Annotated in this window: 62 protein-coding genes and 1 other annotated feature (1 of these 63 running past the window's edge); of the genes, 7 read left to right on the top strand and 55 right to left on the bottom strand. The window is 43.7% G+C overall.

All coding sequences use genetic code 11. The features are described 5' to 3' along the window. From glyQ to rpsU, 16 genes are all read right to left on the bottom strand, one after another. Window positions 1–352 carry the start of a glycine--tRNA ligase subunit alpha gene (gene glyQ, locus CU635_RS02405; protein WP_101575575.1) on the bottom strand. The gene continues 539 nt to the left of window position 1, outside the view, so only the first 352 of its 891 coding nucleotides appear in the window; the start codon lies at window positions 350–352; the stop codon falls past the left edge of the window. Window positions 353–493: 141 nt separating this feature from the next. After that, window positions 494–677, bottom strand: a binding site (T-box leader). 47 nt (window positions 678–724) lie between these two features. Then, complete coding sequence (gene recO / locus CU635_RS02395) at window positions 725–1,480, bottom strand: DNA repair protein RecO (RefSeq protein WP_101575573.1); 756 nt, start codon at window positions 1,478–1,480, stop codon at window positions 725–727. Between the two features lie 29 nt (window positions 1,481–1,509). Continuing rightward, entirely contained in the window at window positions 1,510–1,653 is a 144-nt protein-coding gene (locus CU635_RS02390; protein ID WP_101575572.1) for a YqzL family protein, read from the bottom strand. Window positions 1,654–1,832: 179 nt separating this feature from the next. Then, a complete protein-coding gene (era, locus tag CU635_RS02385) occupies window positions 1,833–2,753 on the bottom strand; it encodes a GTPase Era (RefSeq protein WP_101575571.1) in 921 nt (306 codons plus the stop codon). After that, complete coding sequence (locus CU635_RS02380; protein ID WP_101575570.1) at window positions 2,746–3,144, bottom strand: cytidine deaminase; 399 nt, start codon at window positions 3,142–3,144, stop codon at window positions 2,746–2,748. Before CU635_RS02380 ends, era begins: the two co-directional genes overlap by 8 nt. Before the next feature lie 253 nt (window positions 3,145–3,397). Next, entirely contained in the window at window positions 3,398–3,781 is a 384-nt protein-coding gene (locus CU635_RS02375; RefSeq protein WP_101575569.1) for a diacylglycerol kinase family protein, read from the bottom strand. Beyond that, on the bottom strand, window positions 3,759–4,229 hold the full coding sequence (ybeY, locus tag CU635_RS02370) for an rRNA maturation RNase YbeY (protein ID WP_101575568.1): 471 nt from the start codon (window positions 4,227–4,229) through the stop codon (window positions 3,759–3,761). The genes CU635_RS02375 and ybeY overlap by 23 nt, the downstream gene beginning before the upstream one ends. Further along, a complete protein-coding gene (locus CU635_RS02365) occupies window positions 4,226–6,412 on the bottom strand; it encodes an HD family phosphohydrolase (RefSeq protein ID WP_101575567.1) in 2,187 nt (728 codons plus the stop codon). Before CU635_RS02365 ends, ybeY begins: the two co-directional genes overlap by 4 nt. Before the next feature lie 225 nt (window positions 6,413–6,637). Next, the gene (locus CU635_RS02360; RefSeq protein WP_101575566.1) at window positions 6,638–7,603 is read right to left on the bottom strand and encodes a PhoH family protein; all 966 of its coding nucleotides are present in this window, start codon (window positions 7,601–7,603) and stop codon (window positions 6,638–6,640) included. Further along, window positions 7,600–8,793 (bottom strand): sporulation protein YqfD, encoded by a 1,194-nt coding sequence (gene yqfD, locus CU635_RS02355; RefSeq protein ID WP_101575565.1) that lies wholly within the window; start codon window positions 8,791–8,793, stop codon window positions 7,600–7,602. Before yqfD ends, CU635_RS02360 begins: the two co-directional genes overlap by 4 nt. A 66-nt stretch (window positions 8,794–8,859) precedes the next feature. Beyond that, window positions 8,860–9,141 carry a sporulation protein YqfC gene (gene yqfC, locus CU635_RS02350; protein ID WP_101575564.1) on the bottom strand — a complete coding sequence of 94 codons (282 nt, stop codon included), beginning with the start codon at window positions 9,139–9,141 and terminating at the stop codon, window positions 8,860–8,862. A gap of 98 nt (window positions 9,142–9,239) precedes the next feature. After that, a complete protein-coding gene (locus tag CU635_RS02345) occupies window positions 9,240–9,683 on the bottom strand; it encodes a hypothetical protein (RefSeq protein ID WP_101575563.1) in 444 nt (147 codons plus the stop codon). Between the two features lie 39 nt (window positions 9,684–9,722). Next, window positions 9,723–10,715 carry a flotillin-like protein FloA gene (gene floA / locus CU635_RS02340; RefSeq protein WP_101575562.1) on the bottom strand — a complete coding sequence of 331 codons (993 nt, stop codon included), beginning with the start codon at window positions 10,713–10,715 and terminating at the stop codon, window positions 9,723–9,725. Between the two features lie 16 nt (window positions 10,716–10,731). Further along, window positions 10,732–12,063 (bottom strand): NfeD family protein, encoded by a 1,332-nt coding sequence (locus tag CU635_RS02335; protein ID WP_101575561.1) that lies wholly within the window; start codon window positions 12,061–12,063, stop codon window positions 10,732–10,734. A gap of 199 nt (window positions 12,064–12,262) precedes the next feature. Continuing rightward, on the bottom strand, window positions 12,263–12,709 hold the full coding sequence (locus tag CU635_RS02330; protein WP_101575560.1) for a GatB/YqeY domain-containing protein: 447 nt from the start codon (window positions 12,707–12,709) through the stop codon (window positions 12,263–12,265). 16 nt (window positions 12,710–12,725) lie between these two features. Next, window positions 12,726–12,899: a 30S ribosomal protein S21 gene (gene rpsU / locus CU635_RS02325; protein WP_026692851.1), complete on the bottom strand. Its 174-nt coding sequence runs from the start codon at window positions 12,897–12,899 to the stop codon at window positions 12,726–12,728. A 198-nt stretch (window positions 12,900–13,097) separates the two neighbouring features. Here rpsU and CU635_RS02320 point away from each other — a divergent pair, with 198 nt between their 5' ends. Continuing rightward, window positions 13,098–14,021 carry a Na/Pi symporter gene (locus tag CU635_RS02320; protein WP_101575559.1) on the top strand — a complete coding sequence of 308 codons (924 nt, stop codon included), beginning with the start codon at window positions 13,098–13,100 and terminating at the stop codon, window positions 14,019–14,021. A gap of 73 nt (window positions 14,022–14,094) precedes the next feature. On the opposite strand, the gene deoC is transcribed toward CU635_RS02320, so the two are convergent. The 13 genes from deoC to gpr all read right to left on the bottom strand — a co-directional run bounded on the left by deoC (window position 14,095) and on the right by gpr (window position 29,154). Beyond that, window positions 14,095–14,766 carry a deoxyribose-phosphate aldolase gene (gene deoC / locus CU635_RS02315; protein WP_101575558.1) on the bottom strand — a complete coding sequence of 224 codons (672 nt, stop codon included), beginning with the start codon at window positions 14,764–14,766 and terminating at the stop codon, window positions 14,095–14,097. A 159-nt stretch (window positions 14,767–14,925) separates the two neighbouring features. Further along, a complete protein-coding gene (mtaB, locus tag CU635_RS02310) occupies window positions 14,926–16,278 on the bottom strand; it encodes a tRNA (N(6)-L-threonylcarbamoyladenosine(37)-C(2))-methylthiotransferase MtaB (protein WP_101575557.1) in 1,353 nt (450 codons plus the stop codon). A gap of 5 nt (window positions 16,279–16,283) precedes the next feature. Continuing rightward, window positions 16,284–17,033, bottom strand: coding sequence for a 16S rRNA (uracil(1498)-N(3))-methyltransferase (locus CU635_RS02305; protein ID WP_101575556.1), 750 nt, complete (start codon window positions 17,031–17,033; stop codon window positions 16,284–16,286). Between the two features lie 153 nt (window positions 17,034–17,186). Further along, the gene (gene prmA / locus CU635_RS02300) at window positions 17,187–18,125 is read right to left on the bottom strand and encodes a 50S ribosomal protein L11 methyltransferase (RefSeq protein WP_101575555.1); all 939 of its coding nucleotides are present in this window, start codon (window positions 18,123–18,125) and stop codon (window positions 17,187–17,189) included. 21 nt (window positions 18,126–18,146) lie between these two features. Then, window positions 18,147–19,271: a molecular chaperone DnaJ gene (gene dnaJ, locus CU635_RS02295; RefSeq protein WP_101575554.1), complete on the bottom strand. Its 1,125-nt coding sequence runs from the start codon at window positions 19,269–19,271 to the stop codon at window positions 18,147–18,149. Window positions 19,272–19,464: 193 nt separating this feature from the next. Continuing rightward, entirely contained in the window at window positions 19,465–21,303 is a 1,839-nt protein-coding gene (gene dnaK / locus CU635_RS02290; RefSeq protein WP_101575553.1) for a molecular chaperone DnaK, read from the bottom strand. A 36-nt stretch (window positions 21,304–21,339) separates the two neighbouring features. Further along, window positions 21,340–21,945 (bottom strand): nucleotide exchange factor GrpE, encoded by a 606-nt coding sequence (gene grpE, locus CU635_RS02285; RefSeq protein ID WP_245917282.1) that lies wholly within the window; start codon window positions 21,943–21,945, stop codon window positions 21,340–21,342. A gap of 124 nt (window positions 21,946–22,069) precedes the next feature. Continuing rightward, window positions 22,070–23,101, bottom strand: coding sequence for a heat-inducible transcriptional repressor HrcA (gene hrcA / locus CU635_RS02280; protein ID WP_101575551.1), 1,032 nt, complete (start codon window positions 23,099–23,101; stop codon window positions 22,070–22,072). Between the two features lie 84 nt (window positions 23,102–23,185). Next, complete coding sequence (gene hemW, locus CU635_RS02275) at window positions 23,186–24,325, bottom strand: radical SAM family heme chaperone HemW (RefSeq protein WP_101575550.1); 1,140 nt, start codon at window positions 24,323–24,325, stop codon at window positions 23,186–23,188. Between the two features lie 79 nt (window positions 24,326–24,404). Continuing rightward, a complete protein-coding gene (gene lepA, locus CU635_RS02270; RefSeq protein ID WP_101575549.1) occupies window positions 24,405–26,240 on the bottom strand; it encodes a translation elongation factor 4 in 1,836 nt (611 codons plus the stop codon). Between the two features lie 150 nt (window positions 26,241–26,390). After that, window positions 26,391–26,735 carry a DUF3679 domain-containing protein gene (locus tag CU635_RS02265; RefSeq protein ID WP_101575548.1) on the bottom strand — a complete coding sequence of 115 codons (345 nt, stop codon included), beginning with the start codon at window positions 26,733–26,735 and terminating at the stop codon, window positions 26,391–26,393. Between the two features lie 19 nt (window positions 26,736–26,754). Further along, window positions 26,755–27,957, bottom strand: a complete 1,203-nt coding sequence (spoIIP, locus tag CU635_RS02260) for a stage II sporulation protein P (RefSeq protein WP_101575547.1) — start codon at window positions 27,955–27,957, stop codon at window positions 26,755–26,757. A gap of 72 nt (window positions 27,958–28,029) precedes the next feature. Beyond that, entirely contained in the window at window positions 28,030–29,154 is a 1,125-nt protein-coding gene (gpr, locus tag CU635_RS02255; RefSeq protein WP_101575546.1) for a GPR endopeptidase, read from the bottom strand. A 275-nt stretch (window positions 29,155–29,429) separates the two neighbouring features. Here gpr and rpsT point away from each other — a divergent pair, with 275 nt between their 5' ends. After that, entirely contained in the window at window positions 29,430–29,696 is a 267-nt protein-coding gene (gene rpsT / locus CU635_RS02250) for a 30S ribosomal protein S20 (RefSeq protein WP_101575545.1), read from the top strand. Between the two features lie 130 nt (window positions 29,697–29,826). On the opposite strand, the gene holA is transcribed toward rpsT, so the two are convergent. Further along, a complete protein-coding gene (holA, locus tag CU635_RS02245) occupies window positions 29,827–30,858 on the bottom strand; it encodes a DNA polymerase III subunit delta (protein ID WP_101575544.1) in 1,032 nt (343 codons plus the stop codon). 302 nt (window positions 30,859–31,160) lie between these two features. On the opposite strand from holA, the gene CU635_RS02240 reads away from it, so the two are divergent. Then, window positions 31,161–31,295 (top strand): YqzM family protein, encoded by a 135-nt coding sequence (locus tag CU635_RS02240; protein WP_101575543.1) that lies wholly within the window; start codon window positions 31,161–31,163, stop codon window positions 31,293–31,295. Between the two features lie 88 nt (window positions 31,296–31,383). Here the strand turns inward: CU635_RS02240 and CU635_RS02235 are convergent, their stop codons facing one another. The 3 genes from CU635_RS02235 to CU635_RS02225 all read right to left on the bottom strand — a co-directional run bounded on the left by CU635_RS02235 (window position 31,384) and on the right by CU635_RS02225 (window position 35,066). Further along, window positions 31,384–33,711 (bottom strand): DNA internalization-related competence protein ComEC/Rec2, encoded by a 2,328-nt coding sequence (locus CU635_RS02235; protein WP_101575542.1) that lies wholly within the window; start codon window positions 33,709–33,711, stop codon window positions 31,384–31,386. Between the two features lie 90 nt (window positions 33,712–33,801). Next, window positions 33,802–34,356 carry a ComE operon protein 2 gene (locus CU635_RS02230; RefSeq protein ID WP_101575541.1) on the bottom strand — a complete coding sequence of 185 codons (555 nt, stop codon included), beginning with the start codon at window positions 34,354–34,356 and terminating at the stop codon, window positions 33,802–33,804. Between the two features lie 95 nt (window positions 34,357–34,451). Next, window positions 34,452–35,066 carry a helix-hairpin-helix domain-containing protein gene (locus CU635_RS02225; RefSeq protein ID WP_245917280.1) on the bottom strand — a complete coding sequence of 205 codons (615 nt, stop codon included), beginning with the start codon at window positions 35,064–35,066 and terminating at the stop codon, window positions 34,452–34,454. Between the two features lie 89 nt (window positions 35,067–35,155). Between CU635_RS02225 and comER the strand changes: the two genes are divergently transcribed. Then, entirely contained in the window at window positions 35,156–35,986 is an 831-nt protein-coding gene (comER, locus tag CU635_RS02220) for a late competence protein ComER (protein WP_101575540.1), read from the top strand. Window positions 35,987–36,085: 99 nt separating this feature from the next. Here the strand turns inward: comER and CU635_RS02215 are convergent, their stop codons facing one another. The 8 genes from CU635_RS02215 to CU635_RS02180 all read right to left on the bottom strand — a co-directional run bounded on the left by CU635_RS02215 (window position 36,086) and on the right by CU635_RS02180 (window position 41,233). Next, the gene (locus CU635_RS02215; protein ID WP_101575539.1) at window positions 36,086–36,832 is read right to left on the bottom strand and encodes a class I SAM-dependent DNA methyltransferase; all 747 of its coding nucleotides are present in this window, start codon (window positions 36,830–36,832) and stop codon (window positions 36,086–36,088) included. Further along, entirely contained in the window at window positions 36,829–37,185 is a 357-nt protein-coding gene (gene rsfS, locus CU635_RS02210; RefSeq protein WP_101575538.1) for a ribosome silencing factor, read from the bottom strand. Before rsfS ends, CU635_RS02215 begins: the two co-directional genes overlap by 4 nt. Next, window positions 37,178–37,756 carry a bis(5'-nucleosyl)-tetraphosphatase (symmetrical) YqeK gene (yqeK, locus tag CU635_RS02205; RefSeq protein ID WP_101575537.1) on the bottom strand — a complete coding sequence of 193 codons (579 nt, stop codon included), beginning with the start codon at window positions 37,754–37,756 and terminating at the stop codon, window positions 37,178–37,180. Before yqeK ends, rsfS begins: the two co-directional genes overlap by 8 nt. Then, complete coding sequence (locus CU635_RS02200) at window positions 37,746–38,312, bottom strand: nicotinate-nucleotide adenylyltransferase (protein ID WP_101575536.1); 567 nt, start codon at window positions 38,310–38,312, stop codon at window positions 37,746–37,748. The genes yqeK and CU635_RS02200 overlap by 11 nt, the downstream gene beginning before the upstream one ends. Window positions 38,313–38,355: 43 nt before the next feature. After that, entirely contained in the window at window positions 38,356–38,646 is a 291-nt protein-coding gene (gene yhbY, locus CU635_RS02195) for a ribosome assembly RNA-binding protein YhbY (RefSeq protein WP_101575535.1), read from the bottom strand. Then, complete coding sequence (gene aroE / locus CU635_RS02190; protein ID WP_101575534.1) at window positions 38,640–39,479, bottom strand: shikimate dehydrogenase; 840 nt, start codon at window positions 39,477–39,479, stop codon at window positions 38,640–38,642. Before aroE ends, yhbY begins: the two co-directional genes overlap by 7 nt. Before the next feature lie 128 nt (window positions 39,480–39,607). Then, window positions 39,608–40,714 (bottom strand): ribosome biogenesis GTPase YqeH, encoded by a 1,107-nt coding sequence (gene yqeH, locus CU635_RS02185; protein WP_101575533.1) that lies wholly within the window; start codon window positions 40,712–40,714, stop codon window positions 39,608–39,610. Window positions 40,715–40,717: 3 nt separating this feature from the next. Continuing rightward, window positions 40,718–41,233, bottom strand: coding sequence for a YqeG family HAD IIIA-type phosphatase (locus tag CU635_RS02180; protein WP_101575532.1), 516 nt, complete (start codon window positions 41,231–41,233; stop codon window positions 40,718–40,720). A gap of 559 nt (window positions 41,234–41,792) precedes the next feature. Here CU635_RS02180 and CU635_RS02175 point away from each other — a divergent pair. Then, window positions 41,793–41,933 carry a sporulation histidine kinase inhibitor Sda gene (locus tag CU635_RS02175; RefSeq protein WP_101575531.1) on the top strand — a complete coding sequence of 47 codons (141 nt, stop codon included), beginning with the start codon at window positions 41,793–41,795 and terminating at the stop codon, window positions 41,931–41,933. Window positions 41,934–42,047: 114 nt separating this feature from the next. On the opposite strand, the gene CU635_RS02170 is transcribed toward CU635_RS02175, so the two are convergent. After that, window positions 42,048–42,836, bottom strand: a complete 789-nt coding sequence (locus CU635_RS02170) for a phosphatidylserine decarboxylase (RefSeq protein WP_101575530.1) — start codon at window positions 42,834–42,836, stop codon at window positions 42,048–42,050. 164 nt (window positions 42,837–43,000) lie between these two features. On the opposite strand from CU635_RS02170, the gene pssA reads away from it, so the two are divergent. Next, entirely contained in the window at window positions 43,001–43,540 is a 540-nt protein-coding gene (gene pssA, locus CU635_RS02165) for a CDP-diacylglycerol--serine O-phosphatidyltransferase (RefSeq protein WP_101575529.1), read from the top strand. A 44-nt stretch (window positions 43,541–43,584) separates the two neighbouring features. Here pssA and CU635_RS02160 read toward each other — a convergent pair whose 3' ends face one another. The 8 genes from CU635_RS02160 to CU635_RS02125 all read right to left on the bottom strand — a co-directional run bounded on the left by CU635_RS02160 (window position 43,585) and on the right by CU635_RS02125 (window position 51,701). Continuing rightward, window positions 43,585–45,381 carry a M3 family oligoendopeptidase gene (locus CU635_RS02160; RefSeq protein ID WP_101575528.1) on the bottom strand — a complete coding sequence of 599 codons (1,797 nt, stop codon included), beginning with the start codon at window positions 45,379–45,381 and terminating at the stop codon, window positions 43,585–43,587. A 312-nt stretch (window positions 45,382–45,693) separates the two neighbouring features. Beyond that, a complete protein-coding gene (gene sigK / locus CU635_RS02155) occupies window positions 45,694–46,413 on the bottom strand; it encodes an RNA polymerase sporulation sigma factor SigK (protein ID WP_101575527.1) in 720 nt (239 codons plus the stop codon). A 611-nt stretch (window positions 46,414–47,024) separates the two neighbouring features. Further along, entirely contained in the window at window positions 47,025–47,165 is a 141-nt protein-coding gene (locus CU635_RS02150) for a YrzI family small protein (protein ID WP_101575526.1), read from the bottom strand. 382 nt (window positions 47,166–47,547) lie between these two features. Further along, window positions 47,548–47,808 carry a YrhC family protein gene (locus tag CU635_RS02145; protein WP_101575525.1) on the bottom strand — a complete coding sequence of 87 codons (261 nt, stop codon included), beginning with the start codon at window positions 47,806–47,808 and terminating at the stop codon, window positions 47,548–47,550. Window positions 47,809–48,264: 456 nt separating this feature from the next. Next, on the bottom strand, window positions 48,265–49,401 hold the full coding sequence (locus CU635_RS02140; RefSeq protein WP_101575524.1) for a bifunctional cystathionine gamma-lyase/homocysteine desulfhydrase: 1,137 nt from the start codon (window positions 49,399–49,401) through the stop codon (window positions 48,265–48,267). Then, window positions 49,402–50,325 carry a PLP-dependent cysteine synthase family protein gene (locus CU635_RS02135; RefSeq protein ID WP_101575523.1) on the bottom strand — a complete coding sequence of 308 codons (924 nt, stop codon included), beginning with the start codon at window positions 50,323–50,325 and terminating at the stop codon, window positions 49,402–49,404. Window positions 50,326–50,342: 17 nt separating this feature from the next. Continuing rightward, window positions 50,343–51,047 (bottom strand): 5'-methylthioadenosine/S-adenosylhomocysteine nucleosidase, encoded by a 705-nt coding sequence (gene mtnN, locus CU635_RS02130; protein ID WP_101575522.1) that lies wholly within the window; start codon window positions 51,045–51,047, stop codon window positions 50,343–50,345. Window positions 51,048–51,062: 15 nt separating this feature from the next. After that, window positions 51,063–51,701, bottom strand: coding sequence for a class I SAM-dependent methyltransferase (locus CU635_RS02125; RefSeq protein WP_101575521.1), 639 nt, complete (start codon window positions 51,699–51,701; stop codon window positions 51,063–51,065). Window positions 51,702–52,023: 322 nt separating this feature from the next. Between CU635_RS02125 and CU635_RS02120 the strand changes: the two genes are divergently transcribed. Continuing rightward, on the top strand, window positions 52,024–52,230 hold the full coding sequence (locus tag CU635_RS02120; RefSeq protein ID WP_101575520.1) for a YrzA family protein: 207 nt from the start codon (window positions 52,024–52,026) through the stop codon (window positions 52,228–52,230). Between the two features lie 53 nt (window positions 52,231–52,283). Here the strand turns inward: CU635_RS02120 and CU635_RS02115 are convergent, their stop codons facing one another. The 5 genes from CU635_RS02115 to CU635_RS02095 form a co-directional block, all read right to left on the bottom strand. Next, window positions 52,284–53,012 (bottom strand): YrrS family protein, encoded by a 729-nt coding sequence (locus CU635_RS02115; protein WP_245917278.1) that lies wholly within the window; start codon window positions 53,010–53,012, stop codon window positions 52,284–52,286. A 142-nt stretch (window positions 53,013–53,154) separates the two neighbouring features. Further along, on the bottom strand, window positions 53,155–54,912 hold the full coding sequence (locus CU635_RS02110; protein ID WP_101575519.1) for a peptidoglycan D,D-transpeptidase FtsI family protein: 1,758 nt from the start codon (window positions 54,910–54,912) through the stop codon (window positions 53,155–53,157). Between the two features lie 112 nt (window positions 54,913–55,024). Further along, a complete protein-coding gene (gene greA / locus CU635_RS02105) occupies window positions 55,025–55,501 on the bottom strand; it encodes a transcription elongation factor GreA (RefSeq protein WP_101575518.1) in 477 nt (158 codons plus the stop codon). A 153-nt stretch (window positions 55,502–55,654) separates the two neighbouring features. Then, entirely contained in the window at window positions 55,655–56,290 is a 636-nt protein-coding gene (gene udk, locus CU635_RS02100) for a uridine kinase (RefSeq protein WP_101575517.1), read from the bottom strand. 4 nt (window positions 56,291–56,294) lie between these two features. Further along, window positions 56,295–57,563: a peptidase U32 family protein gene (locus CU635_RS02095; protein ID WP_101575516.1), complete on the bottom strand. Its 1,269-nt coding sequence runs from the start codon at window positions 57,561–57,563 to the stop codon at window positions 56,295–56,297. Window positions 57,564–57,671 lie beyond the last annotated feature (108 nt).

Below are 57,671 nucleotides of genomic sequence, written 5' to 3'. Positions count from 1 at the left end.
GGTTCTCCCAGTTATCTTCAACAAAACGGATATCATGCTCGAGCGGGTTAATGCCTAGTGCTTTGAGTGACTCAAGGTATAGTTCCTGGATATTGTCGGGAGAAGGCTTTAAAATAACCTGGAATTGATGATGCTGGTACAACCGGTTTGGATTCTCTCCGTAACGGCCGTCAGCAGGACGCCGTGATGGTTCTACATAAGCGACACTCCAGGGCTCAGGCCCGATCGCTCTCAGGAATGTGTAAGGGCTCATCGTTCCCGCTCCCTTTTCCACATCATAAGCTTGCATCAAAATACAGCCTTGGTCGGACCAATGTTTTTGCAATGTCAAAATCATGTTTTGAATGTTCATAAGCCACCTCTTTCTGTAAAATTTCGTATTTCCCACACCATTTTCGGGACACTGGACAGTCAATGACTCACATCGCAGCGGGTCTGAGCGTAATACACAAGAAAATGAAAGCACAAAAAACTCCCGTTCCTATGCATTACGCATAGGGACGAGAGTTACCCGCGGTTCCACCCTATTTGCTGCCGTCCGGCAGCCGCCTTAATTTTCACAAAAGCAAAACGTTGCTCTGGAACGCCCTTCCCCTGCTGTCTATTTTCCGGCTTGCACCATCCCGGAATCGCTTTTATAGAGTAAGCTGGGTACTCTTTTCCTTCACCGCAACCTATTAATATTAATTTGAATATTAGCAAAGAACCAATCTGCTTGTCAATGTTAAGACAGCATATCACGCATTTTATCGATTTGATCCAAAAACTTTTTCGCTTTTAAATGAAGCCCTGAGTATTCTTCATAATAGGCCGATATCACTTTTTTAAGTTCATTCTTCGTTTCTTGTTTGACCGAGATATTCCCAAGCCGCGAAAGGTCAAGAGCCTGGAAAAGGCGGAGCAGCTTTACCGTCGCAGGGGCGATTTGATAACGGTATGGATCGTGATGCTCACAGCGATGGCAAATAAGCCCGCCTTCCTTGATTGAAAAAGAAAAATGCCCGTCGGTACTGCCGCACACAGAGCATCGGTTTAATACAGGATAGAGACCGAGGACACTGAGCATTTTTATTTGATAAATGTTGGTCAATATCTCAAGGTCGTATCCTTCGTTCATGTATTGCAGCGTCTGGTAAAGCAATTCAAAAAGATAAGGATTGGGTTTCTTTTCTTCCGTGCTTTTATCTGTCAGGTCAACAATATAACTCGCGTAGGCGGTTAAAAAAATGTCTTCGCGGATGGATCGCATCGAGGAAACCAGTTCCCCTTGCTGGAGATTGCCCAGACCGCTGCCTTTATGGATTAAAAAATAACCATATGTAAACAGCTGGGTGACCGCGGAGAGGCGGCTGTTTGTCTTTTTAGCTCCCCTCGCCATCACACCAACCTTTCCCCATTCACGTGTATATAAAGTGACAATCTTATTCGTTTCACCATAATCTGTAGCTCTAATGACAATGCCTTCACACTTTTGAAGCATAACGCCACCATCCATTAAATTAGACAAATCTATGAGATGGGAAAATCTACCTCTGCTAGCTCAACTTCTTGACTTCCGGGTATTTCTTGTGTGTCCTTCTCCAATTCCTTAAAGAGAAGATATGTGTCAATATTACCTGTTTGCGAAAACACCTTCCAGGTAAAATCCAACATCGAAAACCCCACCTTTCGATTATTCAACTAGCACTTCTGGGCCCAATTCCTTTACATTTATCATAGCCTGTCATTCAAAAATCATGAGACGAAAAATTTGTTAATCTGTTACATGCATAAACTTGAAATTTCAATAATAACTTAGTTAGGGCGAAGATAGTCCGCTAGCGCTTGAACTTTTAATATTCATCTTCGCGGAAACCGTAGTCGCGCAGCTGGTGCATTTTATTCCGCCAATCCTTCTGGACTTTTACCCAAAGCTCTAAAAAAACCTTGGAGCCGAGAAGATTTTCAATATCGATCCTTGCCCTTTGCCCGATTTCCTTGAGCATTTTTCCTTGCTTGCCAATAATGATGCCTTTTTGCGAATCGCGTTCAACAATAATTGTTGCCATCACATGGATTACGTCTTTGTCTTCGCGACGCTCCATTTTGTCGATTACAACGGCAAGGGAATGAGGAACCTCTTCCCGAGTTAAATGGAGAGCCTTTTCACGGATCAGCTCGGATACGATAAATCTCTCCGGATGGTCTGTTACTTGGTCGGCAGGGTAAAACTGCGGACCCTCCGGAAGATATTTTTTGATCTGCTCCAGCAATGCATCAACATTATTTCCTTCAAGTGCAGAAATAGGGACAATTTCCCGAAAGTCATACTTTTCCTTATAGGAGTCGATTACATTCAGCAGTTGATCGGGATGAATTTGGTCAATTTTGTTGATGACAAGGAAAATAGGTGTTCGAACGGACTCAAACTTTTCTAAAATGAACTCCTCACCTTTGCCGAATCCCTCTGCAGCATTGACCATGAAAAGAACAAGATCAACTTGTTTTAGTGTGTTAATTGCTACCTTCATCATGAAGTCGCCCAGTTTATGTTTCGGCTTATGGATTCCAGGTGTATCGATAAAGATCAGCTGTGAATCGTTTTGCGTGAGGACTCCCTGGACCTTGTTGCGAGTCGTTTGCGGCTTATCGCTCATGATCGCTATTTTCTGGCCGATCACTTTGTTAAGAAATGTTGATTTGCCAACATTGGGCCGGCCAATAATTGAAATAAAACCGGATTTGTGCTGTGGCGTTTCGTTTGTATTACTCATGTAAGTCCTCCGGTGAAAATGCTCCTGGCAATAATTCTTCAACAGTGAATTCCCGGGTTACCCCGTGAAGATTGGTTAAGACAACCCTCATATCCCTCGGGCAAAGCTCTGAAATAACTTGCCGGCAGGCTCCGCAAGGCGAGACTGGCCCTTTCGTATCTGCAATGACCGCCATTGCAGTAAAGACGCGGTCTCCTTCTGAATACGCTTTAAACAAAGCTGTCCTCTCTGCACAATTACACATGCTGTATGCAGCATTTTCAATATTGCAGCCATGGTAAACCTTGCCATCATCTGTTAGAAGGGCTGCTCCCACTTGAAATTTTGAGTAGGGAACATATGCTTTTTCTCTTGCTTTTTTTGCTTCTTGAATTAATTGTTCAATGTTCAAAACAATTCTTCCTTTCCAAAAGAAGACTGCCTTCTCTTTATTTTACCCTATTTTGCAGTTAATTTCATCGCTTGTTACAAAATCGCAATAAAAAATATTGAATTTTCTAAAAAGTCTTCCGGTTTATTTTATACTGCTCTGTCATTTTATCGAATATTTAGAGCGTTTACAATCAGCATCCGGTATTGGCCCAATTTGTATCCAGGACTGTTTCATGACAGAAAGGCTGCCCGACAAGGCAGCCCCAGCCTGTCTACAATAGCTTGGGAATAAAAATGATCAATCCGACTGCAACCGATAAAACTGCATAGATCAGCACTGCTCCCGCCGCAATATCCTTTGCCTCTTTTGCAAGGGGATGCTCTTCTTTCGTAACGAGGTCGACGGCTCTCTCGATGGCTGTATTGATTAATTCGAGGGAGAGCATGCCCCCGATGGCAAATAACACAAACAGCCACTCGACAGGTGAAAGTGAAAAGAAAAATCCCGCGCCAATCACAAAAAACGAAATGAAGAAGTGGATTTTCATATTTGTTTCGTTTTTGAGAGCTGAGTTGATCCCGGCACAAGCGTAGAGAAACGACCGAAAAACACCGCAATGACGCCTATTTCTCCTATCTTTGAAGGCCGAACTCATCTAATATATCCTTTTGGCGGCTAAACATTTTTTTTTCGTCTTGCTCGGTCATATGATCATATCCCAATAGATGAAGAAATCCGTGAACAGCCAGGAACCCGAGCTCGCGGATAAACGAGTGGCTATACTCCTCAGCCTGTTCCTTTGCTTTCTGTACAGATATAACGATATCGCCAAGTACCCGCGGAATTTCCGTCCCCTGGATTTGCCGCTCTCCTTCGCCCAATTCCTCCATCGCAAAGGAGATGACATCTGTTGGCCTGTCTTTATCGCGATAATCCCGGTTAATCTCCTGGATTCTCTCATTGGATACGAATGTAATCGAAACCTCACTGCCCGCTTCCACATCTTCCTTTTCCGCCGCAAAATTTAAAAGTGCAACGACGGTGCTGATCTCTTCATCAGCAAGCTGACCGGTTTCATCGATCGGTTCAATTGCTAAGCTCATGCTTGGTTCACCTTCTGTTTCATCATTTCTGGATATTCAATCCTTGAGTGAAAGATTCCCTTTAACGTCTCACATAATGTATGAGCGACGATTTCCAGTTCTTTCAGTGTAATATCACATTCGTTCAGCTGTCCGTCCTGCAATCGGTCAGAAATTATATTGCGGACAATCTCCTCAATTTGTTCATTTGTAGGATGGCTCATCGAGCGGACAGCCGCTTCGACACTGTCGGCGATTCCAATGATTGCCGATTCCTTTGTTTTTGCTTTCGGACCTGGATACCGATAGTCTTCCACCTTCGCTTCAAGGCCGTTTTGTTTTGCTTTGTGATAAAAATACTTCAATAGGGTTGTTCCATGATGCTGTTCCGCAATATCAACAATTTCCCGGGGCAGGCGATGCTTTCGTAATGCTTCTGCCCCATCTGTTGCATGGGCAATAATGATATTTTTACTTGTCTGCGGCGGCAGGCGGTCATGGGGATTTTCAATATTCAATTGATTTTCAATAAAGAACTGCGGTCGTTTCGTTTTGCCAATGTCATGATAATAGCAGCCAACCCGGGCCAGCAGCCCGTTTGCCCCGACCGCTTCACATGCTGATTCGGCAAGATTGGCAACCATGACACTGTGATGGTACGTGCCCGGTGCCTCTGTTAAAATTTTGCGGAGGAGCGGATGATTCGGGTTTGAAAGCTCAATTAACTTCATTGTCGACAAAATTCCGAATCCAGCTTCAAAAAATGGCAGCAGCCCGATCGTCAGAACAGCGGATGCTATCCCGGACACAAGTGCGGCGATCAAATAGAAACTATATTCAAGGCCGGAGTATTGTCCGTTTTGCAAAAACAATAACGAAACAATCACGACAAGATTGACCGCCGAAACGAGCAAACCAGCCTGGAGAATTTTTGAGCGTTGGTTTTGCTTGCTTAAAAATAAAATTCCTGCCAGTCCGCTGCATAAAATGTAGATCCCGATCGTCATATGAATGGTTCCGGTAATTCCTTCGTTAAAAAGGATGCTGCCGCAAACCGCCATCGCAATTGTCATAAATATAGCCAGACGTTCATCGATTAAAATTTTTATCAGCATCGCACCCATTGCAGCCGGGAACACATAACCGATATCAGCGTACTCATACATTTGCAAAAGGCTGATCAACTTCATGATGATTATCGACAGGACAAAAATTAAGCTGAACAGCAGCAAATTTGTCTGCTTTTTATCTTCCGGGGTTTTTTCATTAAAATAATAATAAAGAGCAAGCAGCAAAATCGAAATAAACAAAACGAGACCGGCGAACGGTTTTATCGAGTTATCACTATCAAGCACTCCAGCCAGCTCGAGCTGCCGGAAAATTTCGCGGCTGATCAGCTGTCCCTCCTCCACTAATATCTGCCCCTGAAGAATTTTAACAGGTTCTATATCTTCCTTTGCCTGTTCTCTCAGTTCTTCTGTAGCAACCGGATCGTAAAATTCATTTTGGACGACCGCATACCTGCCAAGAGCGATCGCAGCGTCCTTCATATTAGCAGATAGGCTCGTGTATTTGAGCTCTTCCTCAAGCCGCTTCTTTGCATTTTCGACTTGATCAGCCGGAATTCGCTCGTTCATGACATGGTTAATTGCCGTAACCGTTAAATCTTTCGCGATTGATAATTCATCCTTCCCCGTCTGCAGAAGCGAATTAAAAACCGGATCTGGAATATCTTTCGTCACATTTTCCGTCAATTTATCCTTCAGCATCGGAAGCTTGTCAGCTACAGTCGGCGCTGTTGCTGGAGCGGTTCCCGTGCCATCTGCATTTGTCTGAGCCTGTTTCTGGAGCTGATCCTGCTCCATTTTAATCTCTTCTTCCACCTCGGAAACCGAATCAAATATGGACGAAATTAAATCGACCCGGTTTTCCGTATACTCTTTTTTCATTGTGTAGACGTCCTGAACCTGTTCGCTTGCCTCAGTCCGCTTCCGTTCCGTATTGGCCCGGTCTTCAAGGGTAATCGGCGAACGGATTGTTTGCTCCGCAACAGAAAAAAGAGTCAGGTTCAGTTTTTCCGGTTTTACATTGCTGTACATAACAGCAAATAATATGATTCCGATCGAAACAAATAACAGCACCTTAAAAAAGGTAACATCCAGCAGGTTGCGGATTTTCGCTAATTGTCTTTGAAGCTTTTCCATCTTCGGCCCCTCCTATCACGGCTCGAAATCATGGCCAGATAAGCAGTTTAGTTTTGTCGACTCTAATTATGTAAAATCATAACAGTTTTTCATCCAAGTTTCATCCTCAAATCGGATTAGCTCAAAAAATGTTTGCAAAAAAGAAAAATCCCACGATAGTTTATGCGCAACACTGCGAATAGCTTGCATTTTCCAAAAGAAATAACTGCCCGGCAGCCCGGACAGTTATTTGCTTTCATTTAGATCATATGCATGAATAATTTTTCCAACGAGCGGGTGGCGCACAACATCACTCTCGTCAAGGTGGGTAAAGCTTATGCCTCTTACATTGCCTAAAACGTCTTCCGCTGCAAGTAAACCGGACCTTACCCCTTTAGGAAGGTCAACCTGTGAAGTATCACCGGTAATGACCATTTTTGAACCAAATCCGAGCCTGGTTAAAAACATTTTCATTTGTGCCTGCGTTGTGTTCTGTGCTTCATCAAGAATCACAAAAGCATCATCAAGGGTTCTCCCTCTCATATAGGCAAGCGGGGCGATTTCAATCGTTCCCCTTTCAATCAATCGCTGTGTATGCTCTGCTCCGAAAATATCATTAAGGGCATCATATAAAGGCCGCAAGTACGGATCGACCTTCTCTTTCAGGTCTCCCGGGAGAAAGCCGAGGCTTTCCCCTGCTTCCACCGCCGGCCTGGTAAGGATAATCCGTTTTACATGGCCGTTTTTTAATGCGCTCACAGCCATGACAACCGCTAAGTATGTCTTTCCTGTGCCGGCAGGGCCAATTCCAAACACAAGGTCATGCTTTTTGATGGCGTTAATATACTGACTCTGTCCAAGAGTTTTAACTCGAATTGATTTCCCGTTTGCCTTTTTGGCAATTTCTTCATCGTAAATAGCCTCGAAATATTCAAGTGTGCCTTTTTTCGCTAATTCAATAGCATAGATGACATCTCTCTGACCGATGTTCATTCCTTTTCTGATCACAGCGAGCAGTTTCACCAATATTTTACCTGCAAGATTTATTTGATCCGAATCTCCCGAAACGTAGACGGTTTCGCCTCTCGTCACTATTGAAACATCCAATTCTTGTTCGATTATTTTTAAGTTTGTATCTGAATTCCCAAATAAAGCAATCGCTTCATTCGCATTCTCAAGCTGGATATCAATTGTTTTTAACTCTTCTGTCATTCGTCGTCTCCTTGGATAATTGGTTGTCCTTCTGCGATATTCTCAATAATTTGGAAGTGTATTGATAAATTTACTTTACCATTCTCGATGGACTGGTGCAAAACTTTTTCACCCTTAATGGTAGCATCCTCAGTCAACTTACTTTTTATTTCATTTCTCGCGATCTCCTTTGCTGCCTGAATCGCCTTTTCATTGGAGTAAGTTCGTGTAACCTGTTCACTTTCACGATGTGTGCTTGCTACATATGAAATCGGCAGCTCCCACTTGATAAAACGGATTTTTTTCTCATTTGTCTCTGTCTCAAATTTGCTAAATTCCGGCTTTCCAAATCCCCAGACCGGCACAGCGACACTGCCTATTTTCAAATAGTGTTTTCGCTTCTCATTGCCGCTAAAAGTCTGGAAAGAACTTTCTAACGGAAGCTCAACTTTACACCAGTACCAGGTTTCTCCGAGAATTTCCCCTTTGGCCGGAATAATTATACTTTGTTCTTCTCTGCCGATTACACCTGAAACCAGTAGCTGCCCTGCCGTCACATGATCATGGATATTGACAACTGGATCGCCCTGTTCGACAAACATATCAACAATGACGGCCTTCTTTTTAGCAACTAAATTCCTTGGAGAAGCGTATTCCGGCTGCTCCGGCTCGTTTTTTTCGACGACTTGCATCCGATAGGTTGTCCCCTTTAATTCAACACCCACCCAGGTAAGCGCTTCGATATTGTTAGTGAGCTCACGCTGGATCGTGCTCACATCATCAACAAAAAACTGGAGCTTGCCAATTTTCACACCCATCTTGTCCAATTCTTTGCGAATCTGATATTCTGTTGCCGGATTAGCTCCTTTTATTTCAATAGCCCAGATCATATTTGATAGAAACATAATGACTGCAAAAAAGACGAACGTTCCCGCTGCAAAGCCGCTGTTTTTCAACAACCTTTTCAGCAAAAATGGGGCGCCTGTCCGATTTAAAAAATGAACTTTACACTCGCTTCCTCTTGCAGCAGCTCTGAGCTTATGAACGTCTTCAAGCCGAAGTTTAATTGTCACCGTTTCCGTTCCATGCCTCTTAACCTGCCAGATATGCAACCCCTTTTTTGTCAATCGATTTAAGAGCCGCTCAATTCCTTTTCCTGTTATTTTCACCGTCACAATTCCTTTATAAAATTCAACCCACTGATTCTTCATATCTTCCTCCTGGATTATTCTTAATATGACGAAAAGGCCGAATCACCACGCGTGATCGCTTTCTTGTTACTGTATATACATGACCTGATCAATTTGCCCCTCGACCAATATTTCTTCAGGCAAAATCGTTTTTATGACAAAATGATTCCCTTTAATTAACAGCTGCCCCTTTTCAAGAAGCAGCCTTATCTCTTTATCTGTAAAAGTAAGTAAGCCCCGGTGGTTCTCAATGTATATATGTAATTGCCCGATCATCGTTATACGCGGCAAATCGAGCATGACATCCTGCGGAAGATCCATTTTCTTTGTCATCCAATTCCATATCGAATGGCTCAACTTTTTTGACATAAAAAAAGAACCCCCTTTCATCTCATGTTTATGAAATGAATGGGGGTTCTAGCACACCTTTTTCCCGGATGTCCACATCGTTTACGCTCATCTTCCGCCTATCTTTTAAATGGATGATGGGGGCGTTTTGCCCTTGACTGTCCAAGGACCTCCGCAAGGATCACTCCGTTTAAGAGATTCTGTTGATCAATATCAAGCTCTGTACGCTCTTTTTCTTCGTTTTCCTGAAAAATGCTCGCAGCTGACGCTTTCTCGTTTTTCTTTAAAGATCGCAGCTTAGCTTCAGCCTGCTGTTTCTGTTCTTCATACTTATTGTCAAGTCTTGTCGCCGTCATCTCACGCGTTTCCCGGCGCGCAGCCACTGGTGCTGGTGCTGGTGCCGGAGCCGGAGATGGGGCAGGTGCGGGCTGCTTTGGTGCCTGGGGCCGCACAGGCCGTTGCTGCCGCTGTTCCTTGCCGGCATCTTTAAAGCGATTGAACAAGCTGGAAATGATCCCGAGTACAACCACAATAAAAATAGGATTTTCAAAAATAAACTCCATTAGAGGCTCCTCCCTTCTTAAGTCCGGGTTTTCCTCTTATTATTTCTTGCCGTTATCTTTTTTCTCGCCTGTCATTTTGCCGATTGAGCCCCTCATATCGGTATCAGCCGAGATATTTTGGATGTTCATATAATCCATTACACCGATATTGCCTTCTCTTAAAGCTTCTGCCATCGCAAGCGGCACGGTCGCTTCCGCTTCGACAACCTTCGCCCTCATTTCCTGGACGCGTGCTTTCATCTCCTGCTCCTTTGCCACCGCCATCGCCCGGCGTTCTTCTGCCTTAGCCTGGGCAATATTTTTATCTGCTTCAGCCTGTTCTGTTTGAAGCTCGGCACCGATGTTTTTACCGATGTCAACGTCCGCAATATCAATCGAGAGGATTTCAAATGCGGTACCTGCATCCAAGCCCTTTGAAAGGACGGTTTTCGAAATCATATCCGGGTTTTCCAGTACTTTCTTATGGTTGTCTGAAGAACCAATTGTTGAAACGATCCCTTCACCAACACGGGCAACAACCGTCTCTTCACCGGCTCCTCCTACTAAGCGCTCGATGTTGGCACGGACGGTAATTCTTGCTTTTGCTTTTACTTCGATTCCATTCATTGCCACGCCGGAAATAAACGGTGTTTCGATTACTTTTGGATTAACGCTCATTTGGACTGCTTCCAAAACGTCACGTCCTGCCAGATCAATTGCTGCACTGCGCTCAAACGATAGTTCGATATTGGCACGGTGGGCGGCGATTAATGCATTGACAACCCTGTCGACGTTACCGCCGGCAAGATAATGGCTTTCAAGCTGGTTTGTCGTTACATTTAATCCGGCTTTATGCGCCTTGATTAACGGATTAATGACGCGGTTTGGGATAACCCGGCGCAGCCTCATTCCAATCAGGGTGAATATGCTTACTCTTACTCCGGCTGCAAGGGCCGAAACCCACAGCATGACCGGCACAAATGTCAATAAGATTGACAGCAAAATAATGCCGAGCACGATGGCTACTAAAATAAATAACATTGATGCTTCCATTCAGATTTCCTCCTAGTTATTCGTTTTTATCTAAATCAGGAATTTCCCTGACCACGATCCGCGATCCCTCTGCTTTTATGACTCTCACTTTGGCTCCCTGCAGTACAAAGCCTCCTTCACTGACGACGTCAATGCGCTCATCCTCTATCACTATCGTACCTGCTGGCCGCAATGCGGTTAAGGCATAGCCTTCAAGGCCGACCAGTTCCAGGCGATTTTTATTGGAGACATAACCGCTTTCGGTGCTCGTTGAATCGGTTAAAATCATCTTTTTAAACAGTCTCATTTTTTTACCAAACACCTTTACTAGTAAAATAGATGCTAAAATGGACACTCCGATTGCAATTAACAGGGATATACCCATATGGAACACGTTATCTGATGCTAAAAACAAGCTGCCCAGGATGGCTGCTGCTCCAAGTATACCGGCAATTCCGCCCGGAACAAAGAGCTCGAGGATGAGCAGGCCGATTCCGACCGCGAATAGAATGAAAGTTTCGTATCCAGCCAGGCCGGCAACGAGGTGTCCGTAAAAGAATAATAAAAGCGCAGACAAGCCCGTGAAGCCAGGAAGGCCAAAGCCTGGTGAGTATAGCTCAAGGACAAGCCCGAGACTTCCCAGTGTCAATAAAATCGGCACTACGATCGGGTTGGTGATAAAGCGCGCAACCTTTTCTGCAAAGCTTTCTTCGACGGTTCGAACTTCAGCATCGGCAAGGCCGAGCTTTTCCGTTAGTTCATCGAGATCGTTTACGGTTCCTTCTGAATATCCGACTTCAAGCGCCTCATCACTTGTTAACGTCAGCAATTTCCCTTGACCGGCCCCGTATTCAGATAAATCATTGTCTTCACTGGCCATCGCAATCGCGTATTGCGGATCCCGGCCAGCATGCTGTGCTGCGTTCTCCATTTCCTTCAGCCAGTAGGACTCCGCTTTTTTACCGGCTGTATTTCCCTGCTGGTCTATAATCGCAGCAGCACCCATCGTCGAACCGGGAGCCATATAGATTTCGTCAGTATACAAGGAAATATATGCTCCAGCAGATAAGGCCTGCTTGTTGACGAAGCTGACCGTTCTTACATCTGTTGTCGCCAGCAGTTTGCCAATTTCTGCTGCTGCATCCACAGCGCCTCCGGGAGTATTGATTTCAAAAATAATAGCAGCTGCATCCTCCGCTTCGGCGGTTTGGACAGCTCGCTTCAGGAAACCGAAAAGGCCTTTTTCAACCGTTTCCTCAAGCGGAACGACATAAACAATTTCATCCTTTGCAGAACCTTCAGACGGAAAAACGATTGCCAAGAAAGCAAGTAAAAGAGCTATTGCTGTAAGATAGCGGCGTATTGCCACACCCTTCCCCCCTTTCTTCCATTTATTTCGTTTATGTATTTACGTTTTCCGATAAAGAAAGATTCATTTTCAAGAAAAAATATCAATGTTACTTTCTCCCAATCATCCATGAATGATGTGACAGAAACAGCATATGCCCTGGCAGCCGCAAAATACAAAACGGACCGCAGACAACTGCCTGCGATCCTGTTTCATTCAATTATGAAAGATGTTGTTGTACGAGTTTATTTACAAGCGATCCGTCTGCTTTGCCTTTAACCTTGGGCATTATCGCAGCCATCACTTTGCCCATATCAGCTTTTGACGATGCACCTGTTTCCAAAATCGTTTCTTGCACGATTTCAGAAACTTCCTCTTCGGAAAGCTGTTGTGGCATATATAGATCAACATACTGTAATTCAGTGCGAATTTTTTCAACAAGGTCTTCACGACCTGCTTTTTCAAATTCCTGGAGGGAATCCTTGCGTTGTTTTACTTCGCGAGAAAGAACTGTTAACTCTTCTTCTTCGGATAGCTCTTTTTTACCGAGCTTAATCGCTTCGTTTTGCATCGAAGCTTTTACCATCCGAATTACAGTGAGTTTGTCTTTTTGCTTGCTTTTCATCGCTTGTATCATATCACTATTTAAACGCTCGAGAAGACTCAATCATATACACCCTCTCTTACCACTTACGTTTTCTTGCAGCCTCAGACTTTTTCTTACGCTTTACGCTAGGCTTTTCGTAGAACTCGCGCTTTCTGGCTTCCTGTAAAGTACCAGTTTTAGATACAGTACGTTTGAAACGACGAAGAGCATCTTCAAGCGATTCGTTTTTGCGAACGACAGTTTTAGACATTCTCTTTCCCTCCCTCCGAGCACAACCCACTAACATTACTACATGAAAATTCCATGTACTTTGCAATTATAATATAATGCCCGTGCAAGGTCAACTCTGTATTTAGTCTCCTCGTTCTCCGTACAATATTCAAGTGTCTCTATTTCATGGCATGTCATTCGCAATCCCCCCATATGATTTAAGAAGGGAGTGAAGGACATGCTTTTGATGCTATTATTTATCCTGTTCATTGGGATGTTTATCTTCGGCATGACGATTTTAAGAACAGGCTTGTTTAATTTATCAGCCGGTTCACTTAAATTGTGGATGGCCCGGCTGACAGCTTCCCCAATGAAAGGGTTCCTGATTGGTATATTGGTCACAGCCATTCTCCAGAGCAGCTCTGCAGTTATGGTCATCACAATTGGAATGATTTCAGCCCGGCTGTTAACCTTTCCGCAATCGATTGGCATCATTCTTGGCACCAATATTGGTACCACCTTCACAGCAGAGTTTATTACATTTGATATCGATTCCATCCTGCTTCCGCTGTCAGTTACCGGTGCCATTCTGATCGCACTCAATAATAAAAGAGTGCGAAGTGCCGGCATGATCATATTTGGGATTGCAACGGTGTTCACCGCGATGCGAGGATTTAAATACATGGCAACACCTTTGTCAGTCACGCCTTACATTGATAATCTGTTGACATTTTTGAATGACAGCCATCTGTTTAGTGTCATGGCAGGAGCAATCATCACTGCTGTAATCCAGTCAAGCACCGCGGTAGTCGGAATGCTGATGGGCTTTTTAATAGCGGGCCATTTAAGCCTCGTGTCTGCGGTTGCGATTATGTTCGGCGCCAACATTGGCACATGTGTAACCGCATATATCGCCTCGATAACTGCAGGCAGAGAAGCCAGGCTCGCTGCATACGCTCATATATGGCTTAATGTTCTCGGTGTTGCCGCTTTTTTCCCATTTATAAAAATACTTGCTGATGCTGCTCCATTAACCGCGGATGACATTGATGTCCAGCTTGCCCATATCAGCGTTTTCTTTAATGTCGTTTCGTCGCTGATCATCCTCCCTTTTGCAGAAAGGTTTGGGCAAATAATACTATGGATTCATGACCGAAAATGATTTTTTCCTTTTAGAAATAATAAACGCCCTTAAACTGGACTAGGTTTAAGAGCGTTTATTCGTTTTAATTTGATTAATAGTCTGAGTCACCGGTTAACCCTTTTACAATCGAAACACCTGAACTTGCACCGATTCTCGTTGCACCTGCTGCGATCATCATTTCGGCATCAGCCGCGCTTCTCACTCCACCGGATGCTTTGACGCCGATGTCGGGACCAACCGTCTTACGCATTAATGCAATATCCTCTTTCGTGGCGCCGCCAGTTGAAAAGCCTGTTGATGTTTTTACAAAATCTGCCCCGGCCTTGACTGCAAGTTCGCATGCGCGCACTTTTTCTTCTTCAGTTAACAGGGATGTCTCAATAATCACTTTTAGCAATGCCTTGCTTTTTGCTGCTTCGGCAACCGCACGGATATCACTTTCAACTATGTCATAATTTCGATCTTTTAAAGCGCCAATGTTGATTACCATATCGACTTCACCAGCACCGTTTTCAATCGCATTTTTCGTTTCGAAAGCCTTTGTTGCGGATGTTGTTGCCCCAAGCGGAAAGCCAATTACCGTACATACCTTAACTTCCGTGCCGCTCAAAAGTTCACTTGCGTATTTAACCCATGCCGGGTTGATACAAACGGAGGCAAAATGATGCTGCTTCGCTTCCTCGCACAGATCCTTTATTTGTTCTTTTGTCGCATCTGCTTTTAACAGTGTATGATCAATCATGCTTGCTACATTTTTACTCATCTTGAACTCTCCTTTACAATGGAAGGTTGTCCGTACCTCTCTAATCATATCATTGTATGGTTGAAATTTCGAGAATAAATTATAAAAATGCAATCGGTTTCAAATTCGTACTCTAAAAAAAAGAATTGCTATCATTAAAAATAGCAATTCCATCTCACATTATACTGCCGCTTCTTCCTTCATTTCCGTGTCTTCGATGACGCGGACGAATTGTCCTTCGTTGAATGGATAGCCGGCTTTGGCAATTTTAACTTTTACAATTTGGCCGATCATTGTTTCATCAGCGGGGAACACAACTTTTAAATAATTATCCGTGTATCCAACATAAAGACCGCGATCGGGCTCATCTTTATAAATTTCTTCCGGAATGACTTCGAGGACTTCGTTTTCATGTTTTGATGCATATTCTTTCGCCAATTGATCGGACAAGGCGATCAGGCGGTGAACGCGTTCGTTTTTAACCTCTTCGTCTACCTGGTCTTCCATTCTTGCTGCCGGTGTTCCGGTCCGCTTTGAGTACGGAAAGACATGGAGTTCGGAGAATTGATGTTCTTTAATGAAATCATAAGTCTCCATGAATTCTTCCTCTGTTTCTCCAGGGAAACCGACGATTACATCAGATGTGATTGCCAAGCCCGGCAATGCTTCTTTGAGGCGGGTCAAGCGTTCAGCGAAGAACTCCATCGAGTATTTTCTGCGCATTCTTTTTAACACTGTGTTTGATCCTGATTGAAGAGGAATATGCAAATGGCGGACAACCATTTTTGACTGGCCCAGCACTTCAATCACTTCATTGGTAATTTGGCTTGCTTCAATCGAGGAAATTCTTAATCGTTTTAAGCCTTTTACCTGCGCTTCTAAATCTCTGAGCAGCATCGCTAAATTGTAATCCTTCATGTCTTCGCCATAGCCGCCGGTATGAATTCCGGTCAGGACGATTTCCTTATAGCCAGCATCGACAAGCTGTTGCGCCTGGCGGATAACTTCCTTCGGATCGCGTGATCTCATTAAGCCGCGCGCCCATGGAATGATGCAAAACGTGCAAAAATTGTTGCAGCCTTCCTGGATTTTAAGCGATGCCCTTGTGCGATCGGTAAAAGCGGGCACATCAAGCTCCTCATAAACACGATTCTTCATGATGTTACCGACACCATTAATCGGCTGCCGCTCTACTTTAAACTGTTCGATATACTCAAGCATTTTAACCCGGTCTTGTGTGCCGACAACAATATCAACTCCGGGTATGGCCATAATTTCGGCAGGAGATGTTTGCGCATAGCATCCGGTTACACAGATAACAGCATCGGGATTTTTTCTGATTGCGCGGCGGATGACTTGGCGGCTCTTTTTATCTCCTGTGTTCGTTACGGTACAAGTATTAATAATATAAACGTCTGCCGTGGATTCAAAGTCAACACGGTCATATCCTTCCTGTTTGAACAGCTGCCAGATTGCCTCTGTCTCATAATGGTTGACTTTGCATCCAAGCGTATGGAAAGCTACTGCAGGCATCTATTTCACCTCATCAATTCAAAATGATAAGAAACGGCAGCCAGTGCGTAGAGCGGGGCCGTTTCTGTTCTTAATATTCTTGGTCCAAATCCGCATGAAATAAACCCGGCTTCTTTCAATTGTGCGATTTCCTGGTCGGCCAGGCCGCCCTCAGGCCCGAACACAATCAACATTGACTGGTTTTTTTCAACAGATGCGAATGTTTTCGAAAGCATTGATGACTCACCGGCTTTGGCATCTTCTTCATAGGCGATCAGCTTAAAATCGTAATCGCGGCTTAACGCCAAGAGCTCCTTGAACGTGACCGGTGCTGCCACCTTTGGGAGCAGTCTTCGGTGCGACTGTTCTGCAGCTTCCTTGGCTATCTTTTGCCACCGTTCCACCTTTTTACTGGCCTTATTATCGTCCCATTTAACAATCGAACGGGCTGCAGTAAAAGGGATAAATTGATAAGCTCCAAGCTCAGTTCCCTTTTGGATGATCGTTTCGAGTTTATCCCCTTTAGGCAGGCCGCTCGCGATCGCTACCCGAACTGGCAGCTCGGAGGATCCTTCTTCCCATTGTACAACGGTTGCGATTACAAGGTCATCGGTAATTTCTGCAATTGTGCAGATCGCACTCTTGCCGTCGGAGTCAGAACAAATAATTTGGTCACCTATTTTGCCCCGCATGACCCTGACAATATGATGCCTGTCGTCACCAGAAATATAAAAGCGCCCTTCAGAAGCGGGAGCATTAACAAAATACCTTTGCAAACCGTGCACCTACCTTTAAATCTGATTCACGAATTGATTAATCTTGGTACCCGTACCGCAGATTTTACTATATTTTCGTTGCTAAAAACAGCAAGCCGTTTTTGCGGGAAACCGAAAAAAGGGCAAAACGATTTATGTGCCCCTTTTCGTAACTTAGCGTCTTTTCGCGATTATCGCAACCCAATCTTCCATATGAATGGTTTCTTCAATCTCAAATCCGGCGTCGATGATTGCTTCCCTTACTTGCTGCTTTTTCTGTGCGATAATTCCCGATGCGATGAAATATCCGCCCCGCTTGACGACCCGTGAAACATCATCGGTAAAACGAAGGATGACCTCAGCCAATATATTTGCTACAACAACATCTGCATCTTCTCTAATACCGTCCAGCAAATTGTTTTGGGAAACGGTGCAGCGCTCCTGGACTTTATTCAGTTTAATATTCAGCCGGGCCGATTTTACTGCAATTTCATCGAGATCCAGAGCCTGAACCTGGTCTGCCCCCAATAAGGCGGCCGCAATGCTTAGCACCCCTGAGCCTGTACCGACATCGACCACACGGTCCCCTTGCTTCACTGTTCGCTCTAAAGCCTGAATACACATAACCGTTGTAGGATGTGTTCCCGTTCCAAACGCCATCCCCGGATCGAGCTCAATGATCAGTTCATCACTGTTTACAGGCGTGTAGTCTTCCCACGTAGGCACAATTGTGAATTTCTCGGAAATCTTCACTGGATTATAATATTTCTTCCAGGCTGTTGCCCATTCTTCTTCATTGACTTCACTGATGGTTACTTCATTAAGCCCGATATCAATGTTATGAATGATTAGATTGTTAATTGCTTCTTTGATTGCGTCCACTGTTTCACCAAGAAAGCTGTTGACAGGCAGATAAGCTTTTACAATAACGCCTTCCTCCGGATAGTCATCAGGATTAAGTTGGTAGATTTCTCCGAACTGGTCTTCCCGCTCCTTCACAAGGTCAGCCGGATCTTCAATTACCACTCCGCTCGCTCCGGCTTCATGCAATATATTTGAAATCGGTTCAATCGCCTCATTTGTAGTATGAATGCTGATTTCTGACCATTTCATCTCCTACCAACTCCGTTTCCTTTATTCTCCCTTAAAGGCACGCTTCACTTTTTCAAAAAAGCTCTCCTCATGCTCCCCCTGGGGAACTGTTCCACTGACTTCAGCAAATTCATTTAACAGCTGCTTCTGTTTCTCTGAAAGCTTTGTCGGAGTAACGATCCTGACTACTACATGCTGGTCACCCGTACCATAACCCCTGACATTCGGCACACCCTTGCCTTTTAAGCGGAATCGCGTTCCAGTTTGTGTGCCTGAAGGGATCTTTAGTTTGATTTTTCCGTGTAAGGTCGGCACTTCTATTTCGTCCCCCAACGCAGCCTGGACAAAAGTAATCGGCATTTCACAATAAATATCATCACCATCACGTTCAAAAAACTCGTGGGAACGGACATGGAACACGACATATAAATCACCGGCAGGTCCACCATTAATACCCGGCTCTCCTTGTCCGGACACGCGCAGCTGCTGGCCGTCGTCAATACCGGCAGGAATTTTTACGTTAATCTTGCGGCGTTTTGTCACCTTGCCGGTTCCGCGGCATGTTGAACATTTGTCCTTAATTTCTTTGCCTGTTCCGTTACAGTGGTTACAAACCCTGCGGTTGACAATTCTCCCAAACGGAGTATTTTGCTCCACATTCAGCTGGCCGGTACCATGGCAATGCTTGCACGTTTCCGGTTTTGTTCCCGGTTTCGCCCCGGATCCATTACATGTATTGCAAGTCTCTTCGCGGGGAATTTCAATATTTGTTTCTTTTCCAAAAACGGCTTCTTCGAAAGACAGTGTCATTGTATATTGTAAATCTGCACCCTGTCTTGGGGCATTAGGATCCCTGCGTCGTCCGCCACCGCCGCCGAAAAATGTATTGAATATATCCTCAAAACCGCCAAAGCCACCGCCGAAATCTCCGCCGCCAAAGCCCTGATTCGGATCGGTATGGCCGAACTGGTCATAGTGGGCGCGGTTTTGGTCATCGCTCAACACTTCATATGCTTCTTTTACTTCTTTAAATTTTTCATCAGCATCTTTTTCTTTGTTAATGTCCGGATGGTATTTTTTAGAAAGCTTCCGATATGCTTTTTTTATTTCATCCTTCGACGCACTTTTGCCAACTCCAAGCACTTCGTAATAATCCCGTTTACTCATGAAACCACTCCCCGATTTCCTGTCACATAAAGGTTATTGTATCATTTCAAACTAAATTCGTGCAACATCGCCATCATGCGTGATTATTGTGATTTTACCAAAAGCAAAAACGCACAGCATGTGTTTCCTTTCTCAAAGAAAAAGCCAAAGCCAAGGATGACCTGACTTTGACTTTCCTTAAGAAGCACAAGGATTATTTATTGTCCTTATCATCCTTAACTTCTTCAAATTCTGCATCAACTACATTGTCTGCTTTACCGGCTTCCTGTCCTTCAGACCCTTCCGCAGCCTGGGCTTGTTTCGCCGCTTCTTCATAAAGCTTAACTGTCAAGTTTTGGACGATTTCCTGCAAGGCATCTTTCTTGGCACGAATTTCTTCGAGCTCATTCTTTTCAATTGCCTGTTTTAAAGCATCCTTCGCTTCATTTGCTTTCGCAACTTCAGCTTCGTCCACTTTTCCTTCTAGATCCTTCAAAGTCTTCTCAGTTGTAAAGACAAGCTGGTCTGCTTCGTTGCGGAGTTCCACTTCTTCTTTCCGCTGTTTATCTGCTTCAGCGTTTTCTTCTGCTTCTTTGACCATGCGTTCGATTTCTTCATCTGATAATCCGGTAGATGATTTAATCGTAATGGCCTGCTCTTTGTTTGTACCTAAATCTTTTGCACGTACATTGACAATTCCGTTTTTATCGATATCAAAAGAAACTTCGATTTGCGGAATTCCTCGTGGTGCTGGCGGGATATCGGTTAATTGGAAACGGCCAAGCGTTTTATTGTCAGCTGCCATTGGGCGTTCCCCTTGCAATACATGAATGTCAACCGCTGTTTGGTTGTCTGCAGCTGTTGAGAATACTTGTGATTTCGAAGTCGGAATCGTGGTATTGCGGTCGATCAGCTTCGTAAACACACCGCCCATTGTTTCAATTCCAAGTGACAGTGGTGTAACGTCAAGCAAGACAACGTCTTTCACGTCTCCGGAAATGACACCGCCTTGAATCGCTGCACCCATCGCTACGACTTCATCCGGGTTCACACCTTTATGCGGCTCCTTGCCAATTTCCTTTTTAATCGCTTCTTGAACAGCCGGAATCCGCGTCGAACCTCCGACAAGAATGACTTTATCGATCTCTGCTGCAGATACGCCTGCATCCTTTATCGCCTGTCGTGTTGGACCCATTGTTCTTTCAACAAGGCCTGCTGAAATCTCATCAAATTTCGCTCTTGTCATCGTAATTTCCAAGTGAAGCGGTCCAGCTTCTCCTGCGGTAATGAACGGCAGTGAAATTTGTGTGGAGCTAACACCGGACAGGTCTTTTTTCGCTTTTTCAGCCGCATCCTTCAAGCGCTGCAGCGCCATTTTATCTTTAGAAAGGTCGATGCCATTCTCTTTTTTGAACTGATCAACAAGATAGTCGATGATCACCTGGTCGAAATCATCGCCGCCAAGGCGATTGTCACCAGCTGTTGATTTTACTTCAAATACTCCATCGCCAAGCTCAAGGATTGAGACGTCAAAAGTTCCGCCGCCAAGGTCATAGACAAGAATGGTTTGGTCTTCATCCATCTTATCAAGGCCATAAGCGAGGGCAGCCGCAGTCGGCTCGTTAATGATCCGCTCTACTTCAAGTCCGGCAACCTTTCCGGCATCCTTTGTCGCCTGGCGCTCTGCATCGTTGAAATAAGCAGGCACTGTAATGACGGCTTTTGTAACTTTCTCTCCTAAATATTCTTCAGCATAGGATTTAAGATACTGAAGAATAATCGCAGAAACTTCCTGTGGCGTAAATTCTTTTCCTTCTGCTTCTACTTTATAAGCGGTCCCCATGTGACGCTTAATTGATTGGATCGTATTAGGGTTTGTAATTGCCTGGCGTTTTGCTACTTCCCCCACCTGGCGCTCACCGTTTTTAAAAGCAACGACAGAAGGTGTTGTCCGATTTCCTTCCGGATTGGGAATTACTTTTGGTTCGCCGCCTTCTAACACGGCTACACAAGAGTTAGTCGTGCCCAGGTCAATACCGATAATTTTGCTCATGCGTTTTTCCTCCCATATCTAAATATGTAGTTTTATTTATTGGTTTACCTTTACCATCGATGGACGAATCACTCTGTCCTTCAACTTGTAGCCTTTTTGAAATTCTTCTACAACGACATTAGGCCGATAATTATCGTCTTCAACCTGCATAACCGCCTGGTGCAGATGGGGATCAAATTCTTGGCCAACTGCATCAATCGGCTCAACCCCTTCTTTTTTAAGAGCATCAAGCAAGCTGCGAAATACCATTTCCATTCCTTGTAGAACAGACTTGGCTTGTTCATTTTCAGCTTCCATTTTTAAAGCTCTTTCAAAATTGTCGATAGCAGGTAGCAGGTCTGTGATTAAGCTTTGTGCTCTATATTTTTCACGTGCTTCAAGATCAAGTCTCGAACGCCTCCGGAAATTATCGAGATCGGCTTGCAAACGTACATATCGGTTATCCGCTTCCTCCAGCTTCGCTTCAAGCTCGGCAATTTTAACATCGGCCTCGCTTGCTTCATCTGTGGCTTCCGTTTCAATTTCAGCGCCTTCAAATGAATCGCTTTCTGCGAATACCGGCTCGACTACTTCTTCCTGCTGATTCTGTTCCGTTTCAGTTGCTGGTTGTGCAAATTCATTTCTATTTTTTTCTTCTGTCAAATTGCTCACCTCCCTTAAAGATATACGATATTGTCCGGATGGTTTCAAGTCAAAAGCGTTGTGCGAACAGGGCATGGAAAGAAAAGGGTGGAATGTTCACCACCCTTATTCAATATTGCCTGCCTTAATTACTTTGATACAGTTTTGATAAAACAGTTGTTAAATCTTTGCTTATCAGCTGCAGAATGCTGACAACTCTTGAATATTCCATGCGGGTTGGCCCGAGAATCGCAATTGTCCCGATCTTTTCAGCTCCCATTGAATAAGTAGCGGTAATTAGACTGCAGTTATCCATCGCTGAGTTGTTGTTTTCTCGTCCGATTTTAATATTGATCCCATGCGGGTTTTCACGGATCAGCTCGTAAATGCCATCCTCCTGCTCTATCATCGCCAGCAGTGAGCGGATTTTTGCAATGTCATGAAATTCCGGCTGGCTGAGCATGTTGGTTTTACCGCCAAAGAATAACTTCTCGTTTGTCGGCAGCTTTAACGTTTCCGCAAATGATTGCAGCATAAAGTCATAGCTTTGAATGTGCTGCCTGAGCAGTACACCCACCTCTTTATAGATTTTTCCGTTAAGGTGGACAAGCGGCACGCCTACAAGCCGCTCGTTCAAAATATTGACCATTTTTTCAAGATCGCCGCCATCGATCGATTCAGGCAACTGAAACATCCGGTTTTCAACATGGCCGGTATCGGTGACAATAATGGCGATGGCGGTGTCCTGATTCAAAGGCACAATTTGGATTCTCTTTAATTTGTGGTCCATGACATCAGGCCCTAAAACGATCGAAGTGTAGTTCGTCATCTCCGACAAAATCTTTGCCGATTTTTGGACGATTTTTTCAAGCTCGTATATTCGCTCTGCAAAAATCGATTTTATTTTATGAACATCTGTCCTGTTTAGTTTTTGCGGAGACAACAAATGGTCAACATAGTAGCGGTAACCTTTTTCAGATGGAATTCTCCCTGATGAGGTGTGCGTTTTTTCAATAAAACCCAATTCTTCCAAGTCAGCCATTTCATTGCGTATCGTAGCCGAACTAAATGAGATATCCCCTTTTTTCGACAAGCTCCTTGAACCGACAGGCTGGGCAGAACGAATAAAATCATCAACGATCACTTGAAATATTAATAATTGCCGATCTGTTAACAACTTCATCACCCCTGTTAGCACTCTTATTGAATGAGTGCTAAATCTAATAATAAATTATCAAACAACAGGGGAAGCTGTCAACGATTAGCTTACACCAATAAAGGATTGAAACACTTCATTACCAAGCAGCCTTCCATTCTTTGTAAGATAAATATGGTCGTCATTCACTTCAAGCAAGCCCCTGGTTTGCATTTTTGTTATTCCATCAGCAAAGACGACGAGCGGATCGGCGCCGAATTTGTCCGAAAATTGTCGAATCGAAACTCCTTTCGTCATTCTTAAGCCGAGGAACATTTCTTCCTCTTTCCGTTCTGCATCGGTCACCTTATGGCTATCCATAACAGGAAAATGGTTTTCTGATAATGGATCCATGTATTTTTTCAATGGCCCGTAGTTGGAGATTCGATGCCCGTCTGTGTAGCTATGCGCCCCAGCCCCGAAACCGTAGTACGATTCATTGGCCCAGTACGTGATATTATGCCGGCTTTCAAAGCCGGGACGCGCGAAATTGCTGATTTCGTATTGCTTGAATCCGTGCTTATCCATTTGTTCCATCAGCAGTTCAAACATGGCTGCTTCCGTTTCCTCTCCCGGTGTCGGCAGCTGCCCTTTTCTCATCAAATTATAAAAAACTGTTTTCGGTTCAATGATTAATGAGTAGCCTGAGTAATGCTGGATATCGAGAGAAAAAGCTGTTTCCAAAGTGTCACGGAAGTCATTAAGCGTTTGCTCGGGAAGGCTGAAGATTAAATCTACGCTTATGTTTTCAAAGCCCGTCTGCTTGGCAAGGTCAATTGACTTGAACACATCATCGCGGCGATGGGCACGGCCAATTTTCTCTAAAAGTTTGTCGTTAAAGGTTTGAACCCCAAAGCTAAGCCGATTGACTCCGGCTGATGCCAAAATCTGAAGCTTTTCTTTTGATAAATCACCCGGATTCGCTTCAAAACTGAATTCAGTATCCTCATTGAATGGCAGCTTCTCTGTGATGATTTCACAAAGCCTTTGAAGCTGCTGCTCATTTAAGGCAGTCGGCGTCCCTCCGCCTACAAAGATCGAATTCAGCGGGTTTGCCGGGTATTTTTCCAGGGTAAGCTCGATTTCCTTTGCCAATGCTTCCAGGTAAGCTTCAACCGGCTGCCCTTTTAAAAATACTTTATTAAAATCGCAATAATGGCAAATATGTTCACAAAATGGGATGTGGATATAAGCTGCTTTGATCATCTGCTTCACTACCTTTTGTCCGTTTAATAGTAAAAGAGGCTAGAGCAGGCATGCGCGCCTCCGTCTACCCTCTGTAAAATTATTTCTTCGTGTTGCTGTCGTCCATTTTTAAAACGGCCATGAAAGCTTCCTGCGGTACTTCTACCGAGCCGACCTGCTTCATGCGTTTTTTTCCTTCTTTCTGCTTTTCCAACAGCTTCCGCTTCCGCGAAATATCGCCGCCATAACACTTGGCGAGCACGTTTTTACGCATCGCTTTGATTGTGGAGCGAGCGACAATCTTTTGGCCGATTGCTGCCTGGATTGGCACCTCAAACTGTTGGCGCGGGATTAACTCTTTTAATTTCTCAACAATGACTTTACCGCGTTCATAGGCGAAATCGTTATGCACAATAAAGCTCAATGCATCCACCTTTTCAGCATTTAACAGAATATCCATTTTGACAAGTTTTGACTGCTTATAGCCAATCAATTCATAATCAAACGAAGCATAACCCTTCGTCGAAGATTTTAGCTGATCGAAGAAATCATAGACGATTTCTGATAATGGGATTTCATAGACGATGCTGACGCGCGTTTCATCCATGTACTGCATATCAACGAAAATACCGCGCTTTTCCTGGCAAATCTCCATAATTGCCCCGACATAATCGTTTGGTGCCATCATCGTTGCTTTTACATACGGTTCTTCAATCCTGTCAATTTTTTGCGGATCCGGCATATTGGAAGGGTTATCCACCTTCACCTCGGTGCCGTCTGTCATGATGACATCATAGATAACACTTGGTGCTGTAGTAATCAGGTCAATCTTAAACTCGCGCTCGATTCGTTCCTGGATAATCTCCATATGAAGCAGGCCCAAAAATCCGCAGCGGAATCCAAATCCCAATGCCTGGGACGTTTCCGGTTCGAATTGGAGAGCGGAATCGTTAAGTTCAAGCTTCTCAAGCGCTTCGCGCAGATCATTAAATTTCGCACTGTCGATCGGATAAAGGCCGCAGTAGACCATTGGATTCAGTTTCCGGTAGCCTGGCAGCGCTTCAGTCGCTCCGTTCTTGGCATTCGTGATCGTGTCGCCAACCCGTGTATCACCGACATTTTTGATCGCGGCTGTTAAAAAGCCAACATCACCAACAGATAACTCATCACGGGAAACGGCTTTTGGCGTGAAGACGCCTAGTTCCGTTACTTCGAACTCTTTGCCGGTCGCCATCATTCTCACCTTATCGCCTACTTTTACGGTCCCTTCGACAACACGGATATATGCGACAACACCCCGGTAAGCATCATATAGTGAATCAAAGATAAGCGCTTTTAGCGGCGCGTCCGGGTCACCCGTTGGTGCAGGCACTTTTTCTACGATTTGTTCGAGAATTTCTTCGATTCCAATCCCGGCTTTTGCTGAGGCGAGCACGGCCTCGGAAGCATCCAAACCAATAACCTCTTCAATTTCAGCGCGGACTCGTTCTGGATCGGCACTCGGCAAATCAATTTTATTAATAATCGGAAGGATCTCCAAATCGTTATCAAGCGCTAAATAAACATTTGCCAATGTTTGGGCTTCGATTCCCTGCGCCGCATCAACGACAAGAATCGCTCCTTCGCAGGCAGCAAGGCTCCGAGACACCTCATAGGTAAAATCGACGTGCCCTGGCGTATCAATTAAATGGAAAGTATACTCCTCTCCATCTTTTGCGCGATATTTTAGCTGAACAGAATTCAGCTTGATCGTAATTCCCCGTTCTCTTTCAAGGTCCATTGAATCAAGGAGCTGATCCTTCATCTCTCTTGATGTAAGAGCATTCGTTTTTTCCAATATCCGGTCTGCTAAAGTCGATTTTCCATGGTCGATATGCGCGATAATGGAAAAGTTCCGGATTTTCGATTGTCTTTTCTGTCTTTCTTCTCTGTTCATTGGGTTCACTCCTACTATACTCGCACATGTACACTATTTTTGATTATATCAGCAGGGATAACAAGATTCAATGAAAAGTCCCGGCCCTGCGGCTACGGAGCGGCAAAAAGGCTAGGAAACAGAGAAAAACGGACCATGTTGGCCCGCCCGCTATGATGATTCGATTAACCCTGTTATCGAGTCGAACAGTTTTTTCACTGCTGCAGTTATCCCATCTGCCGCCTTCTTACCCATATCCGAAAAAAAGTTATAAGCTTTCATTTTTTCAAGCTTGGCTTTTTTCTCTTCAAGGTCATGGCTTGAAATATCGTTGCCAAGGACGGTTGCCTGATATTCACCTTGATCGGCTTCATTGACGATAAAAGCGCCGCGGAAACCGGAATCCTCATACCCTTTCATCTTGTGGATCCCTCCATTGGCATGCTGCATCCCGACAAGCACGGACACAAACATTAACGATGCTATCAATGACACCTTAAGCATGAACATTTTCATAACGGATCACCCAATTTTTTTAATTCTCTTGTTTCTTTTCTTCGAGCGGCTTGTTTACTTGTTCGGCCTGCCAATAATATTCGCTGAACACATCAGCAAGCGCGGCAGCCGAGCGGTTCAATTCATCAAACGTATTGTCGACTCCGCCGAATTCGATCAGCATGGCATTTTCCGATAAGTCCTGGTTATATAAGCTATTATTGCCCTCATCCTTGTGCGCAATAATTCCCCGGCTCAAGCCCGGCCCGTACTTCTGGTCGAGCAGATTATGAAGCTCATTTGCAAGCTTAAGGTTTTTTTCGTAATTCGGGTTTCTCTCGCCGATCACAAAAGCAAGCTTCGCGTATGATTGCCCATTAATTTCTTTAGTCGTATGCTCTCTCCTTCGAGAATCGCGATGGATATCAATCAAATAATTAAGATCACGGTTGGCAGTAACCGCTGCCTCGACAACAGCTCTTGACTCTTGATACGATTTCGGGTAACGCAAACCTTTTTGATTCAATAACTGCTGAATATCGGTTTTGTCCACCATTGTTCCGATTCCTTTGCTCTCCAGTTCTTCCTTCAGCTTATCGCCAATTTTTGTAACATTGATTTCCGAGTGCTGGGCCAGGTCGGGGTCTGTGACTCCCTCTAAATACGGAAGAAACGATTCGCGGTTATGCGAAAAATAAACATACACCTGTTTACTGCCTGTCGTTATAGGCGGAGTTTCGTGTTTACCATCATCTGCGGACGGCTCGATATCCTCTGTGTTCTGTAAGGCTGCTTCCTGTTTATCCTTTAACACTTCGATTGGCGGGGCTGATTCAATCGGCATATTTGTATAGTTGGTACCTTCACCTGCAACAAGAATTTTCCCATCAAATATTGAGAAGCCTGGCAGTTCTCTCCCTAAAAAGCTGCGCGGATCATCTAAATTGATATTGGTCGACAATTTAAATATGAAGCTTGATAGTGCCGGAGAGCCGCTATCAGGAATGGCTTTCATAAAATGGTGGTTTTCAAAGCCAATTAATTGATAGAGCATTTCCCCGGTGACATTTGCAGCTGTATTGTAAACCGATGCAGAGGTAATTCGATACTCTGGTTTGAGAGCGGTTAACGTACCGCTTATTGAAAACGACATGAGCAGAAAAAGCAATATTGCAAGAACAGCCTTTACTATGGTTGTCCCTTGTACAGCCACCATGATTCCTGATTGCTTATAATGTTTCATCGTTCCACCTCTCTTGGCAAGTCTAGTAAATTCTATGACATTGCTAGAGAAGATAGAACCATACTATCGTTATTATTTCGTATAGTAGCCTGTGTTGTCCTGATTCACGGCTTTATGGAGAGACGCATTCAAGCCATTCGCGAGCAGGTTGGCCATATCCTCTATAAACACATCGACTTCTTTTGGGGTAACCATCAAATTATGGCCGAGCGGTGACAGTACCTCGTATATTAATTGCCTTTTTTCTTCATCAGGCAGCGTTCCAACCATTCCCAAAAAGGTTTTTCGATGCTGTTCCCCCGGCAAGTCGTCTTCAGTCAGTTTTCTTGTTTGCCCGAATGTCATTCCCGCCGGTGTAAGGGAACGGGAAGGGCTCCCGCCTTCTCTCATTTCTTTGCCAAAATGTTTAAGGATATAATCAATTGTATCGCTTGTGATTGATACAGCATCCACGACCGTCGGAACACCAATCGCAAAAACCGGAATTCCAAGCGTATCTTTGCTTAATTCTTTTCGTTTATTCCCTACACCCGAGCCCGGGTGGATTCCTGTATCAGAAATTTGAATCGTTGAATTTACTCTTTCAATCGATCTGGAAGCCAGGGCATCAATCGCAATCACGAAATCTGGTTTTGTCTTTTGAACAACCCCGACAATAATATCGCTCGTCTCGATGCCGGTTAGCCCCATTACGCCAGGAGACAAGGCGCTGACTGGCCTGTAGCCCGCTTCAACATTTTCGGGCTGCAGCTCATATAAATGCCTTGTGACAAGGAGGTTCTCGCATACCATTGGGCCAAGAGCATCTGGTGTAACATTCCAATTTCCAAGTCCGACGATCAGGCAGGATGCTTGATCGCCAACCCCGCTTTCCTTTAAAAAATGAGAAAATTCATCGGCAAATACTCTTTCTACCTTCATTTGTAATCCTGTATCCTGTTGCCTGATGCCAAGTACTTCAAGCGTTAAATAACGGCCTGCTTTTTTGCCGATCGCCTGGGCTCCTGTATCATTAACCTCAACGAGTGAAACTTTTATACCGTTTTCTTCTTTTTCTTTGATGACGACACCGTTAATTTGTGAAATATCCTGCTGCTGGCGGACACTTTGATTCCGAGCATCAAGAACCATTTCCCGGGCCTCTACAGCTAAATCCGTGCGAACATTATATTGGCTTAAATCAAGCTCATCCTTCACGTTATCCCTCCTGTTAAGGCGTTTTCGATCATGTCTGCTCAAGATTCTTGACGGCTGAATCGTCTATGTAGGATTATTCTCATTCATTTTTCCAACTATCACCTATCTTTTCCTGATTTCCATAAAAACATTCACATGAACCGTCCGGTAAAATAAGCGAAGGTATTGCATTATCGGCAACGGTTTGATAAAATATCTTGTGTTCTTAATTATTGTTATTGAGATGGAAAAATCGAGTTAATATAACCTCGAAAGTTTCAGGGGAGGTGAATGGAATGCCAAACATTAAATCTGCTATTAAGCGTGTAAAAACAAGTGAGGCTAGCAAGGCTCAGAATTCTACTGTCAAATCATCTATGCGTACTGCTGTAAGGAAAGTTGAATCAGCAGTCGTTAACAACGATGCTGCCGCTGCAACTGCTTCTTTCTCTTCAGCTTCAAGTAAACTTGATAAAGCAGCAGCTAAAGGGCTAATCCACAAAAAAGCTGCAGCACGTAAAAAATCCCGCTTAATGAAAAAAATGAACTCTATGAACGCTTAAGTATGAAAAAAACGACCTTTCGGGGTCGTTTTTTTGTTTTCGGGAACAGATTCATTTATAGATGGGTAATTGCCGTCGAAATGCCTCCATTATCCGCGGTTAGAATCAGGTACAAGCCATTGCGTCTGGTTTAGGTCTGCAGGCTGTAGTCATGCAAGCGCAGCAAGAACATTTCAATCAACAGTTCTTTTGCCATCCCGCCCGTTTTCATCTGGTAATCTGCTTCGGCGAGCATACTGATGATTTTGGATAGGTCCTCATCGGTAAACATGCTGGCTTGACCGGCAGCGAGTTTGATGCGAAACGGGTGGATTTTTAAGTAGCCGGCCATTTGCTGCTGTCCGTATCCCCGCCGCGCCAGGTCTTTCACTTGATAAATCAGCCTGAACTGTCCGGTTAAGATCGCCAAAATCTTGATCGGCTCTTCATTTTGTTTGAGCAGATCGTAATAAATTCTGAGCGCTTCATCTATTTTTCGGTTGACCACTTTGTCAACAAGGGCAAATATATTTTGCTCCAATGACCTTGATACAAGCTTCTCGACCGTTTCAAGATCGATGTTTTTTTCTGTATCGGCGTACAGCGAAAGCTTATCGAGCTCACTTGTCAGCATAAACAAATTAGTCCCAGCGAGGGCAAGCATCATGCCGACTGCATCCTCATCAATCTGAACGCCATTTAACGCGGCTCTCTCTTTAATCCACACTTTAAGCTCTTGTTCGTTTAATTTTTTCGCTTCCAGCGTGACCGCTTTGTTTTTCAGTTCTTTTGTAATTTTTTTGCGTTCATCCAGTTTTTCGTAAGGCGCGGCAAACACCACAACGGAATACGGGGCCGGTTCTTTCAAATAAGCCTCGAGCTTTGCGATGTCATGCTCCACTTTTTCCTTTGTCTTTTCCGAGGTAAGAAAAACAGGATTATGTACAATAATCAATCTTTTTTCGCCGATAAACGGAAAGGTTTCAGCATCCTCGAGCACAGCTTCGATCGGCGTTTCCTCAAGATCATAAGAAGAAAAGTTAAAATCAGCCTCTTCTTCATTTAGAACATTTTTGATCAGCAGCTGTTTCGTTTCATTAATAAGAAATGATTCATTGCCATATAATAAATAAAGCGGGGCAATTTGCTTTTTTTTAATTTGTTTCCATAAATCGTTAATCAATGTCCTTCGCTCCGTTCAATCATATAACTACTCCTATCGTAAAGAAGCATGGACAATTTGGCAAGTACACAAAGGGAATTGACGTCTCTTGCCCGCGCCAATTCCCCATCTATAATCAACGCCATTTTATAAGGCCTAGGATACTTATAAAATGGCGGTATTCCCTCTGGGTATCATTATTTTGGCTCATAAAGAGAGAACTATTTGTGTCAACTCTTGTCATTAAAGGAAAAGCGCGTTTCGAGTGCTGGATTTTTATTTATAGTTCGCGTATACTATAAAGGAAATAGGAGGGATAGACTGTGAATGAATTTGAAACAAACGTACAAAGTAAGCGTAACGATGCCATTGACTCCGGCGTAGGATTCGTTGTTTCTTTCGGATTTTTTGCAACGATATTTATAATTGCAACAGTCATTAAATTGATCGGCTCTTAAGTTACGGGATACATATGAAAATCATGGAGACTGCATGTTCTTATGCAGTCTCTTTTCGTTTAGTCAGGGTGACTATTATTGATATATTCTATGGAAGTACGCTTGAAAAGGTTCCCGAATTTCCTCTAAAAGTATAGGTGATCGCTCCTTGTTGATCGGTCCGGAAAATTTTAATGTTCCTGTCCTCCAGTCTTGCTACTACTTCAGGATGGGGATGGCCAAACCGGTTCTTCCTTCCTGCTGAAATGATCGCAGCCTTTGGCTGCAATTGGTTAATGAAGGGTTCCGATGTGGAGGTTTTGCTGCCATGGTGTCCGGCTTTCAACACGTCGGCATGCAAATCTCGATGCTTTCTTAAAAGCAATTCTTCCCCCTCCGCTTCCAAATCCCCAGTGAATAGCCAGTCCAATCCGCCGAAATGCGCCCGGACAACAATCGATGAATTGTTTCTTTCAAATGGTGCGGCAGGGTCGGGAGAAATAATGTCAAAAGCGGCGGTCCCCTTGTTCCAGCCCATCCCCTCTGTTACAAACTTGATTGGCACTTTCTCTTTCACGGCAGCAGCAATAACTTGCCGCTCCAATTCGGCTCGGTCCGGTGCCTGTGGCATTAAAATTTCCGCTACCTTTATTTCTCCGATAAGCGACAGTGCGCCACCAAGATGATCTGCATCACCGTGAGTCAGGATCAGCTTGTCAATTTGGCGGATTCCTTTGCTTTTTAAAAATGGAACAAGAACGTCGCTGCCAACTTCAAAAGGATCTTTCTTTTGCCGCCACTGTTCCGTTTCCCCGAACCGGACTGTCCCCCCTGTGTCAATCAAGTATGTTCCGCGGGCGTTTGGCAAAATAATTAATGAACTATCCCCCTGCCCTACATCAATAAAGGTTACTTCCCCGGCTGGGGAGATATAATGAGACATGCTGTGAACCGTTAATGGAATAATGATGAGCCATATAATCCTGGTGATCTGCCAACGGTCAGACATTTTTTCCCATAGCAAAAAGAAACTGACAATCGTGACTAAATAAAAAAGCAACAGCAACCACGAAGGTCTCCCCAGTGTAAAAGTGGAAAAAGGAATCGAGGAGAGGATATTGGCGAGCTGGTCGGATGTTTCAATAATCAGGTTCAAAAAGAACAGCAGTGGACCGGCAAGCGTTGCCGACAGCAAATGGAGGAGAAAAATAATCAAGGTGAGCGGAAGCAATACTGCTGAAAAAAATGGAACAAACAGTACATTTGCGAACAGCGAAATAAGCGAAAGCTCATAAAAATGATACAGCAAGATCGGCAACGATCCAAGCTGCGCAACAAAGGAAACAGCGACAAGCTGGCTGATCGGACCGTGAAATCGGCTCAAAATACGAGATGAAGCAACAAGAAAAAAACTGACAACAAAGGAAAGCTGAAATCCGGCGTAATAGATGGCAAATGGGGAAATAGCCAGGTAGATCACAAAGGCGAGGCTGATTGCGTCTGCGGGAGAGATTTTGTATTTGCCCTTTATTTTCATGCTTGCAAGGACTAACAAAAGCATCAAACATGAGCGGTTAACAGATGGCGAAGCGCCGGTCAAAATGGCGTAAACCGGCAAAAACAAAAATAATGCATTGATCATCTTTTCCCGCGTGATCCCGACTCGCACGCCGCATATAAAAATCATCCCGGCTAAAAGTGCGACTTGGAGACCTGAAATGGCAAGCAGGTGAATAATCCCTACTGCCTGGTAGTTCTTCATCGTTTCTGGATTATATAAATTACGATCTCCAAAAATGAGTGCTGCGGAAACTTGAGCAGTGGCTTCAGGAAAATGCCTGTCTATATACGCAGTTCCTTTCTGGCGGATGCTTTGCAGGAATGAAAAGGGGGTCGGTTTCGCTCTTGTACACGATTGAAGGTCGATTTTTGCAGCCTCAAACGTCCAGAAGATGCCTTTTCTGTATAGAAAGTCACGATAATTAAAGGCATTTAAATTGGTTGGCAAAGCGGGTCTGCTGAGTTCTCCGTAAGCACTGCATTTCGTGCCGGGCATGATATTCGCGCGAATGAATTCCTGCTCCTGTTCGGTAGCAATATAATACCGCAGGGCGATTTTTTCATGGCGCCCGCTCACTGCGGCATGGGCCTGCAATACATCGCCATCCACTTTCGTTTCCTGATTAAAAATTAACTGGAATCTGTTTTCATGTCCATTTATTGATGTTTCATTTTGGAGAACGGCCGTCTTGCCAGCTATGAAGAATATAACAAAAAGAAGACAAGCGACACCGATTTGAGGAGCACGAAAGTTTTTCCGTTTAACTAGAAACAAGCTAAATGCAGCCATCAGCAATGTAAACAGATAAACGTTTTCAAATGCAGCAAGAAGGCCCAGTAACGAAGGCGGAGCGAAATAAATAAGTTTACCTTTCATTAGTATTCCTTTCTTTTTAACTATCACCTGGGGCAGGCAAACACAGCCTTGCTGTGAACTGGCAAGGCTGTAATACCGTTAAAACGACTGTTATGCCCGATCTTTGATAAGATTTCTGGCGCGTTCAGAAAAGTTCCGGACAATCTCCTGATCGACGCCGCTCTCCTCAAGCTCGTGCAATAATTGATCGACCAACTCGTTATCAACCGATTGTCTACTTGTATATTCCACCTTCTCTACTTTAACGCCTGCTTTCTCAAAGAGCTCGAGCGCATACGGGTGGTTTTTATAATCCTCCGCATAAAATACCGTTTTAATCCCAGCCTGGATGATTGCTTTACAGCATTGCAAGCATGGAAAATGGGTGACATAAATGTCTGCGCCGGCAGTCGGAACCCCGAACTTTGCGCATTGCAAAAGAGCGTTCATTTCCGCATGTATAGTCCGGACACAATGGTTATCAATCACATAGCATCCTTCATCAATGCAATGGTCTCCACCAGCAATCGAACCATTATATCCTCCCGCGATAATCCGCTTATCCCTGACAATCGTCGCACCAACGGTCAGCCGTGTACACGTGCTTCTAAGGGCCAGCAAATGGCTTTGCGCCAAAAAATATTCGTTCCAGGAAATACGCTCCATCTTCAGTTTCCCCTCGCTTTTAATAGTCATGGAAGTTTCGGGCTTGGTCTCCATAAGTTTAAATCGTTTCATGAAAGTTGGTCAATGACATTCTGCTATTTCACAATAATTTTGTCTTTTAACTTCTCAAAGGTTTTTTCACCAATCCCGCTGATCGATTTTAAGTCGTCAACCGTTTTGAAAGCTCCATTCGTGTCCCGGTATTCAATGATTGCTGCTGACTTCGAAGGGCCGATCCCCGGCAATGTTTCGAGCGCGGCTGGATCAGCCGTATTAATATTTACCAGTTCAGTATCATTTCCGGTTGGTCCGGCAGTCGGAGAAGCACCTCCAGTCACACCCGTTTCCTCGCCGATCGCCGGTATATAAACCATCATCTCATCTGTTACCTGCAAGGCAAAATTCACGGCAGCCTGATCAGCGTCCGGGGTGAGCCCACCCGCCTTCTCAATCAAATCAATAACCCGCTCACCCGCTGCGGTTTCATATACTCCAGGATGGACTACTTGCCCTTTTATGTCGGCCATGATCGTTTTTGGTTCTGCCTCAGTCTTTTCGGGAACCGGCTTTTCACCAGTGCCCCAATCCTCTAAATCGGTTACTGTCCCCTCTTCTTCTTTCGCCGGTTCTTGATAATAGAAAATAGCCGCTGCTGAAAAAACCGCTAGCGCGATCATAACATATTTGTACTTTTTAAAAATTTCCTTCACAATACATCATTCCTTTCTTTTTGGAATAAACGGTCAGTTGCTTCATATCCTTTTATGAGAAAGCCGGCTTAAGAGGAGGAAAAACAGCTATGAGGGTTGGGATCATTGGTACTGGTAATATGGGGAGAATTCTTGCAGAGGCTATGATTGAAGGAAAAGCAGTGCCCCCTTCTTCAATGACGATTACGAACCGAACAAAGTTAAAAGCATTGGACATTCAAGCCAAATTTAAAGATATAACGGTCACAGACCAACCGGCCGCAACTGCACAAATGTCCGATTTAATCTTCATATGTGTCAAGCCGCATGATATCCGTCAGGTTCTGCGGGAAATTTACCCGCACTTAAGTGCGGACATGTGCGTCGTTTCAATCACAAGCCCAATAAGTACAGGACAATTGGAACAGGCTGTTCCTTGTTCGGTGGCGAGAGTGATTCCAAGCATTACAAACCGTGCTCTTGCAGGAGTATCGCTCGTAACTTTCGGTGAACGGTGTGACGCCAGATGGAAGGACGGGATCTGGAATTTGTTTCTTTCCGTTTCTGTCCCGGTTGAAATCGAAGAAAACATAACAAGGGTAGCATCTGATATCGTCAGCTGCGGTCCGGCTTTTTTCAGCTATCTCGTTCAGAGGTTTATCAAAGCGGCGGAAAAAGAGACAGAGATTGACGCGGAGACAGCAACAAAGTTGACAAGTGAGATGCTGATCGGGCTGGGAGAACTGTTAAAAAAGGACATTTTTACGCTGCCGGCACTCCAGGAAAAAGTGTGCGTAAAAGGCGGAATAACTGGCGAAGGAATCAAAATCCTTGAGAGCGAGCTTGGGGATATTTTCGAACACGTATTCGCGGCCACTCATGAAAAATTCCGTGAAGATTTAAAGGGGATTGAAAAGCAGTTTCCTTCTCAAATAAATTAATTCTCTTTTGCGTGAAAAAATCCTTCCTAATCCATAAAAAAAACTTGCAGAGAAAAAATTATTCTCTGCAAGCTTGTTAGCTGGCGAAAACGCCGGCTTTTATTTTTTTCTTGCAATAAAAAAAATTCGCTCCGACTGCTCGTCCGGTTCATCATCCTCAAAATCAGCGAGTATTTCAAGAACATCGAAGCCTGCTTCCTGCAGCCAGCCCTCATACTCATAAATAGGGAAAGTCCGTTGTTTGTGGTATTCCTGAAAGCGATCATACTTGCCGCTCAGTTCATCAAGCACGAAAAAAGTTAAATCATGCTCGACACTGTTTGGGACGTCGCCGGGAAAACAGTTCCAAATATACGAAATTTTTTCGTCATCGACAGCAAACGTTTCATTCATAAAAATTTTCGTCACTTTATAGATAGAATGGACATCAAACAGAAAAAGCCCGCCTTTTTTCAGCTGGCTATTCACACTCCTGAAGGTGTCTTTCACATCCTGCTTCGTTTCCAGATAATTCAAAGAATCACAAAAGATGCCTGCAATATCCACTTCATCAAAACCGGTCACCTCTGCCATGTTTTGCTGATAAAAACCAATAGCGAGCCGGTTTTCCGCCGCTTTTGCTTGAGCAACCGTGAGCATATCCGCAGACAAATCCACACCGGAAACGCTAAAACCCGCCCTCGCCAACCGAATTGAAAGCTCACCCGTACCACAGGCAAGATCAAGCAGGTGCCTCCCATTGACAGCGTACTTTTCCGTTTTTTCCATTAAGAGATCAACCCATTTGTCATATGGGACATCCTTCATCAGTTCATCGTACAAATAAGCGAATTTCTCGTATGTCATAAATTGAGCTCACTTTGCACGTTTTCAAGCGGTGCGTCTCCCCATAGCCGTTCCAGATTGTAATAGCTTCGCTCATCGCGATGGAAAATATGGGCGACGACATCGCCGAGGTCAACGAGCACCCATTTCGCTTCATCAAAGCCCTCTATCCTGTTGGTGGAATGGCCCAGTTCTTCGACCTTCTCCTTCATCTCCCGGGCAATCGCTTGAACCTGCTTGTCAGAATTAGCATGGCAAATGATAAAATAGTCGGCGACAAGCGAAACTCCCTTCATGTTCAGGACCACAATATCTTCCGCTCTTTTATCGTCTGCTGCTTTTACGGCTGTTAATAAAATTTCCCGTTCATTCATTCAGGTGAATCCTCCTCTTTGTTACTAAATCGTTATAGGTCATTAAGGTTTGCGGGTATACTGGCTGGTTTTGTTTGATTAAAAAAACCAGCGAATTTTGCACGGAGCGGACGAGCGCTTGCTCAAGGTCTGTTTCTGCGAGCTCCCTGACCTCATCTACCCCGGGAAATTGTCGTCCCGGTTCGATATAATCAGCTATATAGATAATTTTTTCAAGCGGCGTCATTCCCGCTCGTCCTGAAGTATGGTAGCGAATTGCGTCCAGAATTTCAGGATCGGTTATCCCCGCTTCCTTTGCGACAAGAAAAGCACCGACGGGCGCGTGCCAAAGCTCACTGCTATAAGCCAATAAATCAGCGGGCATTTTTTCAGCAATAATAATATGTTTCATTTCATCCTTCGGACGGAACTTTGCATAATCGTGGAAGATCGCTGCCAGTTCTGCCTTTTTCACATCGGCACCGTATTGGCGCGCCAACTGAATTGCCGTTTCCATTACGCCGATCGTATGCTTATAGCGGTGCTCGGTCAATTGAATTTTCACAAGCTCGAGAGCCTTTTTACGATCCATATAAGTTATTCTCCTCAATATATGTCCTGACCGATTCAGGCAATAAATACCTGACTGTTTTGCCCTTCAGTAACCGCTCTCTCAACATACTGGACGAAACACCCATTTCAGGGACCTCAACATAGCTGATCGGAAACGAGGTTTCGTGGCTATAGGAAGGACGCCTTACTCCGACAAACTGAACCATTTCCATTAACTCGTCGATTCGATGCCATTTAGGCAAATATTCAATCATATCTGCCCCAATCAGAAAATAAAAGCTTACATTTTGATATTTTTGTTTTAACAATCGCATTGTATCAATTGTATAAGACCGGCCTTTCCTTGTTAACTCCAGCGGTTCGATCTGAAATCGGGGATGGTCGAGAGTAGCCAGCTCCAGCATTCTTAAACGGTGCTCACTTTGAACTTTTGCTTTATTCTTGTGGGGCGGATCCTGATTAGGCATAAACCAAATCGCTTCCAGATCCAACGCTGCCAATACCTCATTCGCTATCAGCAAATGTCCGTAATGGGGCGGATCAAATGTACCGCCAAGAATACCGATTTTTCGCAAAATGAGAACCTCCCTCTCAATCCATTAACTGATGCGGCCTTCGTTACGGAAGGGTTAGCTGCTTGTTTTCCATTGATTCCTTGTAGAGAACAATTATATTCCCGATAATTTGGACAAGCTCTGCTCCCGTCCCTGCTACTAGTTTTTCTGCGACAGTATCCCTGTCTTCTTCACTATTTTGCAAAATACTTATTTTAATTAATTCCCTGGCTTCAAGCGCTTCGGCAATTTGTTTGACCATGTTTTCATTTACACCACCCTTGCCTACTTGAAAGATCGGGTTTAAATGATGGGCTTTCGACCTTAAAAAACGTTTTTGTTTCCCGGTTAGCATGGATTTCCTCCCAATTGTTTTGTTACATTGATTTTCATTCTTGCAGTATCCGGCACGATGCCGGTCCAGTTTTGAAAAGCAAGTGCCCCCTGGTAGACGAACATGTCGATGCCGTTCTGGGTACCCACGCCTTTCTTTTTAGCTTCCCGCAAAAGCTTTGTTTCAAGCGGATTATAAATAATATCACTAATAAAAGCGTTGCGATTAAGGTTTTCAAGCGAAAGGGGTGAAAAATCAGTTGCCGGCTCCATCCCAATCAGCGTTGTTTGAATAAGCAAACTATATTGATTGAGCTTTTCCTCCGCTTCCTTTATCGACAGAATCTCCGTCTGCACCGAAAAAGGACAGCCGCTCTTAAGCGCAACGGCTTTTTCGGCAGTCCGGTTGCATATATCAATCTCGTTGATGCCTTCCTGCGCAAGCGTGTAATAAATCGCTTTTGCTGCCCCGCCAGCACCGACAATCAGGACTCGTTGGCCCCAAAGCGATGGGATGAGCCGCCTTAATCCTCTTACAAAGCCGGGACCGTCTGTATTATAGCCTGTTAATCTGCCGTTGCGGTTAACGACTGTATTAACGGCTCCGATTGCTTCTGCAAGGGGGTCAATCTCATCCAGCCATTTGATGATTTCGCCTTTATGCGGGACCGTGACATTGAATCCAGCAATGCCGATCGTTTTCAAAGCGTTGACAGCATCCTGCAATTGTTCTTTTCGTATATGGAACGGATGGTAATGGGCATCAATTTGGTAAAATTGAAATAGATCATTGTGCATAATTGGTGACATCGAATGGGCAATCGGATCACCGATTACTCCGTACAATTTCTTCAAATCTCTCTCCCCCCCAGAAAAACGTAAGCTCGTTGTCCACCTTACAAAGGAAGAAACTTGTTTCAGGCCCCTCGCGTAGAAGCAGTTTTCTTTTTATAAGGTGGATCGTTATAAAGCATAAGTTATTTCTATATTAATGACTTCCGCAGCATCACATGGACGCCGCGTGGAACATAAGCAGCCACCTTTGCGCCTGAATCATTCACTGTTACCCAGCCGAGGCCTGAAAAAACGATATCCGTTTTCGCTTCTTTTATTGTAAATTCATGCCTGACGAGCTCCGGAAAAGTATCAAGCTGCTCCTTGCGCGGCGGGAACAGCATTTCGCCGGCGTGATCATTATAGAGTTCAGCTGCTTTTTCGGTTTTCGTGCGGTGGATCATTAGATCATTGGATAAGTAGCAAACGATTGATCGCCGGCCGCCGCTAATATAATCAAATCGGGCCAGGCCGCCGAAGAACAATGTTTGCCCCTCATTTAATTGATAAATCTTTGCTTTTATTTCCTTCTTCGGGGTGATGATCTTTAAATCACGCTTATCGACAAAATGAGCCATTTGATGATGGTTGATGATCCCAGGTGTATCGATGATCGCCTTTTCGTCTGACAGCGGTATTTTAATAATATCAAGAGTGGTTCCCGGAAAATGAGAGGTCGTAATCACATCCTCCTCACCTGTAACCTCCTTGATAATCCGGTTAATAAATGTTGATTTGCCGACATTGGTACAACCGACAACATAGACATCTTTACCTTCTCTATATTCCTCAATCGCAGCTGCGGTTTCTTTAATAAAATGCCCCTTTGCGGCACTTACTAAAAATACTTCCTCAGCCTTTAAACCGAGCTGCTTTGCCTCATGCTTCATCCAATGCACAAGCTTGCCGCGCTTAACCGATTTCGGAAGGAGATCAACCTTATTGCCGACGAGCAAAATTTTATTGTCGCCGACAAAGCGGTGCAGGCCCGGAAGCCAGCTGCCATTAAAGTCGAAAATATCGACAATTTTAACAATTAGCGCATCGGTTTTACCGATTCCATTGAGAATCTTGAGAAAATCGTCATCCGTTAAGCTGACGTCTTGAACCTCGTTATAGTGTTTTAAGCGAAAGCAGCGCTGGCAAATAATCGCTTCTTTCTCTAACGACGACTGCGGGGCATACCCCAATTCCCCGGGATTCCCGGTTTGGATTTTTATTCCGCAGCCAATACAGGTAAAATGTTGGTCATTCACTCATTAATCCTCCCAATTAAGCATTCCTTTTTTTCGAAACCAGTTCAGGATTCTCCGTTCGATTTGCCGATTAAACCTTGTTATTACCCCGTCAGTTTTGGCAACAGGGACAACCAAAATCGTATGAAATCCGCTCCTGTTTCCGCCAAGAACATCGGTTAACAGCTGGTCTCCAATCACGACGGTTTCGTTCTTCTCGAGCCCCATTTGTCCGAGCGCCTTTTTAAAAGCTCGTCCCATTGGTTTGCGTGCCTGAAATATAAACGGAATCTCGAGCGGCTCTGAGAAAGATTTTACCCTCAATTCAATATTATTAGAAACGATCGTCACGAGAATTCCACTTCTCCTCATGCCTTCAAACCATTCGATTAATTTTGGGGTAGCATGGGGTCGATCCCACTCAACGAGAGTGTTATCAAGGTCTGTAATAATGCCTTTAATACCCTGCTCTTTTAAGATTTCAGGAGTAATTTCAAAAATAGTTTTCACATGCTGATCTGGCAAAAAATGCTTTAACACGCGGTTCCACCTCATTAATGTTTATACTTTCTATCCCGCTTTAACGGTAGCTGTCTCATAATGTTATCATCATAACCAATTTTACCCGCTCTTTCAAAACATTCCTGTCATTTCACCAGCAACTTGTTTGATACACTGTTATAAAAGACAATCTTTTTTCAGGCAAGCAGATTGTTTTAAAAAGACCTGCTAAGCAAAAAGGCGTTTTTATATTGTTTGCGTAAAACGACCTTTACCATAAATCCTGTTACGACAACTGTCGTCCATCAACGAGATTATTCGGTAAATGTGACGAAAAAAAGAAATTTTTCGACAACATCCGTTTATTTCAATGGTTGTGGATAACTTTATTCACAATTTAACACACTGGTATATTTACTACTTTCCCATTTATAAACAAGATAATCACAAGTTATCCACTAATATCTGTGGATAACAGGAACAGTTGTTCTGACCGTTTTATTTTGATAAAGTAAGGGTACAACATTAGAACTTATCAGTATATGTTTATATAGGTGAATTTAGAACAGAAAATTGAGATGGAGGTGAATAGTTAAATATGAGAAAACTGTCAGATGAACTATTGATCGAATCCTACTATAAAGCAAGAGAATTAAACTTAAGCCAAGATTTTATTTCACTCATTGAAACAGAAATTCACCGACGTTCCCTGTCCAAAAAAGTCAAAGTTTCCGTATAACTGCCCTGGTAGGGCTTTTTTCTTTTATGTCATAAAATGATCTTGCCTGCCGGACAGCTCAAATCCTTACGGAACCCTGCCAAATCCAATGCCTCTCGATATTGCTTCAATCTCTTACAGAGAATCTTTGACAATCCCAATTCTTTCGCCAACCTTAATGTGAACAGGCGTTTTTAAAGAAGGATCAAGCGTAACGGACCCTTTTTCAAATAATAAGACAACGGTTGAGCCAAAAGTAAAATAGGCCATCTCTTTGCCTTTTGTTAAAAAATTTCCTTCGTGGACTGGTTCGATCGAATTTACAAACATCGCGCCAACTTTGATAATGGCGAGATGGCCGCCGCCATGTTCGACCTCTGTAATTGTCCGATAGTTTTTTGATAACGGATTTTTCCCATATTTCAGCCCCAGTCGGTTAACAGGATATGATTTTTTCCCTAATGTCCATTGCCCGGTGATCTTTCCGGAAACCGGACTGTGGATGCGATGATAATGGCTTGGGCTTAAATAAAAGATCACATAAGTTCCACCGTGATATGTCAATAATGCTTTATCATTGCCAATCATTTCTCTGATTGAATAGACCTTTCCTTTAACCTCAATTTCATGTTCAGCATTGACGATCCCAATCTCTTTAATCACGGCATCAACCGGACTTGTGATTGACCCGGCGATGGGATCTGTGACCCGGCTGCCAGCTTTGAGCTTTCTTATAAAAAGCTCATGTAAGGTAGGATATTCTGTTAATGGCTTCTCCATTTCATTCTCGTTCAACCGGTATACTTTTGCGAATGATCTCACAATAAGGCGGCTAGCCTTTGAGCGGGCAAATCGTTTCAAAATTCCTGAAGTTACTGGGCCATTGGTGAGCTCAATCAAGCTGCGGTATATGTTTTGAATCAATGGGCTTACCTCCTGAAGATGCTGAAATACTCTTTACGTACAGGCATAAACAGCTTAAAATAAAATATTAATATAAAATACATGGCTGGAAAGCGCGTGTTTTCCGGCGCATGACCTGCAGACTTTGTAAATAAGTTATTCCCTTCCGTTAAGGAGTGAGGAGATTGTTTTTGTTGTATGTTGTTGACCAGACAGTGAAAAAACTCAAGGCCCAAACGGCTAATGTGTTAACTTTAGTGAACATAACTTTAGGCGGGTTTGCGATTATCGTCGGTATAAACGGAAACTTAAATTTGAGCTTGCTGCTCATCTTTATTGCTGCTTTAGCAGACCGCTTTGATGGAGCGGCTGCAAGAAAATTCCAGATCGAATCAGAGCTCGGCAAGCAGCTCGACTCCATGAGTGATATTATATCATTCGGTGTGGCCCCGGCACTATTATTATACCAAGGAATTTTATTTGAATTTGGTGCTCCCGGTGCTTTCTTTACTGTTTTCTTCATCGGCTGCGGAGCATTCCGCCTCGCCAGGTTTAATATTACCGAAAACAACGGCTTTTTTACCGGGCTGCCGATCACAGCGGCAGGATGCCTGATTACCTTAAGCTTTTTGGCGATTCCATATTGGAAGCCACACGCGTTTATCATCATCATTGTGATTCTATCGTTTTTAATGGTCAGTTCCTTCAGACTTAGAAAAGTATAATCGAAAAGCGCCATGACATCATCACGGCGCTTTGGTCTATTCCGTTATTTTTCTGTAAGTGCGAGGAATTCCTCAACGTCATCAATGCACAGCTTGACCGCTTGTTCCCAGAAATCTCTCTTTGTTAAATCAACGTTTAAATGCTTTTGTGCTAGTTCTTCTACCGTCATTGAAGCCGTATCTTTAAGCAAATCAACATATTTCTGTTCATAGCCCTTTCCTTCTTCCAAAGCCCTCGCATATATTCCCAGTGAGAATAAATAGCCAAACGTATACGGGAAATTATAAAAAGGAATCCCGGTTATATAAAAATGCAGCTTTGAGCCCCAGAAAGATGGATGATATTCTTCAAGCGCATTTCCGTAAGCTTCTTTTTGGGCCTGCTCCATTAATTCATTCAACCTTGCGGCACTGACCATTCCGTTCTTTCTTTCCTCGTAAAATCTTGTCTCAAACAGGAATCGCGCGTGAATATTCATTAACAGGGCGACAGAACGCTGAACTTTATCTTCAAGCAATGCCAGTTTTTCTTCTGCTGTTTTTGCATTTTTTACAGATGCGTCCGAGACGATCATTTCAGCAAAGGTTGAAGCTGTTTCAGCGACATTCATTGCGTAATTGCGGTTTAATAAATGCTGATCCCGCATTGCATATGTATGGAATCCATGGCCAAGCTCATGGGCCAACGTCGAAACGTTCGAAGGCGTTCCAGAGTATGTCATAAAAATCCGTGACTGGCTGCTTTCGGGGAAAAAGGTATGAAAACCTCCCGGTGCTTTGCCGGCCCGGTCTTCAGCCTCAATCCAGCGCTGTTCGAAAGCCATTTTTGCATAATCTGACATTTCCGCGCCAAACAGGCCAAATTGATCTGTAATAAACTCGGCACCCTGCTGATAAGACATTTTTGATTCGGTTTTGCCAAGCGGGGCATCCAAGTCATACCAGCTTAGTCTTTCAAGCCCGAGCAGCTTTGCCTTACGGTTTAGAAATTTAACGAGTGGCTCTTTATTGTCGGCAATAACCGCCCACATCGTTTCAAGTGTTTCTTTTTTCATCCTGTTTAAATCAAGCGGTTCTTTCAGAACATCTTCCCATCCGCGCGCTTTGTACACATTTAAACGGAAACCGGCAAGATGATTAAGAGTTTTGGCCAGATAATCGGAATTGCCATTCCAGGCTTTCTCCCAGTTTCGAAACACTTCCTTTCTCGTCGAACGGTCTGGATTTGAAAATTTATTGGCGGCCTGTCCGACTGAAAGGAGCTTTTCTTCACCGTTCTCCGTATATGAAATTTTTGTATTGCTGACGATTAAGTCATACATCTGGCTCCAGCCGTGATATCCATCGATGCCGAGCAGATTAATGATTGTTTCCTCTTCCTTTGACAGCTTCTCTGCTGCCCTTTCCCGGCGCTCTGAGAGCACAAACGCAAGTTCCTTTAATTCTTTACTGCGCACCATTTCTGCCCATGTAATCTGGTCAAAGGACGTCAATTTTTGGTCGAATACGGTTAAAGCGGTCTGGAACGAGGCACTCAATTCTGTAACCTTGGCCCGCAGTGAGTTTACTTTTTGATCATCCGTATTTTGAGCCTGGAGACAGCTGACAAAAGCCCCTTCCTGGCGCACCCTTTTGGCAACATGCTCAAATTCAGCGATTAATTCTGTCAGTTCCTTTGTATCTGCTGAGCTCGTTAACGGGCTCCACACCTTGACACGATTATGAAAGCGGCTAATATGTGCCGCAGTGTTCTCGAGGTGGGCTGCAAATTCAGCCGAGTCACTCCCGCCTTTAAAAAACACATCTAAATCCCATACTTCTGAATACGTGGATGTCGTCATCCGGTTACCCCCTTCAATATGTACGTGAGTAAATTTCACAATGTAATAAGCTGGACCGAAAAACGAATGAAGTTATCCAAGTAAACAGGAGTATTCTATAGAAACGAATACTACTATCATAATTTTATATAACTGTTCGTTTTTCAATTAAATAATTGCTGTGTGAAATTTATTCACTTTCCATTATAGGCTTATTTTTTTAAAAATTCTATGAACTGAACCATAAGAAAAAAGCTTTCCATTTTCGTATGGAAAGCTTTCTTATTGTGAGTTGCATAATGTTTTAGATAGGCCACACTTTTGTATTTTCTGTCAGCTGCTGTTTTTACGCTTTTCTTTCTCAGCCCGATAAAATTCGTGGAACATTTTCATTAACGCCCGCTTTTCAATTCGGGATACATAGCTCCGGGAAATACCGAGTTCCTTGGCGATCTCCCGCTGCGTTTTTTCTTTTTGCAGATCAAGGCCAAAACGACCGATAATTACTTCTTTTTCACGATCATCAAGGACATCAATATATTCCTTTACCTTTTCAAGCTCCATATTTAGTTGAATCGTATCAATTACGTCCTCTGACTCTGATTTCAGAACGTCAATCAAGGATATTTCATTGCCTTCTTTATCCTGGCCAATCGGATCATGGAGCGACACATCTTTTTTCGTCTTCTTCAAAGCTCGTAAATGCATAAGTATTTCATTCTCAATACAACGAGCCGCATACGTTGCCAGCTTCGTCCCTTTTCCGTCTGAATAGCTCTCGATTGCTTTAATTAAACCAATTGTCCCGATAGAAATAAGATCCTCTGCATCTTCACCGGTATTTTCAAATTTTTTGACGATATGGGCAACTAAACGTAAATTATGCTCAATCAGCATATTGCGGGCATGTGCATCCCCTTCGGCCATTAATCTTAAGTATTTTCTCTCTTCAGCGGAAGATAACGGTTGGGGAAATGCGTTGTTTTTAACATAGGAAACTAGAAAGATAATTTCCTTAATTAAATAACCAAGCGCTGTCAAAATTCCGGACATTTTTTCCACCCCCGCTTATAGTCTTTAGCCTATAGTTAATTCCTATGAAAGGAACGGGATGTTTGTGTCTGTCCCAGAGCATATATTTTCACTTGAAAATGTTTCCTACACCAAATGATCTGCTAATCATTATAAATATCAAGGATCGATATCCGCGGTAAGTGCAATGCACGCTGATAACAATAAAGACACCAGCCAAAAAGATCGGCTGATGCCTTTGTGTTTTAGATTTGAAATTAAGCTTCCACGCTTACCTCAGCTGCAATAATACAGCCAATTGCCCCGGTAATACAAAACGCCATCACGATCATGAACATGTTCTCCGCCCCTTTAGTATGCTTATGATTTATTTAGAATGTACCATATTTCCATTGCGCGTACTGTTCGGGGTTGTGAACATTTTGTTACCAATATTGGCTAGCCGTTTCATTTACTTTTTTTCTTTTTCCGAAATATAAGCGTGAGCAATAAAATGTTGAGATACATAAACATACCTCCTGAAAATGTTGTGTTAGGTGGTATCCTTCTCCACCCATAAGCAAGCTTGCCGATTTTGCATGAAAAATATCATTTAAAAAACCACCTTTCTTTTCAAATTTTTGTTTGTGGGATTAAAACGTTCGATACATGGAGTATTGGCGATCTTTGTTTTTTTCCATTAGGTCTTTAACCATTTCTTCTTGAACCATTTGTTCGGGTGACAATTTGCGTCTCTTGATGGTTATAGTTAAAAATAAAATGTTCAGAGTCATAGTGATTTTCACCTCCTTTATTCTATCCAATCGCGCAAAAAAGCCGCAGAGAGGTACAGACTCTGCGGCTTTTTTACTGTTAGAAGGCATAAAAATGCCGCAGGGCACAATTCTCCCTGCGGCATGGATAGACATTGTTCAAAAAATTAAGCAGTCCAATCCCCGGTGGTCGAATGTGTAAATATCTGTATAAAGTTTTGGTTGATACCTTTGCCTGTTCTAATCACTTTACTCGACCTCCTTTTTTTCGAATTTTTGCTTACAGTGGTAATTATATCCACCTTCACTCCTCTTGTAAACCCTTTTATTATAAATAGTTAAAAAGTCCGGATCCGTACATCGATTAAAATAAGGCATAAAAAAAACGCCCGGCAAGGACGTTTTACTTTTTCATTAAATATTCTTCGCCTTCATCCATTTCAGTCAGCTTGGTTCGGTACTGCTTTGAAACGGTAAAGAAAAAAATCGATCCGGCCAGGAAACCTGTTGAGGCAGCCATCATCATATATAAATCCGTCATCGAATTCGCTGCTGACGGGATAATTGCACCTAAATAGAAAAAAGCGCCAACAGCCAGCAGAATCGTTCCGAACCTTTTAAAATCAACCATTTTTTCGTAAACATGCTTTGCACTGTGTTTCACTTTTCATTCACCTGCGCTTCTTATTTTTAAGCTTGCTAGACTACTTTAACATATTTGCAAGATACATAGAGGATGTAATCATTGGGAATTCATATAGCATGGTCGTGGACTAGACTTTCATTAAGATAAGAGGTGTTATTTAGTAAAAAAACTAGTTTTTTTGATCTAATCGAGCGAAAATATTATTACAGTCGCGAACTATGGAGTTTGAGCTCAAAACTTTTACATTAATTTCTATTAATTTACATTAAATTACTTTTATCATTATACAGTCGGAATAATTAAGCGGAAAATGAGAGGTTTTAAGCGAAAATACCTTTGATTTAAGCGGAAACTTCGGGAATTAAGCGAAAATCGTCTTTATTTAAGCGATACGATAAAATGTTAGCATCTTTATTCACTTATATCCAAAAAGGAGTCGACCCTAAAGCGGGTCGGCTCCTTTTTCATAGTGCTTTATTTTTGCAACGCCTGCTGCAGATCTTCAATTAAATCTTCTGCATCCTCCAAGCCTATGGAGATCCTTACAAGACCGTCCGTGATCCCTAACTCTGCACGACGCTCCGCTGGAATGGACGCGTGCGTCATCCGCGCCGGCACCGAGATTAAGCTTTCAACAGCGCCAAGACTTTCGGCGAGAGTAAAATATTTGACGTTTCCAAGCAATTTATCTGCGTTTGCTTCACTGCCGACGTCAAAGGAGACCATACCTCCAAAGCCCCGGCCCTGTTTCTTGGCGATTTCATGGTTTGGATGGCTTTCTAAACCAGGATAATAAACCTTTGAGACCGCAGGATGATCACCAAGAAATTGGACAATTTTTGCCGTACTCGCTTCATGCTCTTCCATACGTATCCCCAGTGTCTTAATCCCTCTCATTAAGAGCCATGAATCCTGAGGTCCAAGTACGCCGCCAGTTGAATTTTGAACAAAATGAAGGTCTTCCGCCAGTTTTTCACTGTTAACGACAACAAGCCCTGCAACAACATCGCTGTGGCCGCCGAGATATTTAGTGGCGCTGTGGAGAACAATATCACTTCCGAGCTCAAGTGGATTCTGCCAGTACGGAGTAGAGAATGTATTATCTACAATCGTTAATAGCCCATGTTTTTTAGCAATTTGGGCGGCACCGGCAATGTCGGTCACCTTTAGCAATGGATTTGTCGGTGTTTCAAGGTAAATGGCCTTTGTGTTTGGCTTTATTTCTTTTTCAATATTGTCTAAATTGCTTGTATCAACAAAGGTGCTGTCAATGCCGAACCGGTTTAACACCTTTGACATCACGCGGTATGTCCCGCCGTATACATCATCAGTCAGAAGGACATGGTCGCCGCTGTTAAACAGCATCATGACCGCTGTAATGGCCGCCATACCTGATCCGAATGCAAAACCTGCGTGGCCGCCTTCAAGGTCCTTAATCAGTTCCTCCAATGCGTGCCGCGTCGGGTTGCCGGTCCTGGAGTATTCAAACCCCTTGTGGCCGCCGACGCCATCCTGCTTGTATGTGCTTACTTGATAAATCGGCACTGAAACTGCTCCGGTATTCGGATCGCCTGCGATTCCGCCATGGATTAATTGCGTTTTCCGTCTCAATTAAATTCCTCCTTGATATATCTTTTTGCTTAAGTATCGTTCGCTCCCGTCAGGGAAAATCACGACAATATTGGTGCCGGGCTTTGCAGTTTTTGCTTCTTCAAGCGCTGCATGCATGGCCGAACCTGAAGAACTGCCGACGAGAAGGCCTTCTCGAACTGCTAATTCTTTTACTAAAAAAAACGCATCTGGATCCGACACCGTATGGATCGCATCAAAAAAGCTCGGGTCCATATAATCAGGCAAAAACTCCATGCCAATGCCTTCGGTTTTATGCGGACCTGGTTCGCCGCCGTTTAAAATTGATCCTTGCGGTTCAACAATAACCGTTTTAACAGATGGTCTCTGTTCCTTCAAATAACGGGCCGTTCCCATAAACGTTCCGCCTGTTCCTGCTCCTGCTACAAAAACATCTATATTGCCATCCATTTGCTCAAAGATCTCCGGACCCAGCGTTTTGTAGTACGTTGCAGGATTAGCTGGATTGCTGAATTGCTGCGGACAATATGAATCAGGAATTTCCGCAAGCAGCTGCTGTGCTTTCTGGATGGCGCCCTTCATTCCATCTTCCGTTGGTGTATGGACGATGTCTGCCCCAAGCGCTTTCATTAACTCCTGTTTTTCGATGCTGAATTTTTCAGGGACACAAAAAATCACTTTGATTCCTTTATTAATCGCCGCAAGAGCAAGGCCGATTCCCGTATTCCCTGCGGTCGGTTCAATAACCGTCCCTCCGGGAGGAAGCTTGCCGCTGTCCATGGCAGCCTTTAACAGCTCCTGGCCGAGACGATCTTTGACGCTGCCGCCCGGGTTCATGAACTCCAGCTTTGCAAACAGACCAACACCCTTCGGTATCTGGAATCGGCTTAATTCGACGATTGGTGTGTGGCCGATCAGTTCGTGTACATTTTTGTAAACTTTCATTACCGTTCTTCTCCGTCCTAATGGTGATTTTGTAATGTGGAGACGATTTTCATGACAAGATTGGCTGAGTTTAAGGCCGCTTTTTGTAAATATTGATCAAAAGATACGTTCGACTCTTTTCCGGCAATGTCCGACAAAGAACGAATGACCACGAATGGTTTATTAAATTGATAAGCAACCTGGGCAATCGCCGCTGCTTCCATCTCAACCGCCTGCAGATCGGTAAATTTTTGGCTGATTGCCTGGACCCGTTCCGGATCGCTCATAAAGGAATCGCCTGTTGCGATTAATCCTGTCACAACCTGGGCTCCTTCAATTTCTTTTGCACAATTCTCAGCAATCTCGATCAATTCGCTGTCAGCTTCAAAGGCAGCCGGCAGCTGGGGAACCTGGCCATATTCATAGCCAAACGCCGTAACATCTACATCATGGTGGCGAACATCTGTTGAAATCACAACGTCACCGACATTCAAGTCGGGATTAAGGCCGCCTGCCGATCCTGTATTGATGACGAAATCAGGATTGAACTTTTCTAAAAGAATCGATGTAGACATGGCTGCATTGACTTTTCCGATCCCGGAACGAAGCAGGATGACGTCAGCCCCATTCATCAATCCGCTTGTAAATTCACAGCCAGCGATTGTCTCTTGGTGTTGGCCTGCGATTTTGTCGCGCAGGATCGTTACTTCTTCTTCCATTGCTCCGATAATGGCTATTTTCATGGATATACCTCTTTCTTAACGTTTTTCACCTTCCATAATCCAGACAAAATCATTGCATTTCTCAAATGTAGCTGTAAAGCCATTGGTTTCAAGAATTTCCGTTAAAATAGGAATTGTCGTGTAGTATTCACGCTGCAAATCTTCTGCCAGATTGTGAAAACTTTTTGATACGGCATCCGTAATTGCCTCTTTATAAGCCTCTGCAGACTCGTACATTGTATCCGCAAAAACTATTTTACCACCCGGAGCGAGAAGATTACCATAGCGGGCGATCGCCTCAGCCTTTTCTTCGTCTGTTAAATGGTGAAAAGCATAGGTGCTGACGACCGCTTGAAATGGCTCAACTTCAGGGAAGCTGAGAAAATCCCCTCCCAATACAGCCACTCTGCCTGCAAGTTTTTCTTCGGCTATTTTTCTCATCGCTGGAGATGGTTCAATTCCGGTCACCTTAAGCCCTTTGGCCAGTAATGATTCAGTAAGGTTGCCTGTTCCCACTCCAAATTCCAAAACATGCCCGTTTGAACGCGCTGCCACTTCGCCGAGAATTTTTTCATAATTTTTAAATACCTCTTTATATTCAATGTCATGACCGCTCACACTGGAATCATAAGAATCAGCCCATTGTTCAAAAAGCTCTAGAAATTCTTTCCCCATATTACTCACTCTCCATATATTATAATTCCCATCAGTATAGTATGAATTAAATAATCTTGTTCTCAATTTACCATACTTCTTCCCGGCATGGCAAACATTAGCTTGCTAGAAAAGATTGGACACTTTAAAATAACTAAAAAAAATCTTGTTTAACAGAGTAAATTTCACAATGTAATAAGCTAAACCGAAAAACGAATTAAATTGTCTAAATGAACGAGGAGGATTCAGTATGAAACGAATAATGCTGTTAACTTTTATATAATTGTTCGTTTTTCAATTAAAGAAATGCTTTATGAAATTTACTCTAACAGAAGGAGTATTTATGAGCTTCCAATTTGATTTATTAGAAGATAAAGTTGAATTTTTTCAGGCTACAGATTTAAAAGCTTTAGAAAAAAGAATCAATGAACAAATCGATATCAACAAAGCGATCATGCTTGCTGTCCATTCTGTTTCGCACCAGATGCACGTCGATGAGAATGGCCGCACGTTTTACTCGGCGGTTGTTCATTTTAAAGCTAAACGATAATCGGATAAATCGAAAAGGCCGATCACTTGGAAGTGATCGGCTTTCTAAGCTTACTAGCCTTTATCGTTTTCTATTAATTCTTCCACTCTTACCGGTTTCCAGCCTTGCTGGTCAACCCACTCGATATACACCCTGAATGGCTGTTTCGTGTCTTTTGCAGTAATCGTCGCAACTGACCGGTTCGTTCCGTTGTTTTCCAGACGCCAAACTGTCATATTATTTTCGTCAAGCCCAGTAGCGTACGTAACCGCCTGGATCATTTCCTGCCAATCTGTTGAACCTTGTTCATAAACGCCTGCAGGATGCTCTCCGGTTTGCGAGGTTCCGACCGGCTTCCAGCCCGGATTGACGATTGTATTTTTCACATTTGGATCGCTTCCGCCTTCTGTGACGACTGCCTGATCTTCGTTTTCATCATCGGCTTCTTCTTCCTGCTCTTTGGAAGACTCGTCATCGACATTGTCATCGGACTTTTTGCTTTCCGACTGATTAGCTGCTTTTTCCTTACGCTCAGCAGAGTTTTTGCTTTCTTTTCCAGATTGTGATTTCTCTTTTTCGGAATTGCTGTTTTTCACTTTGTCCGTTGTTTCACTTTTCTCTTCGACAGGTTGATCGTTGCTTGCCGCTTCGTCATTGCCACCCGCAAAAATAGACGTAGCTACAACAATGATCAAGACGAGGACTATTGCGATTAAGCTATTTAAAATGATATTTGTTTTGCGTTTCTTAGCCCGCTTTCCAGAACGGGAAATCGTATCGCGACCATCCAATCCACTGTTCAAAGTTGTTTAGCCTCCTTTTTTTCAGCCTGCCAATATTCTATCATGAATTTATGATAACATGAACCGGATTATCCTTCACAATTTTGGATATTGTACAAGGGCACAACTTCATGATTGGGTGGATGCCGGGCAAAGTAACGTTTTATTGTTTGAGATTATAGTCATGAACTGCCTTGACCATGTCAGCAAAAAAAGGATTTATTCCTCCTTGATCCGAGCGTACATCAAGGTTGACTGTAACGAGAGCATATTTAGGATCATGATAAGGAAAATAGCCTGCAAACCATTTATTATGCAATTGCTGTTCATGATCAAAAATACCGGTTTCCGCCGTTCCCGACTTTCCGGCTACTTCATAAGGCAGGTCGTTAAACCATCGGCCTGTTCCGTTTTCATTTATAACCACTTCGCGAAGCAACTGCTGGAGCTTCATCGCGGTATAAGGAGCGATTTCTTCCCCTTTTAACGGTGCCTGGGCAAATTCAGCCATCACCGTACCATTTTTGTATTCAATTTCGGAAACCGCTCTAACCATTTCTTTTTGCCCGCCTCTGGCAATCACAGCCATCATGCTGGCCACCGCTAAAGGCGTTGCCCTTACCTCATGCTGTCCTATTCCGGAGAGGGCCACAAAGTTCTTGTCCGTTCTTTCCTGATCCTTCCTGAACACCCGGCCAATATCTTCATCGGCCATTTGTTTAAAATCGTCAAAATGGTAGACACTGCCCTGCCAGCCAACCGGGCCGGTTAGCGATAATTTTTCTGCATATTCCTCAATCAGATTCGGGTCAATGTCGCTCAATTCCTTTGCCAATTCTCCAAACGTATAATTGCAGCTTCTCGCAAAGCTATCAATAAAATTTAAGGTGCCATGCTCATAGGTCGTATCCGGTTCCCCGTTAATTTTCCTGCTGCAGTCAAACGTCCGGGACGGGTTGTCAAGCTCGTAATCAATCGCGGCTGCGGCAATAACGGTTTTAAAGACCGAACCCATAATTTGCTCCTTTAGCATCATGTTAGTGATTCCATTTTGATTATATGGATCCTGTTGACTGATATTGGGGCGGGAAACCATCGCAAGCACACTGTTTGTCTCAATATCGAGCAAAACGAGGCCGCCTTTTATAATGCCATGCTGATCCGCCAGTTCCTCAGCCCGTTTCTGCAACTCAATATCCAATGTTGTTTTAATATTGACCGGATAAAACGGATTTGCCGGGTCCACATATTTCACATTAATGCCAAACAAAGGCCCGCCATCGCCGTCCACATGAAAGACAAGCTTCGACTTTCCTTCCGGGAGCAAAAACTCATCAAAGCTTGCTTCAAGCCCCGAAACGCCAATCAACGTTTGCGGGGAAAGATCCTTTCCTGGATATCTTTGCCGAATCTCCGCTGTGTTTTCCCCGGTAATTCCAATCAACTGTCCAGCGGGGACTTTCTCCAGCGGATATTTTTGTTCTACTGCAAACACACCGGGTATTTTTAATGAATTGATGCGGTCCATTTGATGATTCGTTAATATCAATGGTTCGGGTGACCGAAACGCAAACGGCTGCTTACTTTTCGCGACTGCTGCGATAAGCTCTGTCCTGGGGGCATCGACGATTTTCGCCACCCTTTCTGCATCCCATTCCATTTTTTCAAGAAAAGGAAACAAGATTAACACTGCTTTCTTTTCATAAGCGATCGGCCGGCCATTGCGGTCATGAAAATTGCCCCTGCCATGGTCAAGCACCATCTCCTGGGAGCGCTGCTGGACGCTTGCTTCGAGCAAGTTAATATGATGTTTTGAAAAGTTTTCCGCAGCAAATAATTGAACTTGGACGAGCCTGCCCAACAGCAGCATAAATCCTGAAAAACATATAAAAAGCCAAACGAGCACCCGTTTTCTCCACATAAAAAACACCTCATCAAAAGTGTTGACGAGGTTTTCAATTTTCAAACGGTTATATACAGGAGCTGATAAAAAACAGATATTAAAAAACGCCCGCAGCAGCGGACGTTTTATGTTAGTGGATTGAAACGATTCGGACGCTCATTTCTCCACCAGGAGTTTGAACGGATACTTCGTCGCCGACTTTTTTGCCCATCAGGCTTCTTGCGATCGGTGAATCATTGGAAATTTTACCTTCAAACGGATCTGCTTCTGCACTTCCGACAATTGTGTATGTTTCTTCTTCGCCTTTGGGAAGCTCGACAAATGTAACGGAGCGGCCTAAGGAAACAGAATCACTGCTCATTTCGTCTTCTTCAATTATTTTTGCGTTGCGAATCATATTTTCAAGAGTCGTGATCCGGCCTTCGACGAAAGCCTGCTCTTCTTTCGCTGAATCATATTCTGAGTTCTCGGATAAATCGCCAAAGCTTCTTGCGATTTTAATCCGTTCAACCACTTCTTTGCGTTTTACCGTTTTCAAATGTTCTAATTCTTGTTCAAGCTTTTCTTTTCCAGCCTGTGTCATCGGGAATATTTTCTCTGCAGCCAAAACCCTTCACTCCTTCTGGTTTCACAATCCCCCATATAGATTGTGTATTAAAGTATGTAATGTACTTACAAATACATAGGAGCGCGTCCTCTTATAAAGGGCGCGCATCACTTTCAGTCACAAGGACATTTTAATGATATATACGTTATTGTTTCATAAAAATGATTTTTGTTCAAGAATTGTTTGAATTTTAGTGACCATTAAGTCGATTGCAACATGGTTGTGACCGCCTTCAGGGATGATCACATCTGCGTATCTTTTTGTCGGTTCGATAAATTGGTTATGCATGGGGCGAACAACATTTACATATTGTTCAATAACCGCATCCATTTTCCGCCCGCGGTCTCTAATGTCGCGGCGGAGGCGGCGAATAATCCGCAAATCGGCGTCAGTATCAACAAATAATTTTATATCCATTAAGTTGCGGAGCCGCTCATCTTCCAATACGAGTATGCCTTCGAGGATGATGACGTCTTTTGGTTCGACAGCGATTACCTCGTCAGACCTTGTGTGAATTGCATAATCGTATACTGGCTTTTCGATCGGGTCATTAGCAAGCAATTTTTTCAGGTGGGAAATCAATAAATCATTGTCAAATGCAAGCGGGTGGTCATAATTCGTTTTAAGCCTTTCTTCAAACGGCAAATGCGTCTGATCTTTATAATAGTAATCCTGTTCAATCATTAAAATTGAATGGCCTTTAAAGCTGTGATATATCGCTTTTGATACACTTGTCTTTCCCGAGCCGGAACCGCCAGCTACACCAATAACAACTGGTTTGCGTTTCATCGGTTTAAAGCTCCTTTCGCATCATGTTGTTTCGGTAGACCGGCCTATTTAATTTGAATTTGACAATCTGCAGGGGATGCCGCGCTGCATCAAGTTCATTGCCGTATTCATCCCAAAGTTGATCAATGACGTGCGTGAAATTTTCAATTTCCGGACCAAAGAATTCTACTTCCTGCCCGGGTTTAAAATGATTGCGCTGTTGCAGCGTAACGATTTGTATGTCCGGATCATAATCAAGAACAAGGCCGACAAAATCAAATTTCGTCTTTTTGCTATGATTTCCAAACATTTGCTCTTTATACCCCGGAACGCCTTCAAAGAAAGCTGAAGCGGTCTCGCGGTTTGCACATTTATCCAATTCCTCGAGCCATTCGTTCCGAATCGCAAAATTGTCGGGGTCTGCGCAGTAGGCATCAATCACTTTACGATAAACGCTTACGACGGTCGCAACATAGTGAATTGATTTCATTCTTCCTTCAATCTTCAAGCTGTCGATGCCGAGCTCAATCATTTTCGGAATTGATTCAATTAGCTTCAGATCCTTCGGGCTCATCGCAAAAGCGGAATCCCCTTCGTTAAAAAGGGCAACTTCATTGTCACCTTCCAATTTGTACAGGTCATAATCCCAGCGGCATGATTGGCAACAACCGCCCCGGTTTGAATCGCGGGCTGTCATATGATTGCTTAATGTACAGCGGCCAGAGTATGCGATACACATCGCTCCATGAATGAACGCTTCGATTTCAATATCGACCTTTTCCTTCATTTCGCGAATTTCTTCTGCGCTTGTTTCGCGGGCAAGAACGACGCGTTCAAGTCCTTCCTCTTTCCAATACTGGACGGCTTTCCAGTTGGAAAGGGACTGCTGCGTGCTTAAGTGGACTTCAATTTCCGGGGCAACCCGGCGGCATGTTTCAATAATAAGCGGATCGGCGACGATAATTCCCGCGATCCCTGTATCTTTCAAACCAAGCAAGTATTCCTCAAGCCCATCGATGTTCTCATTATGGGCAAAGATATTGGTCGTTACATAAATTTTTGCCCCATACTTTCTAGCAAACTCGACGCCTTCCTTCATTTCTTGAAAAGTAAAGTTACCGGCATTGGAACGCAGGCCGTATTCCTGGCCGCCAATAAAGACGGCGTCTGCACCGTAATGGACAGCAATTTTTAACTTTTCCAAATTACCGGCCGGTGCAAGCAGCTCAGGCTTTTTCACAATGACTCTTTTTCCGTCAACGATTTGTGAGATTTTATCTTCTGCTGTTAACATTACTTGGCCACCTCCATATTTAATCTCCAAGCTTTTTTTCCGCTTCAAGGCGCTTCCGCATTTCATTGTCCAGCTTCAGCGCCTAGCCCTTCGGTCGTTTCGGTCCTG

The organism is Bacillus canaveralius (assembly GCF_002860125.1).
GTDB lineage: Bacteria > Bacillota > Bacilli > Bacillales > Cytobacillaceae > Bacillus_BJ > Bacillus_BJ canaveralius.
This window is presented reverse-complemented; position numbering and strand designations above follow the sequence as displayed.

Coding starts and splice junctions, on each gene's coding strand:
- recO (WP_101575573.1), bottom strand. CDS start 1,480: ATGCTTCAAAAGTGTGAAGGCATTGTCATTAGAGCTACAGATTATGGT.
- CU635_RS02390 (WP_101575572.1), bottom strand. CDS start 1,653: ATGTTGGATTTTACCTGGAAGGTGTTTTCGCAAACAGGTAATATTGAC.
- era (WP_101575571.1), bottom strand. CDS start 2,753: ATGAGTAATACAAACGAAACGCCACAGCACAAATCCGGTTTTATTTCA.
- CU635_RS02375 (WP_101575569.1), bottom strand. CDS start 3,781: ATGAGTTCGGCCTTCAAAGATAGGAGAAATAGGCGTCATTGCGGTGTT.
- ybeY (WP_101575568.1), bottom strand. CDS start 4,229: ATGAGCTTAGCAATTGAACCGATCGATGAAACCGGTCAGCTTGCTGAT.
- CU635_RS02365 (WP_101575567.1), bottom strand. CDS start 6,412: ATGGAAAAGCTTCAAAGACAATTAGCGAAAATCCGCAACCTGCTGGAT.
- CU635_RS02360 (WP_101575566.1), bottom strand. CDS start 7,603: ATGACAGAAGAGTTAAAAACAATTGATATCCAGCTTGAGAATGCGAAT.
- yqfD (WP_101575565.1), bottom strand. CDS start 8,793: ATGAAGAATCAGTGGGTTGAATTTTATAAAGGAATTGTGACGGTGAAA.
- yqfC (WP_101575564.1), bottom strand. CDS start 9,141: ATGTCAAAAAAGTTGAGCCATTCGATATGGAATTGGATGACAAAGAAA.
- CU635_RS02345 (WP_101575563.1), bottom strand. CDS start 9,683: ATGGAGTTTATTTTTGAAAATCCTATTTTTATTGTGGTTGTACTCGGG.
- floA (WP_101575562.1), bottom strand. CDS start 10,715: ATGGAAGCATCAATGTTATTTATTTTAGTAGCCATCGTGCTCGGCATT.
- rpsU (WP_026692851.1), bottom strand. CDS start 12,899: ATGTCTAAAACTGTCGTTCGCAAAAACGAATCGCTTGAAGATGCTCTT.
- CU635_RS02320 (WP_101575559.1), top strand. CDS start 13,098: ATGCTTTTGATGCTATTATTTATCCTGTTCATTGGGATGTTTATCTTC.
- deoC (WP_101575558.1), bottom strand. CDS start 14,766: ATGAGTAAAAATGTAGCAAGCATGATTGATCATACACTGTTAAAAGCA.
- mtaB (WP_101575557.1), bottom strand. CDS start 16,278: ATGCCTGCAGTAGCTTTCCATACGCTTGGATGCAAAGTCAACCATTAT.
- prmA (WP_101575555.1), bottom strand. CDS start 18,125: ATGAAATGGTCAGAAATCAGCATTCATACTACAAATGAGGCGATTGAA.
- dnaJ (WP_101575554.1), bottom strand. CDS start 19,271: ATGAGTAAACGGGATTATTACGAAGTGCTTGGAGTTGGCAAAAGTGCG.
- dnaK (WP_101575553.1), bottom strand. CDS start 21,303: ATGAGCAAAATTATCGGTATTGACCTGGGCACGACTAACTCTTGTGTA.
- hemW (WP_101575550.1), bottom strand. CDS start 24,325: ATGATCAAAGCAGCTTATATCCACATCCCATTTTGTGAACATATTTGC.
- lepA (WP_101575549.1), bottom strand. CDS start 26,240: ATGAACAGAGAAGAAAGACAGAAAAGACAATCGAAAATCCGGAACTTT.
- CU635_RS02265 (WP_101575548.1), bottom strand. CDS start 26,735: ATGAAAATGTTCATGCTTAAGGTGTCATTGATAGCATCGTTAATGTTT.
- spoIIP (WP_101575547.1), bottom strand. CDS start 27,957: ATGAAACATTATAAGCAATCAGGAATCATGGTGGCTGTACAAGGGACA.
- rpsT (WP_101575545.1), top strand. CDS start 29,430: ATGCCAAACATTAAATCTGCTATTAAGCGTGTAAAAACAAGTGAGGCT.
- CU635_RS02235 (WP_101575542.1), bottom strand. CDS start 33,711: ATGAAAGGTAAACTTATTTATTTCGCTCCGCCTTCGTTACTGGGCCTT.
- CU635_RS02230 (WP_101575541.1), bottom strand. CDS start 34,356: ATGGAGCGTATTTCCTGGAACGAATATTTTTTGGCGCAAAGCCATTTG.
- comER (WP_101575540.1), top strand. CDS start 35,156: ATGAGGGTTGGGATCATTGGTACTGGTAATATGGGGAGAATTCTTGCA.
- CU635_RS02215 (WP_101575539.1), bottom strand. CDS start 36,832: ATGACATACGAGAAATTCGCTTATTTGTACGATGAACTGATGAAGGAT.
- rsfS (WP_101575538.1), bottom strand. CDS start 37,185: ATGAATGAACGGGAAATTTTATTAACAGCCGTAAAAGCAGCAGACGAT.
- yqeK (WP_101575537.1), bottom strand. CDS start 37,756: ATGGATCGTAAAAAGGCTCTCGAGCTTGTGAAAATTCAATTGACCGAG.
- yhbY (WP_101575535.1), bottom strand. CDS start 38,646: ATGCTAACCGGGAAACAAAAACGTTTTTTAAGGTCGAAAGCCCATCAT.
- CU635_RS02175 (WP_101575531.1), top strand. CDS start 41,793: ATGAGAAAACTGTCAGATGAACTATTGATCGAATCCTACTATAAAGCA.
- CU635_RS02160 (WP_101575528.1), bottom strand. CDS start 45,381: ATGACGACATCCACGTATTCAGAAGTATGGGATTTAGATGTGTTTTTT.
- sigK (WP_101575527.1), bottom strand. CDS start 46,413: ATGTCCGGAATTTTGACAGCGCTTGGTTATTTAATTAAGGAAATTATC.
- CU635_RS02150 (WP_101575526.1), bottom strand. CDS start 47,165: ATGACTCTGAACATTTTATTTTTAACTATAACCATCAAGAGACGCAAA.
- CU635_RS02135 (WP_101575523.1), bottom strand. CDS start 50,325: ATGAAAGTTTACAAAAATGTACACGAACTGATCGGCCACACACCAATC.
- mtnN (WP_101575522.1), bottom strand. CDS start 51,047: ATGAAAATAGCCATTATCGGAGCAATGGAAGAAGAAGTAACGATCCTG.
- CU635_RS02125 (WP_101575521.1), bottom strand. CDS start 51,701: ATGGGGAAAGAATTTCTAGAGCTTTTTGAACAATGGGCTGATTCTTAT.
- CU635_RS02120 (WP_101575520.1), top strand. CDS start 52,024: ATGAGCTTCCAATTTGATTTATTAGAAGATAAAGTTGAATTTTTTCAG.
- CU635_RS02110 (WP_101575519.1), bottom strand. CDS start 54,912: ATGTGGAGAAAACGGGTGCTCGTTTGGCTTTTTATATGTTTTTCAGGA.
- udk (WP_101575517.1), bottom strand. CDS start 56,290: ATGAAACGCAAACCAGTTGTTATTGGTGTAGCTGGCGGTTCCGGCTCG.
- CU635_RS02095 (WP_101575516.1), bottom strand. CDS start 57,563: ATGTTAACAGCAGAAGATAAAATCTCACAAATCGTTGACGGAAAAAGA.